46 protein-coding genes and 1 pseudogene (2 of these 47 cut by a window edge) are annotated in these 57,671 nt (G+C 73.0%); 30 read left to right on the top strand and 17 right to left on the bottom strand.

Features of this window, described 5'->3' with window-relative positions; genetic code table 11:
* Together recN and IO40_RS0126385 are read left to right on the top strand one after the other, a co-directional pair.
* Positions 1 to 674 carry the end of a DNA repair protein RecN gene (gene recN / locus IO40_RS0126390; RefSeq protein ID WP_016468070.1) on the top strand. 1,069 nt of this gene lie to the left of the window's left edge, so 674 of the gene's 1,743 nt are visible here — the last part of the coding sequence; its start codon lies beyond the left edge, outside the window; its stop codon occupies positions 672 to 674.
* A gap of 166 nt (positions 675 to 840) precedes the next feature.
* Positions 841 to 2,043: a glycosyltransferase family 4 protein gene (locus tag IO40_RS0126385; RefSeq protein WP_016468069.1), complete on the top strand. Its 1,203-nt coding sequence runs from the start codon at positions 841 to 843 to the stop codon at positions 2,041 to 2,043.
* Positions 2,044 to 2,481: 438 nt separating this feature from the next.
* On the opposite strand, the gene IO40_RS0126380 is transcribed toward IO40_RS0126385, so the two are convergent.
* Entirely contained in the window at positions 2,482 to 4,314 is a 1,833-nt protein-coding gene (locus IO40_RS0126380) for a glycoside hydrolase family 15 protein (protein ID WP_031176260.1), read from the bottom strand.
* 415 nt (positions 4,315 to 4,729) lie between these two features.
* On the opposite strand from IO40_RS0126380, the gene IO40_RS0126375 reads away from it, so the two are divergent.
* The 9 genes from IO40_RS0126375 (at position 4,730) to IO40_RS0126335 (ending at position 16,747) form a co-directional block, all read left to right on the top strand.
* Positions 4,730 to 6,379 carry a CTP synthase gene (locus IO40_RS0126375; protein ID WP_016468067.1) on the top strand — a complete coding sequence of 550 codons (1,650 nt, stop codon included), beginning with the start codon at positions 4,730 to 4,732 and terminating at the stop codon, positions 6,377 to 6,379.
* Between the two features lie 5 nt (positions 6,380 to 6,384).
* The gene (locus IO40_RS0126370; RefSeq protein WP_016468066.1) at positions 6,385 to 7,023 is read left to right on the top strand and encodes an NUDIX domain-containing protein; all 639 of its coding nucleotides are present in this window, start codon (positions 6,385 to 6,387) and stop codon (positions 7,021 to 7,023) included.
* A gap of 253 nt (positions 7,024 to 7,276) precedes the next feature.
* Positions 7,277 to 9,874, top strand: coding sequence for a tetratricopeptide repeat protein (locus IO40_RS0126365; RefSeq protein ID WP_016468065.1), 2,598 nt, complete (start codon positions 7,277 to 7,279; stop codon positions 9,872 to 9,874).
* Positions 9,875 to 10,081: 207 nt separating this feature from the next.
* Positions 10,082 to 11,197, top strand: a complete 1,116-nt coding sequence (gene ald, locus IO40_RS0126360) for an alanine dehydrogenase (protein ID WP_033229538.1) — start codon at positions 10,082 to 10,084, stop codon at positions 11,195 to 11,197.
* Positions 11,198 to 11,731: 534 nt separating this feature from the next.
* The gene (locus IO40_RS0126355) at positions 11,732 to 12,796 is read left to right on the top strand and encodes a ParA family protein (RefSeq protein WP_016468063.1); all 1,065 of its coding nucleotides are present in this window, start codon (positions 11,732 to 11,734) and stop codon (positions 12,794 to 12,796) included.
* Positions 12,793 to 13,464: a hypothetical protein gene (locus IO40_RS0126350; protein ID WP_031176259.1), complete on the top strand. Its 672-nt coding sequence runs from the start codon at positions 12,793 to 12,795 to the stop codon at positions 13,462 to 13,464. The genes IO40_RS0126355 and IO40_RS0126350 overlap by 4 nt, the downstream gene beginning before the upstream one ends.
* 25 nt (positions 13,465 to 13,489) lie before the next feature.
* The gene (locus IO40_RS38310; RefSeq protein ID WP_051719297.1) at positions 13,490 to 15,001 is read left to right on the top strand and encodes a segregation/condensation protein A; all 1,512 of its coding nucleotides are present in this window, start codon (positions 13,490 to 13,492) and stop codon (positions 14,999 to 15,001) included.
* Entirely contained in the window at positions 14,994 to 15,707 is a 714-nt protein-coding gene (gene scpB, locus IO40_RS0126340) for an SMC-Scp complex subunit ScpB (protein ID WP_016468060.1), read from the top strand. Before IO40_RS38310 ends, scpB begins: the two co-directional genes overlap by 8 nt.
* On the top strand, positions 15,707 to 16,747 hold the full coding sequence (locus tag IO40_RS0126335; protein WP_016468059.1) for a pseudouridine synthase: 1,041 nt from the start codon (positions 15,707 to 15,709) through the stop codon (positions 16,745 to 16,747). The genes scpB and IO40_RS0126335 overlap by 1 nt, the downstream gene beginning before the upstream one ends.
* A gap of 68 nt (positions 16,748 to 16,815) precedes the next feature.
* Here IO40_RS0126335 and IO40_RS0126330 read toward each other — a convergent pair whose 3' ends face one another.
* Positions 16,816 to 17,136: a DUF952 domain-containing protein gene (locus tag IO40_RS0126330; protein ID WP_016468058.1), complete on the bottom strand. Its 321-nt coding sequence runs from the start codon at positions 17,134 to 17,136 to the stop codon at positions 16,816 to 16,818.
* Between the two features lie 104 nt (positions 17,137 to 17,240).
* Between IO40_RS0126330 and aroH the strand changes: the two genes are divergently transcribed.
* The 5 genes from aroH to der all read left to right on the top strand — a co-directional run bounded on the left by aroH (position 17,241) and on the right by der (position 21,915).
* Positions 17,241 to 17,612 carry a chorismate mutase gene (gene aroH / locus IO40_RS0126325; RefSeq protein ID WP_016468057.1) on the top strand — a complete coding sequence of 124 codons (372 nt, stop codon included), beginning with the start codon at positions 17,241 to 17,243 and terminating at the stop codon, positions 17,610 to 17,612.
* On the top strand, positions 17,612 to 18,703 hold the full coding sequence (locus tag IO40_RS0126320) for a prephenate dehydrogenase (protein ID WP_016468056.1): 1,092 nt from the start codon (positions 17,612 to 17,614) through the stop codon (positions 18,701 to 18,703). The genes aroH and IO40_RS0126320 overlap by 1 nt, the downstream gene beginning before the upstream one ends.
* 259 nt (positions 18,704 to 18,962) lie before the next feature.
* Positions 18,963 to 19,694: a (d)CMP kinase gene (cmk, locus tag IO40_RS0126315; protein ID WP_031176257.1), complete on the top strand. Its 732-nt coding sequence runs from the start codon at positions 18,963 to 18,965 to the stop codon at positions 19,692 to 19,694.
* A 68-nt stretch (positions 19,695 to 19,762) separates the two neighbouring features.
* Positions 19,763 to 20,350, top strand: a complete 588-nt coding sequence (locus tag IO40_RS0126310) for a lysophospholipid acyltransferase family protein (RefSeq protein ID WP_374117517.1) — start codon at positions 19,763 to 19,765, stop codon at positions 20,348 to 20,350.
* A gap of 83 nt (positions 20,351 to 20,433) precedes the next feature.
* The gene (gene der / locus IO40_RS0126305; protein ID WP_016468053.1) at positions 20,434 to 21,915 is read left to right on the top strand and encodes a ribosome biogenesis GTPase Der; all 1,482 of its coding nucleotides are present in this window, start codon (positions 20,434 to 20,436) and stop codon (positions 21,913 to 21,915) included.
* Between the two features lie 95 nt (positions 21,916 to 22,010).
* On the opposite strand, the gene IO40_RS0126300 is transcribed toward der, so the two are convergent.
* Together IO40_RS0126300 and IO40_RS0126295 are read right to left on the bottom strand one after the other, a co-directional pair.
* A complete protein-coding gene (locus tag IO40_RS0126300; RefSeq protein ID WP_031176256.1) occupies positions 22,011 to 22,268 on the bottom strand; it encodes a hypothetical protein in 258 nt (85 codons plus the stop codon).
* Positions 22,269 to 22,474: 206 nt separating this feature from the next.
* On the bottom strand, positions 22,475 to 23,302 hold the full coding sequence (locus IO40_RS0126295) for a hypothetical protein (RefSeq protein WP_031027906.1): 828 nt from the start codon (positions 23,300 to 23,302) through the stop codon (positions 22,475 to 22,477).
* A gap of 453 nt (positions 23,303 to 23,755) precedes the next feature.
* Between IO40_RS0126295 and IO40_RS0126290 the strand changes: the two genes are divergently transcribed.
* The 5 genes from IO40_RS0126290 to IO40_RS0126270 all read left to right on the top strand — a co-directional run bounded on the left by IO40_RS0126290 (position 23,756) and on the right by IO40_RS0126270 (position 28,533).
* On the top strand, positions 23,756 to 24,412 hold the full coding sequence (locus IO40_RS0126290) for a LysM peptidoglycan-binding domain-containing protein (RefSeq protein ID WP_030408879.1): 657 nt from the start codon (positions 23,756 to 23,758) through the stop codon (positions 24,410 to 24,412).
* Positions 24,413 to 24,754: 342 nt separating this feature from the next.
* Positions 24,755 to 26,008, top strand: coding sequence for a glycosyltransferase family 4 protein (locus IO40_RS0126285; RefSeq protein WP_016468049.1), 1,254 nt, complete (start codon positions 24,755 to 24,757; stop codon positions 26,006 to 26,008).
* Entirely contained in the window at positions 26,005 to 26,964 is a 960-nt protein-coding gene (locus IO40_RS0126280) for a hypothetical protein (protein ID WP_016468048.1), read from the top strand. The genes IO40_RS0126285 and IO40_RS0126280 overlap by 4 nt, the downstream gene beginning before the upstream one ends.
* 84 nt (positions 26,965 to 27,048) lie before the next feature.
* Entirely contained in the window at positions 27,049 to 28,023 is a 975-nt protein-coding gene (locus tag IO40_RS0126275) for a helix-turn-helix transcriptional regulator (protein ID WP_016468047.1), read from the top strand.
* Between the two features lie 294 nt (positions 28,024 to 28,317).
* Complete coding sequence (locus IO40_RS0126270; protein ID WP_016468046.1) at positions 28,318 to 28,533, top strand: hypothetical protein; 216 nt, start codon at positions 28,318 to 28,320, stop codon at positions 28,531 to 28,533.
* Positions 28,534 to 28,661: 128 nt separating this feature from the next.
* On the opposite strand, the gene IO40_RS0126265 is transcribed toward IO40_RS0126270, so the two are convergent.
* Positions 28,662 to 29,555: a phosphatase PAP2 family protein gene (locus tag IO40_RS0126265; RefSeq protein WP_078565642.1), complete on the bottom strand. Its 894-nt coding sequence runs from the start codon at positions 29,553 to 29,555 to the stop codon at positions 28,662 to 28,664.
* A 284-nt stretch (positions 29,556 to 29,839) separates the two neighbouring features.
* Positions 29,840 to 31,006, bottom strand: coding sequence for a glycosyltransferase family 39 protein (locus tag IO40_RS0126260; protein WP_016468044.1), 1,167 nt, complete (start codon positions 31,004 to 31,006; stop codon positions 29,840 to 29,842).
* A gap of 320 nt (positions 31,007 to 31,326) precedes the next feature.
* Here IO40_RS0126260 and IO40_RS0126255 point away from each other — a divergent pair, with 320 nt between their 5' ends.
* Together IO40_RS0126255 and IO40_RS0126250 are read left to right on the top strand one after the other, a co-directional pair.
* Positions 31,327 to 32,994 (top strand): MFS transporter, encoded by a 1,668-nt coding sequence (locus IO40_RS0126255; protein ID WP_030408881.1) that lies wholly within the window; start codon positions 31,327 to 31,329, stop codon positions 32,992 to 32,994.
* A 45-nt stretch (positions 32,995 to 33,039) separates the two neighbouring features.
* Complete coding sequence (locus tag IO40_RS0126250; RefSeq protein ID WP_016468042.1) at positions 33,040 to 34,224, top strand: acyl-CoA dehydrogenase family protein; 1,185 nt, start codon at positions 33,040 to 33,042, stop codon at positions 34,222 to 34,224.
* A gap of 118 nt (positions 34,225 to 34,342) precedes the next feature.
* Here the strand turns inward: IO40_RS0126250 and IO40_RS0126245 are convergent, their stop codons facing one another.
* A complete protein-coding gene (locus IO40_RS0126245; RefSeq protein WP_016468041.1) occupies positions 34,343 to 34,801 on the bottom strand; it encodes a cell division protein SepF in 459 nt (152 codons plus the stop codon).
* Between the two features lie 451 nt (positions 34,802 to 35,252).
* Between IO40_RS0126245 and IO40_RS0126240 the strand changes: the two genes are divergently transcribed.
* Complete coding sequence (locus IO40_RS0126240) at positions 35,253 to 36,164, top strand: S1 family peptidase (RefSeq protein ID WP_016468040.1); 912 nt, start codon at positions 35,253 to 35,255, stop codon at positions 36,162 to 36,164.
* A 450-nt stretch (positions 36,165 to 36,614) separates the two neighbouring features.
* Positions 36,615 to 37,658 carry a S1 family peptidase gene (locus IO40_RS0126235; protein WP_030408883.1) on the top strand — a complete coding sequence of 348 codons (1,044 nt, stop codon included), beginning with the start codon at positions 36,615 to 36,617 and terminating at the stop codon, positions 37,656 to 37,658.
* Positions 37,659 to 37,832: 174 nt separating this feature from the next.
* Here the strand turns inward: IO40_RS0126235 and IO40_RS0126230 are convergent, their stop codons facing one another.
* A complete protein-coding gene (locus tag IO40_RS0126230) occupies positions 37,833 to 38,861 on the bottom strand; it encodes an aspartate-semialdehyde dehydrogenase (RefSeq protein ID WP_016468038.1) in 1,029 nt (342 codons plus the stop codon).
* Between the two features lie 183 nt (positions 38,862 to 39,044).
* Positions 39,045 to 39,683: a TetR/AcrR family transcriptional regulator gene (locus IO40_RS0126225; RefSeq protein ID WP_016468037.1), complete on the bottom strand. Its 639-nt coding sequence runs from the start codon at positions 39,681 to 39,683 to the stop codon at positions 39,045 to 39,047.
* Between the two features lie 127 nt (positions 39,684 to 39,810).
* On the opposite strand from IO40_RS0126225, the gene IO40_RS0126220 reads away from it, so the two are divergent.
* Complete coding sequence (locus tag IO40_RS0126220; RefSeq protein WP_016468036.1) at positions 39,811 to 40,575, top strand: SDR family NAD(P)-dependent oxidoreductase; 765 nt, start codon at positions 39,811 to 39,813, stop codon at positions 40,573 to 40,575.
* 118 nt (positions 40,576 to 40,693) lie between these two features.
* On the opposite strand, the pseudogene IO40_RS0126215 reads toward IO40_RS0126220, so the two are convergent.
* The 4 genes and pseudogenes from IO40_RS0126215 to IO40_RS0126200 form a co-directional block, all read right to left on the bottom strand.
* Positions 40,694 to 42,859, bottom strand: a pseudogene (locus IO40_RS0126215) (ArnT family glycosyltransferase); the annotation flags it as partial.
* A complete protein-coding gene (locus IO40_RS0126210) occupies positions 42,856 to 44,295 on the bottom strand; it encodes a bifunctional glycosyltransferase family 2/GtrA family protein (protein ID WP_016468034.1) in 1,440 nt (479 codons plus the stop codon). The pseudogene IO40_RS0126215 and the gene IO40_RS0126210, both read right to left, overlap by 4 nt.
* A gap of 211 nt (positions 44,296 to 44,506) precedes the next feature.
* Positions 44,507 to 46,105 carry a HAMP domain-containing sensor histidine kinase gene (locus IO40_RS0126205; protein ID WP_016468033.1) on the bottom strand — a complete coding sequence of 533 codons (1,599 nt, stop codon included), beginning with the start codon at positions 46,103 to 46,105 and terminating at the stop codon, positions 44,507 to 44,509.
* An 8-nt stretch (positions 46,106 to 46,113) separates the two neighbouring features.
* On the bottom strand, positions 46,114 to 46,929 hold the full coding sequence (locus IO40_RS0126200; RefSeq protein WP_016468032.1) for a response regulator transcription factor: 816 nt from the start codon (positions 46,927 to 46,929) through the stop codon (positions 46,114 to 46,116).
* A gap of 347 nt (positions 46,930 to 47,276) precedes the next feature.
* Here IO40_RS0126200 and IO40_RS0126195 point away from each other — a divergent pair, with 347 nt between their 5' ends.
* Complete coding sequence (locus IO40_RS0126195) at positions 47,277 to 50,828, top strand: DNA polymerase III subunit alpha (RefSeq protein ID WP_016468031.1); 3,552 nt, start codon at positions 47,277 to 47,279, stop codon at positions 50,826 to 50,828.
* Positions 50,825 to 51,841, top strand: coding sequence for a DNA polymerase Y family protein (locus IO40_RS0126190; RefSeq protein ID WP_016468030.1), 1,017 nt, complete (start codon positions 50,825 to 50,827; stop codon positions 51,839 to 51,841). Before IO40_RS0126195 ends, IO40_RS0126190 begins: the two co-directional genes overlap by 4 nt.
* 124 nt (positions 51,842 to 51,965) lie before the next feature.
* On the opposite strand, the gene IO40_RS35030 is transcribed toward IO40_RS0126190, so the two are convergent.
* On the bottom strand, positions 51,966 to 53,045 hold the full coding sequence (locus tag IO40_RS35030) for a WD40 repeat domain-containing protein (protein WP_016468029.1): 1,080 nt from the start codon (positions 53,043 to 53,045) through the stop codon (positions 51,966 to 51,968).
* Positions 53,046 to 53,182: 137 nt separating this feature from the next.
* Positions 53,183 to 53,551, bottom strand: a complete 369-nt coding sequence (locus IO40_RS0126180; RefSeq protein ID WP_016468028.1) for a VOC family protein — start codon at positions 53,549 to 53,551, stop codon at positions 53,183 to 53,185.
* 78 nt (positions 53,552 to 53,629) lie between these two features.
* Between IO40_RS0126180 and IO40_RS0126175 the strand changes: the two genes are divergently transcribed.
* The gene (locus IO40_RS0126175; RefSeq protein WP_016468027.1) at positions 53,630 to 53,983 is read left to right on the top strand and encodes an SRPBCC family protein; all 354 of its coding nucleotides are present in this window, start codon (positions 53,630 to 53,632) and stop codon (positions 53,981 to 53,983) included.
* A 145-nt stretch (positions 53,984 to 54,128) separates the two neighbouring features.
* Here IO40_RS0126175 and IO40_RS0126170 read toward each other — a convergent pair whose 3' ends face one another.
* A complete protein-coding gene (locus IO40_RS0126170) occupies positions 54,129 to 55,199 on the bottom strand; it encodes a hypothetical protein (RefSeq protein WP_016468026.1) in 1,071 nt (356 codons plus the stop codon).
* A 370-nt stretch (positions 55,200 to 55,569) separates the two neighbouring features.
* Complete coding sequence (locus tag IO40_RS0126165) at positions 55,570 to 56,268, bottom strand: TetR/AcrR family transcriptional regulator C-terminal domain-containing protein (RefSeq protein ID WP_016468025.1); 699 nt, start codon at positions 56,266 to 56,268, stop codon at positions 55,570 to 55,572.
* 53 nt (positions 56,269 to 56,321) lie between these two features.
* On the opposite strand from IO40_RS0126165, the gene IO40_RS0126160 reads away from it, so the two are divergent.
* Positions 56,322 to 57,671, top strand: partial view of an FAD-dependent monooxygenase gene (locus IO40_RS0126160; RefSeq protein ID WP_016468024.1) — the 5' portion only. Its footprint extends 168 nt past the window's final position; the window shows 1,350 of its 1,518 coding nt (coding positions 1-1,350); the start codon lies at positions 56,322 to 56,324; its stop codon lies off the right edge, out of view.

Genomic DNA, 57,671 nt, shown 5'->3' with positions numbered 1-57,671 from the left:
TGGCCGCCGAACGGGACGCGCTGCGCACCGAACTCGCCGGACTGGCCCGTACCCTCACCGGAGCCCGTACGGAGGCGGCCGGCCGGTTCGCGGAGGCGGTCACCGGGGAACTGGCGGAACTGGCGATGCCGCACGCCCGGGTCTCGTTCGCGCTCAAGCACACCGAGGACCCCGAGGGACTTCAGGTGGACGGCCGCACCCTCGCCTTCGGCCCGTACGGCACCGACGAGGTGGAACTGCTGCTCGCCCCGCACCCCGGGGCGCCGCCGCGGCCCATCGCCAAGGGCGCTTCCGGGGGCGAGCTGTCCCGGGTGATGCTCGCGGTCGAGGTCGTCTTCGCCGACTCCGACCCGGTGCCCACCTATCTGTTCGACGAGGTGGACGCGGGCGTCGGCGGCAAGGCGGCCGTCGAGGTGGGCCGCAGACTGGCCCGGCTGGCGAAGTCCGCGCAGGTCGTCGTGGTCACGCACCTGCCGCAGGTGGCGGCCTTCGCCGACCGTCATCTGGTGGTGCACAAGACGGACGACGGCTCGGTGACCCGCAGCGGGGTGCGGGTCATGGAGGGCGAGGACCGGGTGCGCGAGCTGTCGCGGATGCTGGCCGGCCAGGAGGATTCCGAACTCGCCCGCGCGCACGCCGAGGAACTGCTGGAGGCGGCCCGCGCCGGAGTCTGAACCGGCGCGCGGACGGCGCCACGCGCCTTCGCCCGTGTGAGTGAGTCTGTGCGGGCCGCACCCCGATGTGGCGCCGCCCCGCCCCGGACGCCGGTGCGGCGCCCGACGGCCACCTGGCATGCTGGGCAGTCCTTCCCCCCACCACCAGCCAGGGAGCCCGTCTGCCGTGAGCCCGAGCCGCACCTCCTCGCCGCGCCGGCCATCGGTCGGGGCCCGGCCGCCGCACGCCGTGCACGTGCTGGGCGGCGCCGGTGCCGTGGACGGGGCGGAAGGGCCGTCGGCGGGTACGGCGGCGCACGCGCGCTCCCTCGCGCGGGGGCTGGCCGCCCGGGGTGTGCGGGTCACGGTCTGCGCCCGTCAGGACGCCGCGCTCCAAGACGCCTTCGCGGACACCGGGGCGGACTTCGTACCGCTGCACGGCCGTACGGAAGCCGAAGCGGTGGCCGCGCTGCGCGTCGTGTGCGGCGACGCCGACCTGGTGCACGCGCACGGCGCGCACGCCGGGTTCCTGGCGGCCCTCGCCCTCGGCAGCCGGCGGCACGGCGTGCCCCTCGTCGTCACCTGGCACCCCCGCCCCGACCCGGCCGCCCGCACCGAGGCCGCCCGTGACCTGGTGGCCCGGCTGCTGACCAGGCGGGTGGCCCGGGCGGCGACCGTCGTCCTGGGCGCCACCACCGCACTGGTCGACGCGGCCCGCCGCAGCGGGGCCCGCGACGCGCGGCTCGCACCCGCACCCATCCCCGTACCGGGCACCGGAACGGGACAGCCGGCGGACGACGAGGACGTGCTGCGGCACAAGGTACGGGCCGGGATCGGCGCCCTCGACCGGCCGCTGGTCCTGGCCGTCGGCCGGCTCGACGGCCGCAGCGGTCACGAGACGGCGCTGACGGCCTCCCGCGCCTGGCGTCGGCTGGACCCGACCCCGCTGCTCGGCGTCGCGGGAGAGGGCCCGCAGCGGACGGCACTGCAACAGCGGATCGACCGCGAGATGCTGCCCGTCCGGCTGCTGGGGCGGCGCGAGGACGCCCTCGCGCTGCTGGCCGGAGCGGATGTGGCCCTGCTGCCGGGCCGCTGCCAGGGGCGCTCGCTGGTCGCGCAGGAGGCCCTGCGCGCCGGGGTGCCGCTGGTGGCCGCCGACGGTGGCGACGTACCGGAACTGGTCGGCGACGCCGCCCTGCTGGTGCCCCACGGGGACGCCGACTCCCTGTCCGCCGCGGTGACGGTGCTGCTGACCGATCCGGCCGCCCGGGCCGCGCTTTCCCGGGCGGGCCGGGCACGTGCCCGCACCTGGCCCACCGAGGACGATGCGGCGGCGCAGGTGCTCAGCGTCTACGACGAAACGCTCGCAGCTGCCGCCCGGCACCGCTGAACCGCCGCCCCGCACCGGCGATGGCCGCCCCTCTGCGGCGGTGCCGATCGGGGCTGTACGGCGCTGTCCGCGCACGCTCGTCGGTTTCCGGTCCCGGGTGTGGGAAGGCCCGTCCGGGGCCGCCCCCCCCCGCCCGGCAGGGCTTGTTCGTGACCGTCCTGGTCCGAGGGGCGCCCGCGGGCTTCCGCTACCGGGGCGGAAGAGGCTCGGCGAGCCGCGGGGGTTCCGGAGCACCCGTCCGCGGTGCCCGCTACTGGGTTGGTGTGCGGGGCGAGTCCGCGCGCCCCCGCACACAGTGATGCGCCCGGTGTGCACTCCCGCACTCCGGGCGCGTTCATTGCGTTACCCAGCGCACTCGGCGTTCTGTGCGCCCTGTGCGCCGGGTCCCGTCCGCCGGCTTGTGGCCGGCGACGGCCCGTGCGCCGTCCGGTCCGCCTCTCAGACCCCGTAGGCCCCTGACGCGGTGAGCCGCAGAGCGGTGTCGATCAGCGGCACGTGGCTGAACGCCTGCGGGAAGTTGCCGACCAGCCGCTGGCGGACCGGGTCCCACTCCTCCGCGAGCAGCCCCACGTCGTTGCGGAGCGCCAGCAGCCGCTCGAACAGCTTCCGGGCCTCGTCCACCCGGCCGATCATGGCCAGGTCGTCGGCCAGCCAGAACGAGCAGGCCAGGAAGGCGCCCTCCTCGCCGGAGAGCCCGTCCACGTTCTCGCAGGGCTTGCCGTCGGGGCCGGCCTCCGCGCTGGTCGGGTACCGCAGCACGAAGCCGTCCTCGGTCGACAGCTCCCGCTGGATGGCCTCGATGGTGCCGATGACCCGCTTGTCGTCCGGGGGCAGGAAGCCCATCTGGGGGATGAGCAGCAGCGAGGCGTCCAGCTCCTTGGAGCCGTAGGACTGCGTGAAGGTGTTGCGCTCCTTGTCGTACCCCTTCTCGCAGACCTCGCGGTGGATCTCGTCGCGCAGATTCCGCCACCGCTCCAGCGGCCCGTCCACGTCGCCCGACTCGATCAGCTTGACCGTGCGGTCCACGGCCACCCAGGCCATCACCTTCGAGTGGACGAAGTGCCGGCGCGGGCCGCGCACCTCCCAGATGCCCTCGTCCGGCTCGTCCCAGTGGTCCTCCAGGTAGCCGATGAGCTTGAGCTGGAGGAGCTGGGCGTAGTCGTTGCGGGCCAGGCCCGTCATATGGCCGAGATGCAGCGCTTCGACGACCTCGCCGTACACGTCCAGCTGGAGCTGGCCCGCGGCCCCGTTGCCGACCCGGACCGGCGTGGAGCCCTCGTAGCCCGGCAGCCAGCTCAACTCGGCCTCGGACAGCTCGCGTTCGCCCGCGATGCCGTACATGATCTGGAGGTTCTCCGGGTCGCCCGCGACGGCCCGGAGCAGCCATTCACGCCAGGCCCGCGCCTCCTCCCGGTAGCCGGTGCGCAGGAGGGAGGAGAGGGTGATGGCGGCGTCCCGCAGCCAGGTGAAGCGGTAGTCCCAGTTGCGTTCCCCGCCGATCTCCTCGGGCAGCGAGGTGGTCGGCGCGGCCACGATCCCGCCGGTCGGCGCGTAGGTCAGCGCCTTGAGCGTGATCAGCGAGCGGACCACGGCCTCCCGGTACGGGCCGTGGTACGTGCACGTCTCGACCCATTCGCGCCAGAAGTCCTCGGTGGTGCGCAGCGCCTCCTCCGGCTCCGGTAGCGGCGGCGGCTGCTTGTGGGACGCCTCCCAGCTGATGGTCAGCGCCACCCGGTCGCCGGGGCCGACGGTGAAGTCGGAGTAGGTGGTCAGGTCCTTGCCGTAGGTGTCGGCCTCGGTGTCCAGCCACACCGAGTCGGGCCCGGCGACGGCCACCGTGCGCTGGCCGATTTTGTGCACCCACGGCACGACCCAGCCGTAGGAGAACCGCATCCGCAGCGAGGAGCGCATCCGCACCCGGCCGCTGACGCCTTCCACGATGCGCACCAGCTGGGGTGCGTGCTGCTCACGGGGCGGCATGAAGTCGATGATCCTCACGGTGCCCCTGGGGGTGTCCCACTCCGTCTCCAGGACGAGGGAGTCCCCCCGGTAGCGGCGCCGGTCGGCCCGGGGCGGGTCGCCGCCGGCCGGGTGGGCGGGGCCCACGCGCCAGAAGCCGTGCTCCTCGGTGCCGAGCAGCCCCGCGAAGACGGCATGGGAATCGAAGCGAGGTAGGCACAGCCAGTCCACCGTGCCGTCTTTGCTCACCAGGGCTGCCGTCTGCATATCCCCGATGAGTGCGTAATCCTCGATGCGCCCAGCCACGTGCATCTCCAGTCGAACGAAAACGAACTGCGACGCCCCCGCGGGACGTGCTGGATGACCTGTGTGTTTCGCCTGCCCTAGGCAAGTGTCCGTGAAGGATACGACGCAGCGATCCCTTCCGCCCGACGGTCGGCTGAGTCCGGATGCGCCGATGGGGTGACCTTCGCTACCGCGTTCACCTGCTGCGACTTCATCGTCACACTGGGGCGCGTGTGACTGCCGCCGCAGGGGCGCCGCGGACCTCGGCAGCCGCGCCGGGCCCTCGGCACTGTTACGCTGGTAGCCCGTGGAGCGGTGGGCACGCGAACGCGTTCAGTGCGAGACGACGGCCCCCCGAACCGCAGCGAGGCCACCTCGGACACCACACCCAGGATGCAGCCTCCGCACCCCACCAAGCGACCACGGGAGCCCCCTCTTGGCCATGCCGCCTACGTCCATGACGACCAAGCACCTCTTCGTCACCGGGGGTGTCGCCTCCTCGCTCGGCAAGGGGCTCACCGCCTCCAGCCTGGGCGCCCTGCTCAAGGCCCGGGGGCTGCGGGTCACCATGCAGAAGCTGGACCCCTATCTGAACGTCGACCCGGGCACGATGAACCCCTTCCAGCACGGTGAGGTGTTCGTCACCAACGACGGCGCCGAGACCGACCTGGACATCGGCCACTACGAGCGCTTCCTCGACGTCGATCTCGACGGCAGCGCCAACGTCACCACCGGCCAGGTCTACTCCACGGTGATCGCCAAGGAGCGGCGCGGTGAGTACCTGGGCGACACCGTGCAGGTCATCCCGCACATCACCAACGAGATCAAGCACCGCATCCGCCGCATGGCCACCGACGACGTGGACGTCGTCATCACCGAGGTCGGCGGCACGGTCGGCGACATCGAGTCGCTGCCCTTCCTGGAGGCCGTCCGCCAGGTGCGGCACGAGGTCGGCCGCGACAACGTCTTCGTCGTCCACATCTCGCTGCTGCCCTACATCGGCCCCTCCGGCGAGCTGAAGACCAAGCCCACCCAGCACTCGGTCGCCGCGCTGCGCAACATCGGCATCCAGCCCGACGCGATCGTGCTGCGGGCCGACCGCGACGTGCCCGTCACCATCAAACGGAAGGTCGGGCTGATGTGCGACGTCGACGACGCCGCCGTCGTCGCCTGCAAGGACGCCCGTTCCATCTACGACATCCCCAAGGTCCTGCACGCCGAGGGGCTGGACGCCTACGTCGTCCGCAAGCTGGACCTGCCCTTCCGCGACGTGGACTGGAGCCAGTGGGACGACCTGCTGCGCCGCGTCCACCAGCCCGACCACGAGGTCACCGTCGCCCTGGTGGGCAAGTACATCGACCTGCCCGACGCCTATCTGTCGGTCACCGAGGCGCTGCGCGCCGGCGGCTTCGCCAACAAGGCCCGCGTCAAGATCAAATGGGTCACCTCGGACGACTGCCGCACCCCCGAGGGCGCCAGGCGCCAGCTCGCCGACTGCGACGCCGTCTGCATCCCCGGCGGCTTCGGCGAACGCGGCGTGGACGGCAAGGTCGGCGCCATCACCTACGCCCGCGAGAACCGCGTCCCGCTGCTGGGCCTGTGCCTGGGCCTCCAGTGCATCGTCATCGAGGGCGCCCGCAACCTGGCAGGCATCAAGGACGCCAACTCCACCGAGTTCGACCAGGGCACCGCCCACCCGGTGATCTCCACCATGGAGGAGCAGCTCGACATCGTCGCCGGTGAGGGCGACATGGGCGGCACCATGCGGCTGGGCATGTACCCGGCGAAGCTCGCCGAGGGCTCCATCGTGCGCGAGACCTACGGCGGCGAGCCGTACGTCGAGGAGCGCCACCGTCATCGGTACGAGGTCAACAACCACTACCGTGCCGAGCTGGAGAAGAAGGCCGGTCTGGTCTTCTCCGGCACCTCGCCCGACAACAAGCTGGTCGAGTACGTCGAGTACCCGCGCGAGGTCCACCCCTACCTGGTGGCCACCCAGGCGCACCCGGAACTGCGCTCCCGCCCGACCCGTCCGCACCCGCTCTTCGCCGGCCTGGTGAAGGCCGCCATCGAGCGCCAGCAGGGGGAGTGAGCACCATGGCGTCACGCATTTCCGACACCCCGGAGGAGTGGGAGGTCACCGCGACCTCCACCCCCTTCCAGGGGAACAAGACCGGGGTCCGCACCGATCAGGTCGTCATGCCCGACGGCTCGGTCGTCAGCCGCGACTACCAGACCCACCCCGGGTCGGTCGCCATCCTCGCCCTGGACGAGAAGGACCACGTACTGGTCATCAACCAGTACCGGCACCCCGTCCGCGAGAAGCTGTGGGAGATCCCGGCCGGCCTGCTGGACGTGCCCGGCGAGAACCCCCTGGCGGCGGCGCAGCGCGAGCTGTACGAGGAGGCGCACGTCAAGGCCGAGGACTGGCGGGTGCTGGTGGACGTCTACACCACGCCGGGCGGCAGCGACGAGGCCGTACGGATCTTCCTCGCGCGGCAGCTGTCCGAGGTCGAGGGCGAACGCTTCGAGGTCTCCGAGGAGGAGGCCGACATGGAGCTGGCCCGGGTGCCCCTCGAGGAGCTGGTCCGGGGTGCGCTGGCGGGCGAGCTGCACAACAACTGCCTCGTCGTCGGGTGCCTCGCGCTGAACGCCGCGCTCGCCAGTGGCGGCGGCCCCGGCGCCCTGCGTCCCGCCCAGGCCCCCTGGCCGGCCCGCCCCTTCGAAGCGGAGTGACACCGGTCCCGCCGCGCGCCGGGGACGGGAGCCCGGCCCCGGCGCGCGGCGGGGGACCGGCTCGCACCGCCTGAGCGGAACGGGAACCGGAGGGGCCTCTCGCGGCCTCTCCGGCCCCGCTGCCACGCCCTGAGCCGGTGTGGTGATTTTCTGCATGGCGGGGGCAACCATCCGCCCCGGCTCCCGTCGCGCGGTGAACTACGCTCGCCTTCATCCGCGCACACCAGATGAACAGCGAACGGGAGCGTAGCCCGTGACACATCAGGCGGTGGAGCCCACGACCGCGGGGCCGAGCCCCCACCCCTTCACGGGTCGCGAACGCGAACTGGGCGCACTGTGCGACGACATCGTCAGCGTCGGGCTCCACACCCTCGCCGGTCAGCCCCTCCCGCACTGCCGGGTCCTGCTGATCGCCGGGGCGCCCGGCTCCGGACGCACCGCGCTGGCCGAGGAGTTCGTCCGCCGGATCGCCGACCGCTATCCCGGGGGCGTCCTGCGGGCCCGCCTCACCGAGTCCGGCGGCACCCCCGTGCCCGGTGAACGGGCCGCCCGGGATCTGCTGGCCGCCCTCGCCCGCCTCGGCACCGCCGTCTCCGTCCCGCCACCGGGCGCCGACGACGACACCGTCACCGCCGCGCTGCGCGACGCGCTGGCCCGGCGCGGCCGGCTCGTCCTGCTGCTCGACGACGTGGCCCACGCCGACCAGGTGCTGGACCTGGCGCCGGAGAGCCGTGACTGTCTCGTCGTCGCCGTCTCCGCCGGGCCGCTGACCGGAGTGCCCGACGTGCGGCCGTGCACCCTCGGCGGGCTGGACCGGGCCTCCGCGGTGGCGATGCTGGCCCGGTACGCCGGATCGGCGCCCCGGATCACGGTGGACCCGCGCGGCGCCGAGGTGCTGGCCGAACGGTGCGGCGACCTGCCGGCTGCGCTCACGCTGATGGGCGGCTGGTTCGGCGCCCACCCGAAGCTGTCGGTGCTGGACGCCACGAGGGCGCTCGACGCGGTCGCCGAGGCCGCGGGGTCCGGGGAGCAGGAGCCGCCGGCGGAGGCGGAAGGGGAGGATCCGGCGGAGGACGAGGGCCCGAGCGGACGGCCCCGTCCGGGAGCCGGGCACGGGCCCTCAGGGGCGTACCGGACGTCCGGGGCCGCCGGGGGGCACGCTGGGGTGCCCGAGGACCCGGACGAGGACGAGGACGACGGCCTGGAGGACCCGGACGACGGCGACAGCACGGACCGCGTCGGGGGCCGCACAGCTCGCGGGGACCGAGTGGACCGCGCAGCCCACGGGGATCACAGGGACTTCGAGCGCCGCACTGGCCACACTGGCCATGCAGGCCACACAGGCCACACAAGCCGCGCGGACCACGGGAGCCTCGCGGGCCACAGCAGCCCGTGGGTGGACCGGGACGGTGAGGACGGTCCGGCGGCCCCGCCCCGCGCCCGTACCCGCCCACCCGCCCCGCTGGTGCACACCTTCCGCCTCGTGCACGACTCGCTGGCGACCGCGCCAGCCCGGCTGCTGCGGCTGCTCGCCCTCGCGCCCGCCGGCTTCGTGGACCCGCAGATCGCCTCCGCGCTGGGCGGCTGCTCGGTGAGCACCGCACACGCGGCCCTGGACCGCTTCGTACGGCTCGGACTGCTGCGCGCCCTCGGCGGTGACCGCTACCAGGTGCCGGGCTGCCTCGATCCGCTGCTGCGCGCCGAGTTGGCCGCACGGGAACGCCCGGCCGACACGCTGCTGGCCCGCGCCAGGATGCTGGAGCGGCTGGTCCGCCAGCTCCAGGCCTGCCGGGCCGTGTGCGAGCCCGCGGGGTCACCGGCCCGCGACCGGATGGCGGAGCTGCCGCACGGGCTGCGCTTCACCCACCCCGCAGGGGCCCGCGCCTGGCTGGAGACGCGGCGGCCGGCGCTGCTGGCGGCCACGCGTACGGCGGTGACCGAGTCGCAGGGCGCGCTCGACACGCTGGCCCGGCGCCTGGTCTCGGCCCTGGCCCGCGCTTTCGACGCGCACCGGGAGCCCGAGGAGGCGGCGCCGGAGCTGTACCGCCTGCACGAACTGGTGCTGCGGGTGGCCGAGCGGGGCCGTATGCCCCGGGAGCGGGCCGCGGCGCTGCTGAACCTGGGCGACCTGGACGCCCGCAACGACCGCTTCGAGCAGGCTCTGGTGCGCTACCGCACGGCGCTGGACGCCGCACGGGAGGGCGGCGACGAGCAGGCGGCGGGCCGCGCCATGGAGTCGCTGGGCGCCTGCTACGCCGAGCTGGAGGAGTGGGAGCGGGCGGCGGACTGGTACGGCAGGGCGCTGGAGGCGCGGCTGGCCCAGGACCGGCGGGCGGACCAGGAGGCCGCAGCCCGGCTGCACGGCCGGATCGGTACGGTCCACGCCTGCGCGGGGAGCTGGGAGGAGGCACTGCGTGCCTGGCGGGCCGCCGCGGCGGCCTTCCGCAGGCTGCACGACCCGGCGGACCACGCCCGTGCGCTGGCGGAGGTGGCGCGCGTCCAGCAGCACGCGGAACGGCCGCAGGAGGCGCTGCGCACCTTCAAGCAGGCGCTGGCGGTGGCGTACCGGGCCGGGGAGGAGGGGCTGGCGGCGGCGCTGGAGCTGCGGACGGCCGAGGCCGCCGAGCGGGTCGGCGAGCTGCGCGCCGCCCGCCGGCACCGGGCGGCGGCCCGCCGGCTGCTGGGCGGGCGCGAGCCGGACACCGGCCCGGGGCTGCCCCTGCCGCGCGGGGCGGGCCGGAAGGGGGACGGTGACCCGCGAGGACCGCGCGGTCACTCCGCGGAACCGGGCGGTGCGGGACGGGGACGGGTGTCTCGCGGGTACGCGGCAGAGCGTGAGCGGGACCGCTGAGGGGCCTCGGCCGCCTCAGGAGGCCCCTGAGCCTCGCAACCTGCGAAACGTATAGCATTCTCGGAATAGATCGACTGTTTGTAAGGCTGGACAGGTAAGCGTCCTTAATTAGACTGGTTGAGCCGCGGTCCCGCCGGTGTTTTCGAGCATGTGCGACCCGGCGTCTTCCCCAGCCTTCTGCACCCCGAGTGAAGGACCGTGATCGACGTGAAGGTCGGTATCCCCCGCGAGGTCAAGAACAACGAGTTCCGTGTCGCCATCACCCCCGCCGGGGTGATGGAGCTGGCGCGGAACGGCCACCAGGTCTTCGTCGAGAAGGACGCCGGCGCGGGCTCGTCCATCCCGGACGGGGAGTACACCGCCGCCGGAGCGACGATCCTGGAGACGGCGGACGAGGTGTGGGCCACCGCCGACCTCGTGCTCAAGGTCAAGGAGCCGGTCGCCGAGGAGTACCACCGCCTCCGCAAGGACCAGACCCTCTTCACCTATCTGCACCTGGCCGCGTCCCGCGAGTGCACCGACGCCCTGCTGAAGGCCGGCACCACCGCCATCGCCTACGAGACGGTCGAGCTGCCCAACCGCACGCTGCCGCTGCTGGCCCCCATGTCGGAGGTCGCGGGCCGGATCGCCCCGCAGGTCGGCGCCTACCACCTGATGGCCTCCGCGGGCGGTCGCGGTGTGCTGCCCGGCGGTGTGCCCGGGGTCAACCCCGGCCGCGCGGTCGTCATCGGCGGCGGCGTCTCCGGCTGGAACGCCACCCAGATCGCCGTGGGCCTCGGCTTCCACGTCACCCTGCTCGACAAGGACATCAACAAGCTCCGCGAGGCCGACAAGATCTTCGGCAACCGGGTGCGCACCATCAGCTCCAACGCCTTCGAGCTGGAGCGGGCCGTGCTGGAGGCCGACCTGGTGGTCGGTGCCGTGCTGATCCCGGGCGCGAAGGCGCCGAAGCTGGTCAGCAACGACCTGGTGTCCCGGATGAAGCCCGGAAGTGTCCTTGTCGACATCGCGATCGACCAGGGCGGCTGCTTCGAGGACTCGCGCCCGACCACGCACGCCGAGCCGACCTTCCCGGTCCACGACTCGGTCTTCTACTGCGTCGCCAACATGCCCGGCGCCGTGCCGAACACCTCCACGCACGCGCTGACCAACGCGACCCTGCCCTACATCGTCGAGGTCGCCAACCGCGGCTGGCGCGAGGCCCTGCGCCGCGACCCGGCGCTCGCCAAGGGTCTCAACACCCACGAGGGCGAACTGACGTACGGCTCCGTCGGCGAGGCCCACGGCCTGCCGGTGCGTGACACGGCGGCGCTGCTGGGCTGAGCGCCCGCCGCGCGGGCCGCCGGGGCGGCAGGGTGCGGGATTCGGACAGAGTCCGCGCCCGGTCAACCCCCGGGGTCAACGTCAGCAACATCACGTCACCGTCCGGACCCCGGGGGGAGGGTCCGGGCGGTGACGTCGTCATGTCCGCATACAGTCATCCGACTCGCCGAGAACATCACCGTCCGACCGTTTTGCCCCCCGGTGAAACCGCCCGGACGTCACCCGGGAGCCTCTTGACACGACGGCGGTCGCATACCGACACATCGTGCCGTCTACGGCGGATTGTGTTGCTGCGGACCGCCGACACGCCATAGAGTCGCCAACCGTCGGCATGGTGTCACGCTGACTAGTCGAGAAATTTCCTGGTCACCTGAGGAGGTACGACGACTTGTGAACGAGTCGACATTTTCTCCCGGGGGTGGTCAACCAGGAGCGCCTGAACGCGGCCAGGGGTCCTTCGGTCCCACAGGGCCCGAGGGTGTCGGCTCCGTCGCTGTCCGCACCTTCGCGGCCCACCAGAACCCGACGCACACCATGACAGCCAACCAGAGCACGGACGGCCAACACGTGAACGCCACGGCCGGCGACGCTACGAACGGTCAGTCCGCCGAGCGTTTCGCCGACTACAGTGACCCCCACTACGACCCCAACTACGGCGAACTGCCCGAGGGGCACTTCTACGACCCGGACGCGGAGTACGAACCCGATCCGGAGTACGCGGCGACGCTCGCGCCCGACGCGGCACGCCAGCGCCGCGAGCGCATCGGCCCCACCGGCCGGCCGCTGCCGTACTTCCCGATCCCCGGCCCCGTCAACGAGCACGGACCGGCCAAGATCATCGCGATGTGCAACCAGAAGGGCGGGGTCGGCAAGACGACCTCGACCATCAACCTGGGCGCGGCCCTCGCGGAGTACGGACGGCGGGTGCTGCTCGTCGACTTCGACCCGCAGGGCGCCCTCTCGGTCGGCCTCGGCGTCAACCCGATGGAACTCGACCTGACGGTCTACAACCTGCTGATGGAACGCGGCCTGGCCCCCGACGAGGTGCTGCTCAAGACCGCGGTCGCCGGCATGGACCTGCTGCCCAGCAACATCGACCTGTCGGCGGCCGAGGTGCAGCTCGTCAGCGAGGTCGCCCGCGAGTCCACGCTCCAGCGCGCACTCGCCCCGCTGCTGAGCGACTACGACTTCATCGTGATCGACTGCCAGCCCTCGCTCGGCCTGCTCACGGTCAACGCGCTCACCGCGGCGCACAAGGTGATCGTCCCGCTGGAGTGCGAGTTCTTCGCACTGCGCGGCGTCGCCCTGCTGACCGAGACGATCGAGAAGGTGCAGGAGCGGCTCAACCCCGAACTCCAACTCGACGGCATCCTGGCCACGATGTACGACTCGCGGACCGTGCACAGCCGCGAGGTGCTCGCCCGCGTCGTGGAGGCGTTCGACGACAACGTGTACCACACGGTCATCGGACGCACCGTCCGCTTCCCGGAGACCACCGTCGCCGGTGAGCCGATCACGACGTACGCCTCCAACTCCGTCGGTGCCGCCGCCTATCGCCAGCTCGCCAGGGAGGTGCTCGCCCGGTGCCACGCCGAGTGAGTCTCCCGGCAGCCGACGAATTGTTCCGTACGACCGGTGGTGCCGCCGTCCAGCCCTCGGCACCCCAGCAGGACCCCCAGCAGAACGGCCGGCTCAACGGCGAGGCGGCGCCGGACCCGGACGGCGCGACGCCGCCTCCCGCGCCCTCCGGCGGTGCCAAGGTGCCCGCACCCGCCTCCGAGCCCGCCCCCCAGTCCGCCGGCGCCGAGCACGCCGCCACCGGTGACCCGCAGGGCGAGACCGGCGGCAGCGCAGCCGAACACGCGGGCCGGCGCGGACGCGGCACGGCCAGGACGGACGAGCAGCGCCCCGCGTCCCCGCCCCAACAGGCGGGTCCCGCACCGGCGGAACGCTCCACCCGCCGCACCGGCGCGGCCAAGTCCCGGCAGGCCACCGGCTCTCCCGCCGCGGGGAGCGGTGCCGCCCCGCGGCGCGGCCGGGCCGCCCGCCGCCCCAGTGGACGCGAGCGCCACGACGAGAAGATCACCGTGTACGTCTCGGCCGAAGAGCTGATGGACCTCGAACACGCGCGGCTCGTCCTGCGCGGCGAACACGGACTGGCCGTCGACCGCGGCCGGATCGTGCGCGAGGCCGTCGCCGTGGTGCTGGCCGATCTGGAGTCCCGAGGAGACGCGAGCATTCTCGTACGGCGGTTGCGCGGGCGCTGACCTGCTTGCCAGTACGCTGCCTGCGATGCCGACTCCGCCGTCCGACGACACACTCCGCAACCGGGGCCGCCGCCCGCTGGGGCGGGGCCCCGGAGCGGTGACCGAACCGGCACCCGCCCCCGCACCGCGACCGGCGGCCCCGGACCAGACGGCCCCCCGGCAGCCGGCTTCCGAACCCGGGGCCGTCGCACCCGACACGCACCCGGAGGCGGAGGGCACGGCCGAACCGGAGCCCGGGGCGGAGACGGACGCGACCGAAACCGGAGCCGGGCCCCGCACCGAGGCCGAACCCCGCACCGAGGCCGGCCCCGAGCCTGGAACCGGGGGCGATCCCGACACGGAGGGCGAGCCCGAAAACGAGGCCGGATCCGGCCCCGAGGCCGAACCCCGCGCTGAGGCCGTCCCCGAGCCTCGCACCGAGGCCGGCCCCGAGCCTGGAACCGGGGCCGATCCCGACACGGAGGGCGAGCCCGAAAACGAGGCCGGATCCGGCCCCGAGGCCGAACCCCGCGCTGAGGCCGTCCCCGAGCCCCGCACCGAGGCCGTGCCTCCTACCGACTTCGGGCCCCGCGCCGGGGCCGATCCCGACACGGAGGGCGAGCCCGAATCCGGCACCGAGCCCGAATCCGGCACCGAGGCCGAGCCCGGCACCGAGGCCGAGCCCGGGACCGAGGTCGAGCCCCACACGGAGCAGGAGCCCGGGCCCCATGCAGAGGGCGACCCCGAACCCGAGCCCGACGACGGCCGGTTCCGGGTGGTCCTCGACAACTTCGAAGGCCCCTTCGACCTGCTCCTCCAGCTCATCTCCAAACACAAGCTGGACGTCACCGAAGTCGCCCTCTCCAAGGTCACCGACGAGTTCATGGCGCACATCCGTGCCATGGGCCCCGACTGGGACCTCGACCAGACCACCGAGTTCCTCGTCGTCGCCGCCACCCTCCTCGACCTGAAGGCCGCACGCCTGCTGCCCCAGGCCGAGGTGGAGGACGAGGCCGACCTCGCCCTTCTGGAAGCCCGCGACCTGCTCTTCGCGCGGCTGCTCCAGTACCGCGCCTACAAGCAGATCGCCCAGATCTTCGCCGACCGCCTCGACGTGGAGGCCCGGCGGTTCCCGCGTACGGTCGGTCTGGAGCCGCACCACGCCGAGCTGCTGCCCGAGGTGGCACTGAGCGTCGGCCCCGAGGGCTTCGCCAGGCTCGCCGTCAAAGCCATGCGGCCCAAACCGAAACCGCAGGTGTACGTCGAGCACATCCACGCGCCGCTGGTCAGCGTCCGCGAACAGGCCGAGGTCGTCGTCGCCCGGCTGCGGGAGAGGGGCGAGGCGACCTTCCAGGAGCTGACCGAGGACGCCGATGACACCCTCACCGTCGTCGCCCGCTTCCTCGCGGTGCTGGAGCTCTACCGCGAACGTGCCGTCGCCCTCGAACAGGAGGAGGCGCTGGGCGTCCTGCTCGTGCGCTGGAGCGGGACCGACGACGCCCAGCCGCGGGTGACCGACGAGTTCGACCAGGAGCCAGGAGAGCGCAAGGATGAGTGACACAGCCCCGGCCGCCGAGACCTACGAGGTGCAGGAGGCCGCAGGCGAGACGGACGATCTGGTGCAGGACCCGGCGGCCGGTCCGCCGGCGGGCGCCTCCGCCGTCGCGGAACTCGACCTGAAACCGGCCCTCGAAGCCGTCCTCATGGTGGTCGACGAGCCCGCCACCGCCGAACACCTCGCCAAGGTGCTGGAGCGCCGGCCCCGCGAGGTCTCCGACGCGCTGCGGGAACTCGCCGACGAGTACACCGCCCAGGGGCGCGGCTTCGAACTGCGGCTCGTCGCAGGCGGTTGGCGCTTCTACACCCGCGGTGACTACGCGGACGCCGTCGAACGTTTCGTCCTGGACGGCCAGCAGTCCCGGCTGACCCAGGCGGCCCTCGAAACCCTCGCCGTCGTCGCCTACCGGCAGCCGGTCAGCCGCTCCCGGGTCTCCGCCGTACGCGGCGTGAACTGCGACGGCGTGATGCGGACCCTCCTCCAGCGCGGTCTGGTGGAGGAGGCGGGCACGGAACCCGAGACAGGTGCGATCCTGTACAGGACGACGCATTACTTTCTGGAGCGGATGGGCCTGCGCGGCCTGGACGAGCTTCCGGAACTGGCGCCCTTCCTCCCGGAAGCGGAGGCCGTGGAGGGGGAGAGCCCAGAAGGGATGCCGTCGTTCGAGGTAGACGACCCTTCCCCACACTCCCAGACGGAACATTGATGCGAAGCAGCGGCAGGAACACCGGCGGTAACCGAGGCGGCAAGCGGAGCGGCGGCCGGCGGGGCGGGCAGCAGCCCTCCCGCGGCGGCTCCGGGCAGCTGCGCCCCGAGGAACGCCGCTACACCCAAGGCGGCGGCAAGGCCGGAGCATCGTCCGGCGGACCCCGCAAGAACGTGACCAAGAGCGGCGCCCCCAAGGCACGCGCCCGCAAGCCCTCGGCGCCCGCGCGGCCCCGCGAGTACGAGGCCCAGATCGAGGAGCGCAACCGCGCCCGGCACAGCAAGCCCGCGGTCAAGCTGCCCAAGACCTTCGGGGAGCAGGAGGGCGAACGCCTCCAGAAGGTGCTCGCCCGCGCCGGGATGGGCTCCCGGCGGGCCTGCGAGGAACTGGTCGACCAGGCACGGGTGGAGGTCAACGGCAAAATCGTCCGCGAGCAGGGGCTGCGGGTGGACCCCGACAAGGACGAGATCAAGGTCGACGGGCTGACCATCGCGACCCAGTCGTACGTGTTCTTCGCCCTCAACAAGCCCGCCGGGGTCGTGGCGTCCATGGAGGATCCCGAGGGCCGGCAGTGCCTGGGCGACTACGTCCAGAACCGGGAGACCCGGCTCTTCCACGTCGGCCGTCTCGACACCGAGACCGAGGGGCTGATCCTGCTCACCAACCACGGTGAGCTCGCCCACCGGCTCACCCACCCCCGCTACGGGGTGCGCAAGACGTACCTCGCCGCGATCCAGGGCCCGCTGCCGCGGGACCTCGGCAAGCGGCTCAAGGACGGGGTGCGGCTGGACGACGGGTACGCGCGGGCCGACCACTTCCGGGTGGTCGAGAACACCGGCAACAACTACCTCGTCGAGGTCTCGCTCCACGAGGGGCGCAAGCACATCGTGCGGCGGATGCTGGCCGAGGCCGGGTTCCCCGTGGAGAAGCTGGTGCGGACCCGGTTCGGGCCCATCGCCCTGGGGGACCAGAAGTCCGGCTGGCTGCGCCGGATGACCAATACGGAGGTGGGCATGCTCATGAACGAGGTCGGGCTGTAGGACCTCATCAGGGGCCCGGCCGCCGGGGTGGGGCCCCGCTCACGGGGGGCCGGGGGCGGGAGCCCGGGTCAGGACCACAGCGCGAGGGAGAGGGCACGGCCCTCCTCGTCGCGCCGGACCTCCAGCATGCCGGCCACCGCGGACCGGTTGACCCTCCCCAGAATCCGCGGCTCCGGCTCCCACCGCACCCGCGCGTCCAGCCGCCGCTCGTCGATCATGAGGGCCATGACGGGCCCCACCGTCTCCCGGAAGCGCGCGTCGGCGACGGCCAGCACCCGCTCCTCGTCGGCGAGGCAGGGGATGAAGCCGTCCTCGGCCAGTACCCGGGGGGAGTAGGGACGGTCCGGGGCCAGCAGCCAGTCGTCCAGCGGGACCACGTGGAAGATCATGCTTCACTTGTACCGTCTCACTGGGCGGTCGGCCCGGACATCCGCCCGTGCGCAGTACCTACGCTTTCCCGGCCAGGTAACCGGCGTGCGGGAAGGAGCAACAGGTGGCGGGTCGAGCGGTGCGTGCGGTGCGGGGCGCCGTCCAGTTGGAGCGGGACGACGCGGAGCACATGCACGAGCGGGTCGGTGAGCTGCTCACCGCCGTGCTGGAGCGCAACAGCCTGACGGCGGACGACCTGATCAGCATCTGGTTCACGGCGACACCGGATCTGCACTGCGACTTCCCCGCTGCGGCGGCCCGCAGGCTGGGCATCGTGGACGTGCCGCTCATCTGCGCGCAGGAACTGGATGTGGCGGGCGCGATGCCCCGGGTGGTCCGTATCCTGGCTCACACAGAGACCGAGCTGCCCAGGTCCGCCGTCCAGCACGTGTACCTCGGCGCAGCCGCCGCACTTCGCAAGGACATCGCTCAGTAATGCGCACAGCCCTCGTGCTCGGGACGGGACTCATCGGTACTTCGGCGGCGCTCGCCCTGGCGGCGCGCGGGGTCCAGGTGTATCTCAGCGACCGTGACCCGGAGCGGGCCCGTACGGCAGCCGCGCTGGGCGCGGGCACGGAGGGCGAGCCGGAGCCTGGCTCCGCGGTGGATCTGGCCATAGTGGCGGTACCGCCCGCGCACATCGCGGAGGCGGTCTCGGACGTGCAGCGGCGCGGTCTGGCGCGCGGTGTCATCGATGTGGGCAGCGTCAAGGGCGGGCCGCGCCGGGAGCTGGCCGAGCTGGGCGCCGATCTGACCACCTACCTGGGCAGTCACCCGATGTCGGGCCGTGAGCGGTCGGGTCCGCTGGCGGCCACGGCGGATCTGTTCGAGGGCCGGCCGTGGGTGCTGACCCCCACGCAGGGCACGGACACGGAGGTGCTCAACCTCGCGCTGGAGCTGATCGCGCTGTGCGGGGCCGTGCCGGTGGTGATGGACGCGGAGGCGCACGACCGTGCCGTGGCGCTGGTGTCGCACACCCCGCAGCTGCTCTCCAGTCTGGTGGCGGCCCGGCTGGAGGAGGCGGCGGAGACGGATGTGCGGCTGTGCGGCCAGGGCATCCGGGACGTGACGCGGATCGCGGGGTCCGACCCGGGGATGTGGGTGGACATCCTGTCGGCCAACCCCGGGCCGGTGGCCGACATCCTGGCGGCGGTGGCCACCGATCTGGAGGCGGCCGTGGGGGCGCTGCGGGCGCTGGACTCGCAGGACGAGGCGCGGCGGGCCTCGGGGGCGAGGGGCGTCGAGGAACTGCTGCGCCGCGGCAACGCGGGGCGGGCGCGGGTGCCCGGCAAGCACGGTCAGGCGCCGACGCGGTACGAGACGGTCACCGTGCTCATCAGCGACCGTCCGGGGCAGCTGGCCCGGATCTTCGCGGACGCGGGTTCGGTGGGGGTCAACATCGAGGACGTCCGGATCGAGCACGCGACCGGCCAGCAGGCGGGTTACATGCAGCTGATGGTGGAGCCGGGCGCGGTCCCGGTCCTGGAGCAGGAACTGCGCGAGCGCGGCTGGGCACTGCGCCGGTAGGCCCGCCGCCGGGGCCGCAAGGCCGCCGGCCGGAAGGCGCCGCCGAGGCCGCGAACCACCCCGGGACCGCAGGCCGAAGCGGGGCGCCACAGCCCGCTGGGGCGGGTGGCGGAGCAGCCGGGGAGGGGGTGCCGTCCGGGGCCCCGGACGTGCGGCGAGGGCCGTCCGCCACAGCCGGTAGCCTTGTGCGGGGCCCCTGCCCCGCCCCGCGCCGTCGCGCGCCGAGAGAGCCCCACGACCACGAAAGGTGCCCACCACCGTGTCTGCGACCCCTGCAGCAGTGATTGTCGCCATCGACGGCCCCTCCGGCACGGGCAAGTCGAGCACCTCCAAGGCCGTCGCGGCCCAGCTGGGGCTGAGCTACCTGGACACCGGTGCGCAGTACCGGGCGATCACCTGGTGGATGCTGAACAACGGCGTCGACGTCTCCGACCCGGAGGCGATCGCCGCGGCGGCGGACAAGCCGGTGATCACCTCCGGCACCGACCCGCGCGACCCGGCCATCTCTGCGGACGGCGTGGACGCCTCGGGCCCGATCCGCACCCAGGAGGTGACGGCCGCCGTCAGCGCGGTCAGCGCGGTGCCCCAGGTCCGTACGCGGATCACCGAGCTCCAGCGGTCCATCGCGGCCGAGGCCGCCGACGGCATCGTGGTGGAGGGCCGCGACATCGGTACGACGGTGCTGCCGCACGCGGACCTGAAGGTCTTCCTGACGGCTTCCCCCGAGGCGCGGGCCGCCCGCCGCAGCGGGGAGATGAAGACGGCGGACGGCAAGCCCGTCACCGACCTGGCGGCCACCCAGCAGGCGCTGGCCGCCCGTGACAAGGCCGACTCCAGCCGTAAGACGTCCCCGCTGAAGAAGGCCGACGACGCCGTCGAGGTGGACACCACGGACCTGACCCTGGAGCAGGTCATCGAGTGCGTCGTCACCCTGGTAGAGAAGGCGGCGGCGGCCAAGGCACAGCCGTCGGTGGAGAAGGCGGCCAGGTGACGGACGGTTCGCTTCAGGCGCCCGGGGAGCGGGGTGCCGCCGTCGGGCGGGCGCTGGGCGTGGGGCTGATGTATTCGCTGTGGCGGCCCCGGGTGCTGGGCGCCTGGCGGGTGCCGGCGGCGGGCCCGGTCATCCTGGCGGTCAACCACGCGCACAACATCGACGGCCCCATGCTGATGGGGACGGCGCCCCGCCCGGTGCACTTCCTGATCAAGAAGGAGGCGTTCGTCGGGCCGCTGGATCCGTTCCTGCGGGGGATCGGGCAGCTGCGGGTGGACCGCGATGCGGCCGACCGCGGCGCGGTCATGCAGGCGCTGGCGGTGCTGGAGCGCGGCGGGGTGCTGGGGATCTTCCCGGAGGGCACCCGCGGCGGGGGCGATTTCGCCTCGCTCCGGTCCGGGCTGTCCTATTTCGCGCTGCGTTCGGGTGCCGCCGTGGTCCCGGTCGCGGTGCTCGGCAGCGCCGAGCGTTCCGGCCGGCTGATACGGGCGCTTCCGCCTCTGCGCAGCCGGGTGGATGTGGTCTTCGGCGATCCGTTCACCGTGGGCGACGGCTCGGGGCGCCGGACGCGGAAGGCGCTGGACGAGGCGACGCTGGAGCTCCAGCAGCGGCTGACCGGTCATCTTGACGACGCGAGGCGGTTCACCGGCCGCTGACCGTACCGCCACTTCCCCCGCCGGTCTTCCCGCACCATTGACAGCCCCTTCACGGAACCGCTGAACGACGAGGACGAGACGTCATGAACGACCAGATGCACCCCGCCGACGACGGCATCGAGCACGGCCACGGTGAGTTGGGTGACGCCGAGTTCGCCGAGTTCATGGAGCTCGCTGCCGAGGAGGGCTTCGACCGGGAAGAGGTGGAGGGCGCGCTCGGTGAGGCCGGGCACGGTCCGCTGCCGGTCCTGGCGGTGGTCGGCCGGCCGAATGTCGGCAAGTCGACCCTGGTGAACCGGATCATCGGCCGTCGGGAGGCGGTCGTGGAGGACCGCCCCGGGGTGACCAGGGACCGGGTCACCTACGAGGCCGAGTGGGCGGGCCGCCGCTTCAAGGTGGTGGACACCGGCGGCTGGGAGCAGGACGTGCTCGGCATCGACGCGTCCGTGGCCGCGCAGGCGGAGTTCGCCGTCGAGGCGGCCGACGCGGTGGTCTTCGTGGTGGACGCCATGGTGGGCGCCACCGACACGGACGAGGCCGTGGTCAAGCTGCTGCGCCGGGCGGGCAAGCCGGTGGTGCTGTGCGCCAACAAGGTGGACGGCCCCTCCGGCGAGGCGGACGCCGCCTACCTGTGGTCGCTGGGCCTGGGCGAGCCGTACCCGGTCTCGGCGCTGCACGGGCGCGGTACCGGCGACATGCTGGACGAGGTCCTCAAGGTGCTGCCGCAGGCGCCCCGTGAGACGTTCGGCGACGTGGTGCTGGGCGGTCCGCGCCGGGTGGCCCTCATCGGCCGGCCGAACGTCGGCAAGTCGTCGCTGCTGAACAAGGTGGCGGGCGAGGAGCGGGTGGTCGTCAACGAGCTGGCGGGCACCACGCGTGACCCGGTGGACGAGCTGATCGAGCTGGGCGGCAAGACCTGGAAGTTCGTGGACACGGCCGGTATCCGCCGGCGCGTGCACATGACGGAGGGCGCCGACTACTACGCCTCGCTGCGCACGGCCGCCGCGCTGGAGAAGGCGGAGGTGGCGGTCGTACTGATCGATGTGAGCGAGTCGATCAGCACCCAGGACCTGCGCATCATCACCATGGCCGTCGAGTCGGGCCGCGCCGTCGTCCTCGCCTACAACAAGTGGGACACCCTGGACGAGGAGCGCCGCTTCTACCTGGAGCGGGAGATCGAGCAGGAGCTCGTCCAGGTGCGGTGGGCGCCGCGGGTGAACGTCTCGGCGCGTACGGGCCGGCACGTGGAGAAGCTGGTGCCCGCGATCGAGACGGCGCTGGCGGGCTGGGAGACGCGGGTGCCGACGGGCAGGCTGAACGCCTTCCTCGGTGAGCTGGTGGCCTCGCATCCGCACCCGGTCCGGGGCGGCAAGCAGCCGCGGGTCCTCTTCGGCACCCAGGCGGGTACCAAGCCGCCGCGGTTCGTGCTGTTCGCCTCGGGCTTCCTGGAGGCGGGCTACCGGCGGTTCATCGAGCGCCGGCTGCGCGAGGAGTTCGGTTTCGAGGGGACGCCGGTGCAGATCTCGGTGCGGGTGCGGGAGAAGCGCGGCCGGAAGAAGAAGTGAGAACCGGCCGTACGCCCGCTCGCTGCGGCGTACGGCCGGTGGGGCGCGCGCCCGCGTGCGCCGGTGCCGGCCGGGCGGACAACCGCCCGGCCGGTTCAGTGGTGGTGGCCGTAGCGCGGGGCCGGCGGCAGCGCCGGTACGTGCCAGGCGGGGGCGCGCCAGGGGGTGACCGGCGCGTCCTGCCGGCTCCAGGTGCCGGTTCCCGCGCCGGACGGTGTACCGAAGTCGAACCGCAGTTCTTCCTCGCCCGTACGGTCGCCGGGCAGCGCCCGGAAGAGTCTGCGGTACTCCGCGTACAGCGAGTCGTAGATGGGTGTCGCCCCGTCCGCGAACGTGCTGCGCGGCGACCGCATGCGGGGGACCGCGGGGGCCGCTGCCGCGGGGAGACGTCCGTGGCCGTGGGGGGCGGGATGGGCTCGGAGTGGCTCGTAATGCTGCACGTCTGCCCAACGACCGTGCGGCGTGCCGGATGCGGGCGCGGTCCGGGAATGACCTGATCGCCCGTTCTGCTGCCACTCGCCGCTCACGCCGCGGCCCCCCGCGGCCGGCGTGCCGCGGCTCATGTGCCCGCCAGCGGCATCGTGCCGGCGACCAGCACCCCGTCCGCCGCGGCCTTCTCCAGGGCCTCCCGCAGCAGGTCCTCGCGGGGCTGCTGGCCGATGGAGCCCACGGGGGCCGCGTAGACGACCACGGTGTGGTTGCGTGCCGCGGCGGTGCGCCAGCCCTCGGTGACGGCGAGCGGCTGGTGCGCCTGCCACCAGGCGACGGGCTGGGTGCCGGGGGAGGCGGGCGGCTGGAGCACGGCGTGCAGCTGCCCCATCGCCAGCAGCACCGACCAGCCCGTCACCGGTGGGGGCAGCTGTGCGACGTCCGTGACGGGGTGGAAGCCGTGCTCGATCAGCAGGGGGAGGAAGTCGTCGCCCGGCCCGTTGGTGCCCGGGCGGGCGATGGGGGAGGTGGGCTCCACGACGATCGCCGGGTGCAGGGTGTCCTCGATGAGGACCTGGCCGCAGGTCACGCCGAGCACGGCCTGCCGGGGGCCCGGCTCGGGCGCCGTCCCGACGGTCGGGGCGGCCTGGGCGGCGGACGACCGGGCCTCGGCGGTCTCCGCCTGCTGGTCGGCCTCGGTGAGGGTGCGTACGGCGCCCTGCAACTGGTCCTCGGAGACGGTCACGACCTGCGAGGGGATGCAGGCGGCGTGGGCGAAGGCGAGGACGGCCGTCTCCTCGCCGACGAAGAGCACCGTGCTGGTGCGCTCCGTACTGGTGTTGCCCCGGGAGCGGCACGAGGTGCAGTCGTACTCTCCTGGGGTGTTCTCGCCGGCGAGCAGCCTCTCGGCTTCGGCTTCGCCGATCTCGGCGCGTACGGCGTCGCTGACATCGAGCATGGGGGACACGGGAGCTCCTGGCTTTCGGTTCCTGTTCGCCTGGACAACGGACGATCTGTGGTCACGGTCACGCGCGGGCGGGCGCGGGTGTCCTCCGGCGGCCCGGATCCGGTGACGTACGAGGGGCGGGGCTTCACGCACCGTCAACAGATGGGACCTGCACCTGAGTTCGACTCGTGAAGTGACTCACAGTGGCGCCGCATGACTGTCAACTACTGTCCGGTGTGTACCGGTTTATGGGGTGTCTGAAAATCGCTGTTATAGCGGGTAACCGTGTGCTGACCTGCTGAGAAGAGGATCCGGTTTTAAATCGGGCGAGCCGCCCATACATTTCACGACGGTGCAACGCGCACCGCCCGGGACGGGCGGAGCCGAGTGCCGGCGCCCAACGCGCCGCGCCACTCGTCCGCACGGGGGAAGAGGGGGAACCCGGGATCGTGGAGAGGGTTTGATTTGTTCAAGCGTCGTACAGCAGCGGTGCTCACGGGTGCCGGTATCGCCGCCCCGCTCGCGCTGCTCGCCGCCACCGCTCCGACGGCCTCGGCGGCGTCGAACGACGGAGTGTGGGACCGCATCGCCCAGTGCGAGAGCGGGGGGAACTGGCAGACGAACACAGGGAACGGCTACTACGGCGGGCTCCAGTTCTCCGCCGGCACCTGGAAGGCGTACGGCGGCGGGGCGTATGCGCCCACCGCCGACCAGGCCAGCAAGGCGCAGCAGATCGCTGTCGCCGGCAAGGTGCAGCGCGCGCAGGGCTGGGGTGCCTGGCCCAACTGCTCGGCAAAGGCGGGTGCCTCCGGGACGCCCCCGCAGAGCACGGCACCGAGCCGGAACCAGAACACACAGCAGCCCTATCAAAACCAGCCACGGCAGCAACCGCAGCAGCAGCCGCAGGCCGGCTCGCAGCAGACGCCGGAGCGGCCCGTCACGCACCCCAACCGTGGCGCGGGGCGCGGTGGTTCCGGCAACTACACGGTCAAGGCCGGTGACACCCTCGGCGAGATCGCCGCGGCGCACGGCAAGGGCTGGAAGGACGTCTACGCCGACAACAGGGACGTCATCGGATCCGACCCGAACCTCATCGTGGTCGGCCAGAGGCTCCACGTCTGAGAACCGCTCCTCACAGGGAAGCCCATCCCACAGGAAGTGCGGCCCCGTCCGGCCTTGGTGCCGGGCGGGGCCGCCGCCGTGTGTGCGGCGGGAACGGGCGGCCGGGCCTGTGCGGCGGTGACGGGCGGCCGGGGGTGGAGGGTTCCAGGGCGGGTGCGCGGGGGAGGGGCATGAGGAAGGGCTGGGAGGTTCCGTGTGGAACGTCACAGGAGTGAAACCATTCAGAACTCTTTTGAAACAATTTGCTCAGTGCGCCCAACCTTCGTCGGTACTTAACGGTCTACCTCGGTGACAGGCGGACAGAGGGGGACTGACCGCGAAGTTGCCTGGGACTCGGGTGAAATGCACATTTCATTTCTGCTTCACAACGGGTACGCCATCGGGGGAACCGTCCGTACCACCTACAATCTGGCCCGCTGTCTGGCCGAGCAGCACGATGTCGAAGTCGTCTCGGTCTTCCGGACCCGCGACCGCCCCGTCTTCGACCCGGGGCCCGGCGTGGCGCTCCGCCCCCTGGTGGACGTCCGCGGGGGACGGGACCCGGCCCGGCTCGGCCCCGAACACGCGCTCCCGGCCCGGATCTTCCCCGAGGCCGACGGCAAGTACCCGATGTACAGCGCCCTGACCGACCGCCTCATCGGGGAACACCTGGCCGGCACCGAAGCCGACGTCGTCATCGGCACCCGGCCCGGCCTCAACGCACACATCGCCCGCCAGACCCGCCGCGGCCCCGTGCGGCTGGGCCAGGAGCACCTCACCCTCGCGACCCATTCCCGCCGCCTGAAACTGGTACTGCGCAGCGTCTACCCCCGGCTCGACGCACTGACCACCGTCACCGAGGCCGACGCCGCCGACTACCGCCGCAGGCTCCGTCTCCCCGGTGTCCGGGTCGAGGCCGTGCCCAACAGCGTGCCGGAACCCTGCGTCACCCCTGCCGACTGCACCAGCAAATGGGTCGTCGCCGCCGGCCGGCTCGCCCCCGCCAAACGCTACGACCTGCTGATACGGGCCTTCGCCAAAGTGGTGGCCGAGCGGCCCGACTGGCGGCTGCGCATCTACGGAGGCGGCCGGGAGCGGGGTGCGCTGCGCTCCCTCATCGACGAGCTGGGCCTCTACAACAACGTCTTCCTCATGGGACCCATCCACCCCATCGAACCGGAGTGGGCCAAAGGGTCCATAGCGGCCGTCACCTCCAGCCTGGAGTCGTTCGGCATGACCATCGTGGAAGCCATGCGCTGCGGCCTTCCCGTCGTGGCCACCGACTGTCCGCACGGCCCGGGCGAGATCATCCGCCCGGGCGTGGACGGGCAGCTCGTCCCCAGCGGCGACGAGGACGCCGTCGCCGCGGCCCTGCTCGGCCTCATCAACGACGACGGCATGCGCCGCCGCATGGGCCGGGCGGCACTCGCCGACTCCGCACGCTTCGACCCGGCCCGGATAGGGGCCAGGTACGAGTCGATGATGCGTGAGCTCGTCAGCAAAGGCAGCCGCGGGCTGCACCGCACCCGCGCCTCGCTGCTGAGCGGGGCCTACGCAGTCAAGGACGCGCTCACCGGCACGGGGCCGGGGGCGTTCCAAGGAGGACGCACAGCATGAGCGGCAGCACCACCACCCGCACCGAACCGGGCGCCGGGCAGCACGACGCGCCCGCGCCGCTCCCCACCGCCGCGGGGGAGCCGCACCACCCGCCCTCCGGGCGGACGGCGACGCCCCGCTCCGGCCCGGTCGCCGACTGCACCGCCGACAGCGCCGGGGGCCTGACCTTCGACGTGACCGTGCCGGCCGCGGACGCGCACGGCGAGGACGCCGGGCTGCTGCTGCGCCGCCGTCCCAGCCCCTCCGGCGAGACCGAGGAGGTGAGGCTCCCGCTGTCCCCCGTGCAGGGCGCCGCCCCCGGCACGCTGCGCGCGGCCCTGCCCAGCACCGTGCCGCTGAGCGAGGGGCGCTGGAACGTCTTCCTCGTCCTGCCCGGGGCGCAGCCGCGAAGACTGGCGCCCGGCGTCAACGACCTGCGCTCCCTGGTCGACCGTGTGCCGCAGGAGAGCCGCACCTGGCTGGGCGTGCGCATCCCCTACGCCACCAAGAACGGCAACCTGAGCGTCCGCTCCTGGATGCGCTGGCCGCACGCCGAGGCGGACTCCCTCCACGTCCACGACGGCGGACTGCGGCTGACCGGACGGCTCTACGGCGCCGAACTGGCGGCGAGTGCCGTGCTGGAGGCCCGGCCGCGGCGCGGCGAGCACAAGCCCGTCCAGACGCCGGTGACCGGCCAGGGCGCCGACCAGCGGGAGTTCACCGCCACGCTGCCGTACGGTCCGCTGGCCGGGCACCGGCTGTGGGACCTGTGGCTGCGTCCCGCCGCCGACGCGGAGGGGGTACGCGTCGCCCGCATCCTGGACGACGTACCGGACAAGAAACGGATCTTCACCTACCCCGCGCACCCGGTGGCACCGCCCGAGGCCGCGACGGAGGAGGAGACCGGGCTCGTGGCGAAGCCGTACTACACCCTCAACAACGACCTGGCCGTACGGGTCGACCGCGTCACCCCGTGACGGCGGCGCCCGGTCCGCACCGGGCGCCGTGTCCCCCGCCGTCCGCGGACAGCCCCTGACCGCGAGCGGTGCCAGACTCTGCGCATGCTGGAGACCTCGGCACGCCTGCTACGGCTGCTCTCACTGCTGCAGACACACCGCGACTGGTCCGGGCGCGACCTCGCCGAGCGGCTCGGCGTCAGCCCGCGCACCGTGCGCCGTGACATGGAACGGCTCCGCGAGCTGGGCTACCCCGTCCACTCCACCAGCGGCACGGCGGGCGGCTACCAGCTGGGGGCCGGCGCCCGGCTGCCGCCGCTGCTGCTGGACGACGAGGAGGCCGTCGCCGTGGCGGTGGGGCTGCGCGGTGCGGCCGGCGGTGCCATAGCGGGCATCGGCGACTCCTCGGCCCGCGCCCTGGCCAAACTCGAACAGGTGCTTCCGCACCGGCTGCGGCACCGTGTGGGCGCGCTGACCGAGGCCACCGTGCCCATGGTCGGGCCGCGCCGGGAGACCGCCGTCGGCCCGGAGGTACTGACCGAACTGGCGCACGCCTGCCGTGATAACCAACAGCTCCGCTTCCGGTACGAGACGCACCAGGGAAGCTCCTCGGGGCGCACCGTCGAACCGCACCGGCTGGTGACCACACACCACCGCTGGTACCTGGTCGGCTGGGATCTGGGACGGGACGACTGGCGCACCTTCCGCGTCGACCGGATCGTCCTCACGCCGCCGCACGGGCCGCGGTTCACACCGCGCACGCCCCCCGCCGAGGACCTGGCGGCGTGGGTGTCCCAGGGCGTGTCCACCCGGGTCTACCCCGAGCAGGTCACCGTGCTGCTGCGCGTTCCCATGGAGCGGGCGGCGGAGAGCATCTCGATGTCGGCTGGCACCCTGGAGCCGGTGGACGGGCACAGCTGTCTGCTGCGCACCGGCGGTCACTCCCTCCAGGCGGTGCTCGTCCACGTGCTGATGCTGGGGCACGACTTCGAGGTGCGGGAACCCGCCGCGCTGCGCGACCATGTCGCTGGCCTGCGCGACCGGCTGGACCGCGCGCTGGGGCCGAACCCCGCCCTGTGAGAGCGCACGCGAGGGCCCTTCGGAGTGTGTGCGATGACCCTTCGGTCACCTCTTCCGACAGTCCGCGGGTCGCCTTCCCTTACTGTTCGTGAATTCATGCCGCTTCCTTTTCGGCCGGGCATTCCGGTGGCCCGTACGGAATACGGAATCCGTCGAATTCACGGTGCCGGGAGGGCACGTACGGGTGACACCGGCAACGGGGCTCCGTGTACCGAGCGTTGTGACACAAGCGTGACGACCCCGCGGTGGAGGCGCTACTTCCGGCTGCCCGCACCGTGCGCATACGGTGGCCGCATGGCACCCGAATCCGCGAAGCAGCAACTGCCCGACGACGACCCGGAGTCCTATGTGGGGCTGGCCGCGCAGGAGGCCGAACGGCGTGCCCGGGAGCGCGGCTGGACCACCGTCCGTCAACTGGAGCCGGACGCGATCATCACCATGGAGTACGTCGTGGGGCGGCTCAACCAGGCGGTGCGGGACGGTCAGGTGGTGCGCTGCTGGCCGGGCTGACCCGTGCGCGGGGGAGTTACGCGTACGCGCACGGTACGGGGGCGTACGCCCCGCGTGCGGGGTGACGGCGGACCGGACGTGCCACCGTTGTGCCGGACGCCCGGGGAGGGCGAGGGAGAAGGGCCGGGTCAGTAGCGGGAGGCGGGGGCGTGCGCCTCGTCCGCCGTACGCGGCAGCGCGGTACGGGCACCGTTGCCCGGTTCCTGGGCCGGCACCCGGGAGCCCACCAACTTGCGGGTGGAGACGGGCTGCCCGGCGGGGGAGGGCGAGCTGGAGGAGACGGGTGCGCCCGCCGTCATGAAGCGGTCACGCAGCGCGAGGAGGAAGGCCTCCACCCGGGCGATGGCGGGCTCCCCCCAGGGCAGCCCCAGCAGGATCAGCAGCCCGGCGGCCCAGCCCAGCAGGACGTCGCTCACCCAGTGCGTACCGAGGTAGACCGTCGTGGCGCCCACACCGAGCGCGAAGACGGCACCGATGACCGAGAGCCATCTGCGGGCCCGGGGGGTGGTGGCCAGATAGGCGAGGATGCCCCAGGTCACGACCGCGTTGGCGGTGTGGCCCGAGGGGAATATATCGCCGCCGGACCACAGTTCGGCCGAGCCGATCTCGGTCGCGTAGTGCGGTCCCAGGCGGCCCAGGCCGATCTTGACTGCGCCGACCGACGCGTTGAGCGTCAACAGGGCGAACCCCAGTGCCAGCAGTGGGCGCAGTGTGCGCTGCCGCCAGGAGCGCCAGCCCAGCCAGGCGGCCACCAGCACGGCTGTGGGGCCGCGCTGTCCGAGCACCACGAAGGCGTCGAGGAAGCCGTGCACGGCCGGCCACTGCTTGTACGGGCGGAAGAGCATGACCTGCCAGTCGAGCTGGACGAGCCATGTCGTGCCCAGGACGGCGACCACGATCGCCAGATAGAGGGCGACCGTGACGCTGAACAGACCCAGCCGGACGCGACTCATCCGCGGGAACGGGCCGCACGGACGGTGCGGCTCCTGCTCCAGCCGGGAGAAGATTCGGTCGGTACGCACCTAATCGAGATTACCGCGCGTGAAGAGCGCGTTCGGCGAGGGCGGGCTCTTCGTGATGCCGATGTGATGTGCAAAAGGGCGCGCCCCGGGCTTAGGTTCTGTTTATCTCGGTCGATTCCCGGGCCGATTGATTGCACCGTCCAACCCGCGGAGCGACTTTCGTCACAGGCGGTCCGCTGTATTCGCCGTCATTCCGCCATTCCTGTCATTCACCGTTGCGTCGCACGGATTTCGCCGTGCCGCCCGGCGTGGTTCGGCGACGGCGGCGGGCCCGGCCATGGCCGTCACGGCGGGCCCGAGCCGTTCAGCCACCAGGCGCCGTAGACAGCGGAACCGGCCGCCAGCGTGCCCAGCAGCACGGCCGCGTGTGCCGTGCGGCGCCGGGCCAGCCAGGCCGCGGGCGGGACGAGCAGCGGAAACGCGGGGAGCAGCAGCCGCGGTTTGGAGCCGAAGTAGCCCTTGGCGCACAGGGCGAGTGTCACCACGATGCCCGCGTACACCAGCAGCGCCGGCGGCTGCCGCTGCCTCACCGCCAGCACGTACAGCCAGATCACCAGGGCGACCCCGGCGAGCAGACCGATGCCGCCGACGACCGTGCCGGTCAGGTTCTGCCAGATGAAGACGGCGAACGCCCGCCCCCCGTCGAAGCCGTTGCCCCACTGGCCCTGGACGTCCAGGTATCCGGTGACGCTCCCGGTCCTGACTCCCACCCAGACGAAGTACCCGCACCAGCCCAGCGGGGCCAGCAGCAGTCCCGCGGCCATCCGCCGGTCCGGTCCGCGCCGCTCGCGCCGCAGCGTGAGCAGCGCCGCGATCCACACGGCGGCGACCACGGCGGCGCCCACCGGCCGGGTCAGCCCGGCCAGTGCCGCCAGCGTGCCCGCCCACACCCAGCGGCCGGTCAGCACCGACCACAGCGCCCACGCGGCGAGCGCCGTGAACAGCGACTCGCTGTAGGCCATCGACTGGACCACACCGACCGGCAGCGCCGCCCACAGCACCGCCAGGCAGATCCCGGCGCGCCGCCCGTGCAGCCGCTCCCCGATCAGGTACAGCGCCCAGGCGGCGGTCAGCGAGGCGATCCAGCTCACCAGCAGCCCCGCATCGGCCGCGGACAGCGGCGAGGCCTCGGCCAGGCCCCGCTCCAGCCCCGGCAGCAGCGGGAAGAACGCCAGATCGGAGTGGACGCCGCCGTCGGGGAGCCGCACCTGGTAGCCGTACCAGCCCTCGGCGATGCGCGTGTACCACAGCGAGTCCCAGCGGGCCGTCAGCAGGGTGTGGGCGTCGGCCCCGCGGACGGCGCTCCACAGCGCGAGCACGGCCAGGCCGAGCGCGCGGACTCCCGCGTACGCCAGCAGGGCGGCGGCGGGCCGGCGCCACGCCTTCGCGCGGACGTCCGGGGAGACGCCCCCACGTGTCGAGGGGTGGCCGGGGTCGGCGAGGTCAGTCATCCGGACGATTATTGGCCACCGCGGAGCCGGTCCGGACAGCGGGACGCAAACCGTACGTGACCAGGCGGCATGCGAAAACCGCAGGAAATCCGCCGCCATACCCGGGCGCGTACCGGGCAGATGCACCCACGGCCATCCACTCGTTGAATGGGGGAGAGGTGGACGCCCGCTACGACTCGCGTACGCTAACCGGAACTCGCCCCTCTTCCACCGGGCCGGAGCCGACGCCGTACGGGCCTCGCGGGCAGACCACCGCGCCCGGACAGCCGTCCCCACCCCAAGGCTCGCCCGCGGGTGCGAGAGCAACAGGAGGTGCGTACATGCCTGGGACGACCACGGCCATATCACGGCAGGCGGCGGACGTCCCCGAACCCGGAACCGGCCGGCGGCGGACGAAGGCGGGTCCGAACCGGTGGGTCGTGCTCGTCGTCCTGTGCGCCAGCCTGCTGCTGGTCGCCATCGACGCCACCGTGCTGCACGTGGCCGTCCCCGCCGTCTCGGAGGACCTGCGGCCCGGTTCCATCGAGCTGCTGTGGATCGTGGACGCCTACCCGCTGGTGTGTGCCTCCCTGCTCATCCTCTTCGGCACGCTCGGTGACAAGGTCGGCACCAGACGGGTCCTGCTGTGCGGGTACGCGCTCTTCGCCGTCGCCTCCGCGCTGGCCGCCTACTCCCAGAGCGCGAGCGTCCTGATCGGCGCCCGCGCGCTGCTCGGCGTCGGCGGCGCCATGATCATGCCGGCCACCCTCTCGATCCTCCGCCAGGTCTTCCCCGACCGCCGCGAACGGGCGCTGGCCGTCGGCGTGTGGAGCGCGGTGGCCGCGGTGGGGGCCGCCGTCGGTCCCCTGGTGGGCGGGCTGCTGCTGGAGCACTACTGGTGGGGTTCGGTCTTCCTGATCAACCTTCCGCTGATGGCCGTCAGCCTCCCGCTGGGCCGCTGGCTGCTGCCCGAGTCCGTCAGCGGCAGCGACGGCCCCTGGGACGTGCTGGGCGCCCTGATGGCGGCGGCCGGCCTGTTCGGCGTCATCTTCGGCGTCAAGCAGGCCGGCGGCGGTGAGGGGCTCAGCCCGCTGTGCTGGCTGCCGCTGGCGGCCGGTGCCGCACTGATCGCCCTGTTCGTCCGCCGGCAGCGCCGCCGCCCGCACCCCCTCATCGACTTCGGCAGCCTCACCCGGGCCGCCTTCGGCACCTCCGTGGGCTGCATCGTGCTGACGGTGCTGGCGCTGGTCGGCCTCGCCCTGATCGCAGCCCAGTACCTCCAGCTCGTACTGGGGCTCTCCCCGCTCCAGACCGGGCTGCGGCTGCTGCCGCTGTCGGTCGCCGCCATCGCGGCCGGACTGCTCGGCTCCCGGCTGCTGTCGCTGCTGGGGCCGCGCCTGATGGTCGCGCTCGGCTTCGTGGCCACCGCCGTCGCCGTGCTCTGCCTGACCGGGGTGGGGCAGCACGACCGGCCCGGCCTGCTGGTCGGCGGCTTCGTGCTGCTGGGCTTCGGGCTGGAGACGACCCTGTTCGGCTGCTACGAGTCGATGCTCAGCGAGGCGCCGCCCGAGCAGTCCGGTGGCGCGGCGGCCGTCGGCGAGACCGCCTACCAGCTCGGCGCCGGCATCGGCATCGCCCTGCTCGGCAGCGTCATGAACGCCGCGTACGGGCCCGGCGTGCGGGACGCCGCCGGCCGCTCGGGCATCCCGGCGAGCGCGGGCGCGGACGCCAGCCACTCGCTGGGCGAGGCGTACGAGGTCGCCGGCCATCTCGGCGGCGGCGCGGGCGAGGCGCTGCGGGCGGCGGCGCGTTCCTCCTTCGTGACGGGGCTGCACGTCACACTGCTGGTGAGCGCGGTGCTCCTGCTGGCGGGTGCGCTGGCCGCGCTGCGGCTGCCGCGCCGGATGGACGGTGCGCAGCCGGAGCCCGGGGACGAGGGGGAGCGGGGCGCCGGGGAGGCGGACGCGGGCGGTGGCCGCCCCTTGTCGGAGGGCGTTACCCAGTCGTAGCGTCAGCCGGACAGCCGTGATCGTTCCCTTCCGGAGGCGCCGCCCATGAGCACGACGTCAGCGTTCGACGCGCACGACCCGCTGGGGCTCGACGACCTGCTCGACGACGAGGACCGTGCCGTACGCGACACCGTGCGGGCCTGGGCGGCCGACCGCGTCCTGCCGCACATCGCCGACTGGTACGAGCGCGGCGAACTGCCCGGCGTCCGCGAGCTGGCCCGTGAACTGGGCTCCCTCGGTGCGCTGGGCATGTCCCTGACCGGGTACGGCTGTGCGGGGGCCAGCGCCGTCCAGTACGGTCTGGTCTGTCTGGAGCTGGAGGCCGCCGACTCCGGCATCCGCTCCCTGGTCTCCGTCCAGGGCTCGCTGGCCATGTACGCCCTCCACCGGTTCGGCAGCGAGGAGCAGAAGCAGCGGTGGCTGCCGTCGATGGCCTCCGGCGAGGTCATCGGCTGCTTCGGCCTGACCGAGCCCGACCACGGCTCCGACCCGGGCGGCATGCGCACCCACGCCAAGCGTGACGGCTCCGACTGGGTGCTCACCGGCCGCAAGATGTGGATCACCAACGGCTCGGTGGCCGGGGTCGCCGTCGTCTGGGCCCGCACCGACGAGGGGATCCGGGGCTTCGTCGTCCCCACCGACAGCCCGGGCTTCTCCGCCCCCGAGATCAAGCACAAGCTCTCCCTGCGCGCCTCCGTCACCAGCGAACTCGTGCTGGACGAGGTGCGGCTGCCGGCCGACGCGGTGCTGCCCGGCGCACAGGGGCTGCGCGGTCCGCTCAGCTGTCTGAGCCATGCCCGCTACGGCATCGTGTGGGGCGCCATGGGCGCGGCCCGTACCTGCTTCGAGGCGGCGCTCGGCTACGCCAAGGAGCGGGAGCAGTTCGGCAGGCCGCTGGCCGGCTTCCAGCTCACCCAGGCCAAGCTGGCCGACATGTCGGTGGAACTGCACAAGGGGCTGCTGCTCGCCCACCATCTGGGGCGGCGGATGGACGCGGGGCTGCTGCGGCCGGAACAGGTCAGCTTCGGCAAGCTGAACAACACGCGGGAGGCGATCGAGATCTGCCGCGTCGCCCGGACCGTGCTGGGGGCGAACGGGATCTCCCTGGAGTACCCGGTGATGCGGCACAGCACGAATCTGGAGTCCGTGCTGACGTATGAGGGCACCGTGGAGATGCACCAACTGGTGCTGGGCAAGGCCCTGACGGGCGTGGACGCCTTCCGGGGCTGAGCCTTCCGGGGCGTCTGCGGGCGGGGGCGGGGTACGCGGGCCCGCTCCCGGGGGCGGAACGGTGAAGGGGCGGGACCGGGGGGCGGGTCCCCTCCCTTCCGCCGTCCCGGCGTGGGGCTCAGCTCTGGTTGAAGAAGCCGCCGGGGTCCCGGCGGTCCTCGCTGGTCACGACGCTGTAGTCGGGAGGCGTCAGCAGGAAGACGCGGTTGGCGACGCGCTCGATGGAACCGCGCAGCCCGAAGGTGAGCCCGGCGGCGAAGTCGACGACGCGCTTGGCGTCGCCGGGGTCCATGGCGGTGAGGTTGACGATGACCGGCACCCCGTCGCGGAACAGTTCGCCGATGCCCCGCGCGTCGCGGAAGCAGTCCGGGCTGACCGTGGCGATCTTGGTGCCCTGGCCGTGCGCCGTCTCGGCGGTGACCTGGACCCGGGGGTCGGTGACCCACGGGTCACGTGCGGCGTCCCCGGGCTCCGGCCCTCCGGCCGGGCCGTCGTCCCCGTCGGCGTAGTCGTAGTAACGCATCTCGCTGTCGTCGACGAGGCCCAGCCAGGCACTCGCCTTGCGCACCGATCCCATGGACGCCTCCTTTCCTCTGCGCGGTGTCCCACTGTTCCTGGCGCTCCGCTGCGGGTCCGCAACACCTATGGTCGTCCATGATGCTGATGGAGCGCCAAGCGGATACCCATAGCGTCCGGGTTTCGTGACGGTACTGGTGCAGAACATATGGCGCTCTATCAGGAATGTTGTACAGAACGACCGGTGACGGGGACGGAATCAACCGCCTTGTCCCGTTTCCGGCCGGTTTGGCTTGCTGCCAAAGACCCCCGAGCGAGCGACTCCCCGCGCACAGTTCCCGGTTGACCCGGCGTCGAACCAGGTCTCTCTCCTCCCCGCTCCGCCCCGTCTCAAACGGCGGACCTCACACGGCGCGTCCGAAAGCGGCCCTTGCCGGACTCGAAAACCGATGCGAATACTCCATGCAGCGTTTGTCAGGAGCACGCTTTGATTTCCCTGATCGGGAGGAAAAGTGAGGATCAAGCGCACCACAGCGGACACCGGCACGGACCACCGCAGACGTAACCGGCTGATCGCCGCCGCGACCGGTCTGGTGGCGGTCGGGGCCCTCGTCGTACCGGCCACCGCCTCCGCACAGGCTCCGTCCCCCCACACCTACTCGGCGACCCAGCTGAGCGCGGCCGGCGACGCCGTGCGCTCCGCCGACGTGGCGGGCACCGCCTGGCACGTCGACAAGGACAGCGGCACGGTCGAGGTCACCGCCGACAGCCGCGTCTCCAGCGCCGACCTGGCGCGGATCCGGCAGGCCGCGGGCAAGAACGCGGGTGCCCTTCGGATCGAGCGGGTCAAGGGGACGTTCAAGAAGTACGTCTCCGGCGGGGACGCGATCTACGCCGGCCAGTACCGCTGCTCGCTCGGCTTCAACGTCCGCAAGGGCGACACCTACTACTTCCTGACCGCCGGTCACTGCACCGAGGGCGGCGGCAACTGGTACACCGACTCCGGGCACTCCACCCTGATCGGTCCCACCTCCGGGTCGAGCTTCCCCGGCAACGACTACGGTCTCGTCCGCTACAGCTCGAACGTCGCCCACCCGGGCACGGTCGGCAGCGTGGACATCACCGGCGCGGGCAACGCGACCGTCGGACAGACCGTCACCCGGCGCGGCAGCACCACCGGTACCCACAGCGGCCGGGTCACCGCCCTCAACGCCACGGTCAACTACGGCGGCGGCGACATCGTCTCCGGGCTGATCCGCACCACGGTGTGCGCGGAGCCCGGTGACAGCGGCGGCCCGCTCTACGCGGGCGGCACCGCGCTCGGTCTCACCTCGGGCGGCAGCGGCAACTGCTCCAGCGGCGGGACGACCTTCTTCCAGCCGGTCCGCGAGGCCCTCGACGCGTACGGTGTGAGCGTCTACTGACCCCCTCTGTACGCCGCACGATCGTGTGCCCGTGCACGCCCCCTGGGTGCGTGCGCGGGCACACTCGTGTTTCCGGTGCGCAGAACCGTTCGAAGAAGCGGCGCCGAAATCCGGTCGGGGGACAGCGATTACCGGCCAGGTCTACACCTCACCGCACGAACATGCGGTGTCGCGCGGGGTGTTCGACGGGGTGGACGTCGCGGACACGAGGGGATGTTCGGCACCTTGACAGGGCGACCGAACTTCCGGTCGGGTGACGCGATTCGAACCTTGTGCGAGTGCTCGGCGCCTCGCAATACTCGGCGGCACAAGTTGGCATGGACGCGACTTCTTTTCGGGTAAGAGGCCCGTGTCCGCACTTCCTCCGGGACCGCCCACCACCCTCGGGCGGCCCAACCCCCCACTGGAGGTTCCACGTTGTCACAGCACCGACGCGTACCCAAGCGCCGTATGGTCCTCGCCGGCGCGGCAGTCGCCGCACTCGCCGCCGGGGCACTGACGGCCACCACGGCCAACGCCTCCCAGGAAACCCCCACCGCCAAGACCCTCTCCGCGGACTCCGCCGCCCGGCTCGCCACCAAGGTGACCTCCCAGATCAAGGGTGACGCGGGCTCCTACTACGACGCGGCGGCCAGGAAACTCGTCGTCAACGTCACGAACCAGGCGGCCAAGGAGAAGGCCGAGGCGGCCGGCGCCCGGGCCAGGATCGTCGAGCACACCATGGCCCAGCTCGACAGCGCCAAGGACGCCCTCACGGCGAAGAACATCCCCGGCACCGCGCGCGCCGTCGACGTCAAGACCAACAAGGTCGTCGTCACCGCCGACAAGACGGTCAAGGGCGCCGCGCTGGCCAAGCTCCAAAAGGCGGTCAAGGCCCAGGGCGGCAAGGCCGAACTCAAGCGCACCGACGGCAAGTTCACCACCAAGATCGCCGGTGGCGACGCGATCTGGGGCAACGGCGGCCGGTGCTCCCTCGGCTTCAACGTCACCACCGCCGACGGCAAGCCCGGCTTCCTGACCGCCGGACACTGCACCACCGCCATCTCCAGCTGGTCCGACAGCCAGGGCGGCCAGGAGATCGCCAAGAGCGGCGACGGCAAGTTCCCGGGCAACGACTACGGAATCGCCACCTACACCGGTGACACCGACCACCCCAGTGAGGTCAACCTCTACGACGGCGGCACCCAGGCCATCTCCGGTGCCGGCGAGGCCCAGGTCGGCCAGAAGGTCACCCGCAGCGGCAGCACCACCCAGGTGCACGACGGCACGGTCAAGGCCGTGAACGCCTCCGTCACCTACCCGGAGGGCACCGTCAACGGGCTGATCCAGACCGACGTGTGCGCGGAGCCCGGCGACAGCGGCGGCTCCCTCTTCGCCGGCGACAAGGCGCTGGGCCTCACCTCCGGCGGCAGCGGCGACTGCTCCTCCGGCGGCGAGACCTACTTCCAGCCGGTGCCCGCCGCGCTCGACGCGCTGGGCGCCAAGATCGGCTGAGGCCGGCCCCGGCACAACCGTGAACGGCGCCGTGACGCGCGGCGGCGCCACCCACCCCCCACAGCGGAACCCCCCGGACACACGTCCGGGGGGTTCCGTCGTTCCCGCGGGAGGAGCCCCGGCTCGGCACGTCGGCACGGCCCGGCGGCTCCGGCGGCTCGATCAGGGGGTGGCTCAGCCCAGCTCGGCCGCGACCAGCTCGGCGATCTGCACCGCGTTGAGCGCGGCGCCCTTGCGGAGGTTGTCGTTGGAGAGGAACAGCGCCAGACCGTGCTCCACCGTCTCGTCGGCACGGATCCGGCCCACGTAGCTGACGTCCTCGCCCGCCGCCTGGAGCGGCGTCGGGATCTCGGACAGCTCCACACCCGGTGCCCCGACCAGCAGCTCGGCGGCCCGCTCGGGGCTGATCGGACGCGCGAAGCGGGCGTTGACCTGGAGCGAGTGGCCGGTGAAGACCGGGACACGCACACACGTGCCGGAGACCTTGAGGCCGGGGATGTCCAGGATCTTGCGGCTCTCGTTGCGGAGCTTCTGCTCCTCGTCCGTCTCGGCCAGACCGTCCTCGACGATCGAGCCGGCCAGCGGCAGCACGTTGAAGGCGATCGGCCGCTTGAACTTGTCCGGCTCCGGGAAGTCCACCGCGCCGCCGTCGAAGGTCAGCCTGGCCGCGTCGTTCTCCACCGCCTTGCGGGCCTGTCCCTCCAACTCGGCGACGCCCGCCAGGCCGCTGCCCGAGACCGCCTGGTACGTCGCCACGACCAGGGCCGTCAGCTGGGCCTCCTCGTGCAGCGGGCGCAGTACCGGCATCGCGGCCATCGTGGTGCAGTTCGGATTGGCGATGATGCCCTTGGGGCGCGTCCGGGCGGCCTGCGGGTTCACCTCGGAGACCACCAGCGGCACCTCGGGGTCCATCCGCCAGGCCGAGGAGTTGTCGATGACGACCGGGCCCTGCGAGGCGACCTTCTCGGCGATGGCCTTCGACGTGGCACCGCCCGCGGAGAACAGCACGATGTCCAGCCCGGTGTAGTCCGCCGTGGCCGCGTCCTCGACGGTCACCTCACCGTCCTGCCACGGCAACGTCCGGCCCGCGGAGCGGGCGGAGGCGAACAGGCGCAGTTCGTCGACCGGGAAATTGCGCTCGGCCAGAATCTCGCGCATCACTGTGCCGACCTGACCGGTGGCTCCGACAATCCCGACCTTCATGGGGCTCCTTCTGCTGATCGCGCGGCCATGATCCCTTGGGCGTGGCCGCGCCGGTCCGTCCGTGTCCCGCGTGCCCCTACCCTGCCGGGGCCCGGGTACGGGACGCCGGCGGTTTGATTTCGGTCACAGACGACCCGGCCGGACACCGTGGCGCCCGGTCCGGCCACCCCTGGCCGGGTGCGGCTACGCGCGGGGCGTGCGCAATCCTGCGGTCAGCCCCCGCAGACAGCGTACGGCGATCGCGGCCGGACCCCGCTCCGGGTCGCCGGGCTCCGCCTGGGTGGTGGCCCAGGTCTCCATCGCGATCCGCATGGCCGCGTTGGCCGCCGCCGCCGTCATCCGCAGCTCCAGCGGGTCCGTGCCCGGCCGGGCGAGCCGCTCCAGCACCGGGACCAGTGCTTCCTCCGTCTCGGCGTGCACCCGCAGCCACACCGAGCGCAGCGCCGGATCGCCGGGGACGGCGCGCAGCAGTCCCCGGGTGCTCTCCAGCGCCTCGGCCTGGAACGCCGCGTGCGGCCCTTCCGGGGCCAGGGCGGAGCGCACGGCCCGCTCCAGCGCCTCGGTCACCGACAGCCGGGCCGGGGCGGCGGCCAGATCCGCCAGCCACTGGTGCACTCCGCCGGTCAGCAGCGGGGTGACCGCCTCCTCCTTGGTGCGGAAGTAGCGGTAGAAGGTGCGCAGCGAGACCCCCGCCGCCTTGGCGATGCCCTCCGCCGTGACGCCCGCCGCGCCATGGGCGGAGAACAGTGCGGCGGCGTGCCGGGCGATCTCCCGCTCGGTCTCGGCCTTGCGGCGTTCGGTGAGGGAGGGACGGGTGGTCATGGTCCGAAGCGTACGACAGCCCTGGAGACGCAATACACGTTGCGCCTTCATGGCACGTTGTGCCACACGGGCGTACCGTGGCAGCGACAGCATCCACAACAGCAGAGCAGTGGAAGAAGGAGCAGCCATGAACCGCTTCGACGGCCGCAAGGTCCTCATCACCGGCGCGGGCTCCGGCATCGGCCAGGCCACCGTCCTCCGGATACTCGAAGAGGGCGGCACCGTCGTCGGCGCCGACATCTCCGAGAAGGGCCTGGAGAAGACCGGCGCCCTGGCCGCGGAGGCGGGCACCGGCGGGCGCCTGACCACCGTCACCGTCGACATCTCCGACGAACAGTCCGTGCGGGACGGGATCGGCGGCGCCCTCGACGGCCTCGGCGGACTGGACGTCCTCGTCAACGCCGCCGGCATCCTCGACTCCCGGCACACCGAGACGATGACCCTGGAGTTCTGGAACCGGATCATCGGCGTCAACCTCACCGGCACCTTCCTGATGACCCGGCAGGCGCTGCCCGCACTGCTGGAGAGCGGCAAGGGCGTGATCGTCAACTTCAGCTCGACGTCGGCGTCCTTCGCCCACCCCTACATGGCGGCCTACGCCGCGACCAAGGGCGGCATCCAGTCCTTCACGCACGCCATCGCCTCCGAGTACAGCAAGCGGGGGCTGCGGGCCGTGTGTGTCGCGCCCGGGTCCATCGCGTCCGGGATGACGCACAACCCCGGGCTGCCGAAGGACACCGACTACGAGCTGCTGGCCAAGCTCTCGCCCGCGCTGGGGGAGGGCTTCGCCGGACCGGAGACCGTCGCCGGTGCGATCGCCATGCTGGCCAGCGACGACGGTGCCTTCATCACCGGCACCGAGCTGCGCATCGACGGCGGCACCCACATGTGAGGGCTGCCCTGGGGAGGGCGGCCGGTGCGCCGTCGCCCGGCCCGCGCCCGGCCCCCGGCGGGGAGCGGCGGGGGCCGGCGAACCGGGGGCCCGCCCGGGCGGGGACGGCCGGGCATGTTCAGGACCCCTTGGGGCGGGTCAGGTCGTAGAAGACCGAGTCGCCGACGGCGACCTTCGTGAAGTGCTTGCGCACCCACGCGCTGATGCGGGAGGCAGTGCCCGAACCTCCGGGGTCGCCGCCGGGCCCGCCACCCGAGCCGGCGATGAAGTAATGAATCCGCCCTTCCTTCACGTACTCCTCGAAGCGCGCGAGCGTGGGGTACGGATCACTCCCGTTGAAACCGCCGAGCGCCATCACGGGCCTGCCGGTGGCGAGCTGGTAACTCGCGGCGTTCTGGGAGCCGGTCGTGGCCCCCACCCAGGTGTACCTTTCCGCGTCCTCCTCCAGCAGCTTCTTCGCCCTGCCGCTGACCCGGCTGCCGTCGAGGAGACCGCCCATGCCGCCACGGCCGGGGCGGGCATGCCCGTCGGTGGACCTCCCCGGGGCCTGTCCCTGTGCGTCGCCCCGGGGAGCCGCGGGAGGGCCGCCCGTGTCGCCGTCGGCCTTGCCGTTGCTGCCGTGGCCGCCTGGGGTGCCTCGCGGGGGCTGCGGACCGCCGCCCCCGCCAGGACCGCCGCCCCCGCCAGGACCGCCGCCGGCGCCGGGGCCGCCCCCGGGGCCGGGGCCGCCGCCGGGACCACCGCCCGGGCCGCCCCGCGCGACGGCGGGGCCCGCCGTGACGATGGAGCCGCTGTGCGGGGTGGCGACCGTGTTCAGCGTGTACGCCGTCGGCCCTGCGGCCATCGCCACCAGGCCCAGGCCCGCCACCGACCAGGACACCCACCGGGGCGAAGCCGTCCGCCGTGAGACCCATGGCTGTGCCGCCAGCGCCACCGCGGCGAGGGCGCCGGCGGCGGGCACCGCCCAGCGCAACCACGGCAGCCAGCCGTCGGCGCGGCCGAGCAGCACGGCGGACCAGACCGCCGTGCCCGCCACCGTCACCGCCAGCGCCGCCGAGGCCGCCGGACGGGCACGCCGCCGCCACAGAAGCGTCCAGCCCATCGCGACGAGGGCGCAGATGTAGGGCGCCAGGGCGATGTTGTAGTACTCATGGAAGATCCCGGACATGAAACTGAAGGTGGCCGCGGTCGTCAGGAGCGCACCGCCCCAGATCAGGAACGCGGCGCGCGTCGCATCCGTACGCGCGGCACGGCGCGTCACGACCAGCCCTGCCGCCAGCAGGATCAGCGCGGCGGGCAGCAGCCACGCGATCTGGCCGCCCATGGAGTCGTTGAAGAGCCTGCCGAGTCCCGTCGGTCCCCAGCCGCCTCCGCCGCCGGGTCCGCCCTTGCCGGGGCCACCGCCGACACTGCCCGTCTCGTCACCGGTGAGGCGGCCGAGGCCGTTGTAGCCGAGGGTCAGCTCCAGAAAGCTGTTGTGCTGCGAGCCGCCCATGTACGGGCGGGAGCCGGCGGGCCACAGCTCGGCCAACGCGACGTACCAGCCGCAGCTGACCACCATGGCCAGCCCGCCGAGCAGGAGCCGGCCCGAGCGGTGCAGCGGGCGGCCGGGGGCGCACACCAGATACACGAGGACCAGCGGCGGGAGGATCACCCATGCCTGGAGCGTCTTGGTGAGGAAGGCGAGGCCGAAGCAGACCCCGGCCAGGACCGGCCACTTGGTGCGGGTGTCCTCCAGCGCGCGCAGGACACAGGCGATCGCCGAGACCGTCAGCAGGCACAGCAGTGCGTCCGGATTGTTGAAACGGAACATCAGGGCCGCGACCGGGGTCAGGGCCAGCAGCGCACCGGCCAGCAGACCGCAGCCGTGTCCGAAGCGCCGCCGCACCGCCGCGTACAGCACAGCCACCGTGCCCACCCCCATCAGGGCCTGGGGCACCAGGATCTGCCAGGAGCCGAGTCCGAAGAGGCGTACGGACAGCGCCATCGGCCACAGCGCCGCCGGGGGCTTGTCGACGGTGATGGCGTTGCCGGCGTCGAGCGAGCCGAAAAGCATCGCCTTCCAACTGGCTGCGCCCGCCTGGGCGGCAGCGGCATAGAAGGAGTTGGCGTACCCGGAGGCGCCGAGGCCCCACAGGAACAGCGCGGCGGTGGCTGCCAGCAGGGCCCAGTAGGCGGCGCGCTCCCGGCGCGGGAGCGGCCCGGCGGACCCGGACGACGACGCGTCGGCGGAAGCGGCCCGGCCCCGGGGGAGCGGGTGCGCGGAGGTGTGGGCGGTGGTCATGCGCGGGTCCGTTCGTCGTGTCCGGCCGGACCGGGGGCGGGAGCGGCAGGGGGAGCCGTGGGCGCGGGCGTGTCCGTGGCCGGGTGCGCGGACGAGGGCCGTGACGCGGGCGCCGGCCGCGCCCTCCCGGGGCGGAAGACCCAGATCCGGAAGAGGAGGAAGCGCACCACGGTCGCGGCGAGGTTGGCGACGACGAGGACGGCGAGTTCGCTGCCGGGCGAGGCGCCCGCGTCGGCGGCGTCCAGCGCGGCCAGCGAGCCGCTGGTCAGTGCCAGCCCGACGGCGAACACCACGAGGCCCTGCGCCTGGTGCCGCACGGCACGCTCCCGGCCGCGTACGCCGAAGGTGAGCCGGCGGTTGGCCGCGGTGTTGGCGAGGGCCGACAGCAGCAGCGCCGCCGCGTTCGCCACCTGGGGCTCCGTGCTCGTGCGCAGCAGCGAGTACAGCGCGAGATACAGCAGTGTGCTCACTGCCCCGACGGCGCAGAAGCCCAGGAGCCGGCGGGCGAGACCGCCCGGCACACCGGCCAGTTCCCGGTCGCGCGGATCGTCGCCGAAGGGGCGGCGCAGCCGTCCCAGGGGCAGCGCCCCGGTGGCCAGCGCCCGCCCGATGCGCCATACGCCCTTGAGGTCGGCGACGGCGGTGGGGACCAGGTCGACGCGGCTGTCGGGGTCGTCCACCCAGTCCACCGGAACCTCGTGGATGCGCAGTCCGGCGCGCTGGGCGAGGACCAGCAGTTCCGTGTCGAAGAACCAGCCCGTGTCCTCCACCAGCGGCAGCAGCAGCGTGGCGACCTCGCCCCGGATGGCCTTGAAGCCGCACTGCGCGTCCGAGAAGCGGGCGGCCAGCGAGCCGCGCAGGATCAGGTTGTAGGCCCGCGACACGACCTCGCGCTTGGCGCCCCGGACGACCCGGGAGCCTGCTGCCAGGCGGGTGCCGATGGCCAGGTCGGAGTGGCCGGAGATGAGGGGTGCCACCAGCGGCAGCAGCGCGTTGAGGTCGGTGGAGAGGTCGACGTCCATGTAGGCGCGGACCGGCGCGTCCGAGGACTCCCAGACGGCGCGCAGCGCCCGGCCCCGGCCCTTTTCCTCCAGCCGTACGGCCCGCACTTCGTCGTAGGCGCGGTCGAGAGCCGCCGCCACCTGGGGGGTGCGGTCCACGCTGGCGTTGTCGGCGACGGTGATACGGAAGCCGTAGGGGAAGTTCCCGGTGAGGAAGGCGTGCAGGCGCCGGACGCAGGCTTCGAGCCCGGCCTCCTCGTTGTGGACGGGGACGACCACGTCGAGCACCGTCCGCGAGGGCGGGAGCGCGGGCAGGTGGTGCCGGGCCGGCAGGGCGTCACCGTCGGGCAGCGTCCGCGTGGCGGGTTCCACCACCTCGCCGGGAGCGCCGCTTGCGCCTGGGCACCCCGGGATGGGAGTGATGTCGGTTCGCATGGCGGCGACACTCGCGAACTGCGCTGTCAGCCCTTTGTGCTGAAGCTGTGCCCCGCCTGTGAGTTGCCTTCCGGCGCCGCCGGGGCCCGCCGGAAGCGGTCGGACACTTCTCGGAGGGGGCCGGGAATCCGCCGGGCCGGGGCGGGTGCCTCCGGGACACGGGCAGGCGTCCGCCGGCGCGTCCGGCTGCTCCCCCCGACGCGGAGAAGGGTCAGTCCACCGCGGGCAGCTGACCGTCCGGTGCGGGCGGTTGCCCCTGGGCACCGGCCGGCCGCCTGCCCGGGGCGGCACGTTCCCCCGGTGCGGGCGAGCGGCCGTCCGGCACGGGCGGTTCCGTGTCCGGGTCGGGCAGGCGGACGGTGAAGACGGTGCGGCCGGGTGCGCTCGTCACCGACACCTCTCCTCCGTGAGCCGCCACGACGGCCCGCACGATGGCCAGGCCCAGCCCTGTGTTGCCGTGCGTGCGGGAGCGCGAGGGGTCGCCGCGTGCGAAGCGCTCGAAGATGTGGGGCAGGGTCTGTCGCGGGATGCCGGGCCCGTCGTCCTCGACCTGCACCGCCACGCCGCCGCCCGCTGCCGCCCGGCGGACCCGCGCCGTCACCACCGTGCCCTCGGGGGTGTGGGTGCGTGCGTTGGCCAGCAGGTTCACCAGCACCTGCTGGAGCCGGGACGCGTCGCCGCGCACCAGCGTCGCCTCCCCGGGCAGATCCAGCCGCCAGCGGTGCCCGGGGCCCGCCGCCCTGGCGTCGCTGACCGCGTCCACCACCAGCGGCGACAGATCGAGCGTACGGGTGTTCAGCGGGCGTCCGGCGTCCAGCCGGGCGAGCAGCAGCAGGTCCTCGACCAGGTCCGTCATGCGCCTCGACTCCGACTCGATGCGGGAGAGGGCGTGCCGGGTGTCGGGGCCGACGGGTTCGCCGCCTCGGTGGGTGAGTTCGGCGTAACCGCGGATCGAGGCCAGCGGGGTGCGCAGCTCGTGGCCGGCATCGGCGACGAAACGGCGTACCCGCATCTCGCTCTCGTAGCGCGCGGCCAGCGCCGAACCGACGTGACCGAGCATCCTGTTGAGCGCGGCGCCCACCTGGCCGGCCTCGGTGCGAGGGTCGGTGTCCTGTTCCGGTACCCGTTCGCGCAGCACCACCTCCCCCTGGTGCAGTGGGAGGGCGGAGACGCGTTTGGCGGTCTGCGCCATGCGGCGCAGCGGACGCAGGGCCATCCGTACACTGGCGGCGCCCGCGATTCCCGCAGCGACCAGCCCCGCCGCCGACACGCAGACCTCGACCACCACCAGCGTGCTGAGGGTGTCCTCGACCTGCGCGGTCGGCAGTCCGACGAGCAGGGTGCCGCCGTCGAACGGCTGGGAGATCATCCGGTAGCCGCCCGCGTGCGGCACGTCCACGCTGTGCGGCGCCCCGTCGAGGGGGACCTGTCCGAGCGCGCCGGTCTGCTCGCGGGTGAGCCGGCGCGCGTCGATCCGGGGTTCGCCCGCGGTGGTCTCGCTTTGCACGCTGATACCGCCGTGCCGGACGCCGCCCTCGCCGCCGTCCGGTACGACGGCGCCGATCGTGCCGACGGGCTGGCCTCCCATGGTGAGGAATCGCAGGTCAGCAGCGTGGGGTGGCTTGTTGACGCCCGGCGGCCCGGGGCCTGCCGCGCGCCGGGCGACATCGGAGAGCTGGGTGTCGAGCTGGCCGAGGAGGTACGAGTGCAGGGCGATCGTGGTCACCGCACTGATGACGGCGGCAACCACCGCGATCAGTGCGACGGAGGAGACGACCAGCCGGGTCCGCAGCGAGCGGGGTCTGCGCATGGCGGGCGTCAGCTCTCCGGGGGCGCCGGTGCGGCGGCCTTGAGGACGTACCCGGCACCGCGCCGGGTGTGGATCATCGGGGACCGTCCGGCGTCGATCTTGCGGCGCAGATAGGAGATGTACAGCTCGACGACGTTGGCCTGGCCGCCGAAGTCGTAGTGCCATACCCGGTCGAGGATCTGGGCCTTGCTGAGCACCCGTCGCGGATTGCGCATCAGGTAGCGCAGCAGCTCGAACTCGGTGGCCGTCAGATGGATCTCGTCGCCGCCGCGTGTGACGTCGTGGCTCTCCTCGTCCAGCACCAGGTCCCCGACGACGAGCAGGGAGGAGCTCCGCGCGGCGGCGGCGCCCGCCCGGCGCAGCAGCCCGCGCAGCCTGGCGACGACCTCCTCCAGGCTGAAGGGCTTGGTGACGTAGTCGTCACCGCCTGCCGTCAGCCCGGCGATCCGGTCCTCGACCGCGTCCTTGGCGGTCAGGAAGAGCACCGGCACCTCCGGGGCCTCCTGCCGCAGTCTGCCGAGCACGGTGAGCCCGTCCATGTCGGGCAGCATCACATCCAGCACCACGGTGTCGGGGCCCCAGTCGCGGGCCGTGCGCAGGGCGGAGGTGCCGTCCCCCTCGGCCCTGACCTCCCAGCCCTCGTAGCGCAGCGCCATCGACAGCAGTTCGCTCAACGCGGGCTCGTCGTCCACGACGAGCACCCGCACCGGTCCGCCGTCCTGCCGCCGCAGCCCCTTGCGGCCGGGCGCGGGCGCGGAGACGGCCCGGGTGGGGGAGGGGGGCAGGGCGGGTGTGGGCGGGGAGGCGGCGCGGGGATCGCTCATGGAGGCCAGGCTGCGGTGCGTCGCTGAGAGCGGGCTGTGTGCCGCCTGTGAATCGGGTGAGAAGCGAACGGGCTCCGCGCCGGTCCCCGGGGAGTGCCCACGGCTCGGCGCTCACTCCTTCGGTGGGCACCACTCGTGGCCGGATCGGAGCGGCCGTTCCCGCTGCTGGGCCAGTGGCGGAGCCACCGGAGCCCGTGCGGAGCCTGAGCTCAGGCGGGGGGAAACCGGGCCGAGGCCCCGTTCGAGGGCGGGGCCGGAGGCGTCATTCGAATAAAAGTTCGATGGCTGGTTTATTGTGGTGCTCGGACAGAGAGGGGGGAGGCACAGGCGCGGGAGGTGACACACGGATGCACGGCTTCACACACCTGCACACGGCCTCCGGCTTCTCCATGCGCTACGGCGCCTCCCACCCGGAAACCCTCGCCGACCGCGCTGCCGCCCGCGGCCTGCCCGCACTCGCCCTGACCGACCGCGACACCCTCGCGGGAGCGGTCCGCTTCTCCCGGGCCTGCGCCCGCAACGGCGTCCGCCCGGTGTACGGCGTGGACCTGGCCGTCACACCGCCCGGAACCCCGCAGGGGGAACGGGGCGCGTCCCGGGGGCCGGGGGACCCGCGCGGGGGAGCGGCCGGGCACCAGAGCACCCCATCGCACCGCCGGACCCCGGCCAGGGGCGGCAGCTTCATCGACGAGTCGGCCCCCCGCGCCGTCTTCCTCGCCCGGGACGGCGCCGGTGGCTGGGCCGAGCTGTGCCGCATGATCACCGCCGCGCACGCGGACGGTTCCGACAGGCCCCTGCTGCCCCGTGACGCGCTCGGCGGCGAGGGGGTCGTCGTCCTGCTGGGTGCCGACTCGGACGTCGGCCACGCGCTCGCGGCCGGCCGCCCGGACCGGGCCGCGGCCCTCCTGGCCTCCTGGCGCGAGCGGTACGGCGACGCGCTGCGCCTGGCCGTCACCGGTTCGGGCCCGCTGCGGGAGGCCGCCCGGATGCTGGGCCTGGCCGCTCAGGAAGGTGTCGGGCCGGTCCTGACGAACGCCGTCCGGTACGCCGATCCGGCGGCGGGCACCGAGGTGAACGTCGCCGACGTGCTGGACGCGGCCCGCCGGCTCGTCCCCGTCGATCCCCGGCGGGGGCTCGACAGCGGGGAGCGCTGGCTGAAGGGGACCGAGGAGATGGCCCGGGTGGCGGAACGGATCGCGGAGGCCGCCGGGTACCGGCGGGCCACCGCGCACCGTCTCCTCGCCCTCACCGAGGAGACCGCCGATGCCTGCCGGGTGGACCCGGAGGAAGATCTGGGGATCGGCCGGGTCCACTTCCCCGAGGCACATCTGGCCGGTACCGGCGGCCACACCGCAGCGCGGGCCCTGCGCTCCCGCTGTGCCGCCGCGATGGTGACCCGCCGCTACGAGCGGGACGAGCGGCGCTGGCGGCGGCTGGACGAGGAGCTGGCCATCATCGAGTCCCTGGGCTACTCCTCGTACTTCCTGACCGTCGCGCGGATCGTCGAGGACGTCCGCGAGCTGGGCATCCGGGTCGCGGCGCGCGGTTCGGGCGCGGGCTCCTTCGTCAACCATCTGCTGGGCATCGCGCACGCCGACCCCGTCGAGCACGGTCTGCTGATGGAGCGGTTCCTCTCGCCGCGCCGGGCCGAGCTGCCCGACATCGACATCGACGTGGAGTCGGCGCGCAGGCTGGAGGTCTACCGCGCCATCTTCGAACGGTTCGGCGAGGAGCGGGTGGCCACCGTCGCCATGCCCGAGACCTACCGGGTGCGGCACGCCATCCGGGACGTGGGTGCGGCGCTGGGCATGGACCCGGCCGAGGTGGACCGGCTCGCCAAGGCGTTCCCGCACATCAGGGCGCGGGACGCGCGGGCGGCGCTGGCCGAGCTGCCGGAGCTGGGGCAGGTTGCCGAGGAGGACCACGGCGACCACTTCTGGGACCTGGTCGAGGCGCTGGACGGGCTGCCGCGCGGAGTGGCCATGCACCCGTGCGGGGTGCTGCTGTCGGACTCCTCGCTGCGGGCCCGTACCCCGGTGGTGCCCACCAGTGGGGAGGGTTTCGCGATGGCGCAGTTCGACAAGGACGACGTGGAGGATCTGGGGCTGCTGAAACTGGACGTGCTGGGGGTGCGGCTCCAGTCGGCGATGGCGCACGCGGTCGCCGAGGTGGAGCGGGCCACGGGGGAGCGGATCGATCTGGACGCGGTCCCGGAGGGCGATCCGGCCACCTACGAGCTGATCCGGGCCTCGGAGACGCTGGGCTGTTTCCAGATCGAGTCGCCGGGCCAGCGGGATCTGATCGCACGGCTCCAGCCGGAGACCTTCCACGATCTGGTGGTGGACATCTCCCTGTTCCGGCCGGGCCCGGTCGGTGCCGACATGGTGCACCCCTTCATCGAGGCCCGGCACGGGCGGCGCCGTATCCACCATCCGCACCCGGATGTGGCCGAGCCGCTGGCCGAGACGTACGGGGTGGCCATCTTCCACGAGCAGGTCATCCGCATCCTCTCCCGGCTGACGGGCTGCGACCGGGGCCGTGCCGACGAGGTGCGGCGGGTGCTCAAGGACGACGAGCAGCGGCCCGCCGCGAAGGCCTGGTTCGAACGCGCCGCCGCCCTGCGGGGTTTCTCCGCCGAGGCGGTCGCGCACGCCTGGAAGATCGTGGAGTCGTTCGGCTCGTACGGTTTCTGCAAGGCGCACGCGGTGGCGTTCGCCGTGCCGACCTACCAGTCGGCATGGCTCAAGGCCCACCGTCCGGCCGCCTTCTACGCCGGTGTCCTGGAGCACGATCCGGGGATGTACCCCAAGCGGCTGCTGCTGGCGGACGCGCGTCGGCGCGGGGTGCCGGTGCTGCCGCTGGACGTCAACCGGTCGTCCGTCTCCTATCGAATCGAACTGGAGTCTGAATCCGGACGGTGGGGGCTGCGCCTCGCCCTCGCCGAGGTGCAGGGCATCAGCGAGGCCGACGCCGCCCGCATCGAGGCCGGGCAGCCCTACGACTCGCTCGGCGACTTCTGGCGCCGTGCCCGCCCCTCCCGCCCGGTCGCCGAACGCCTCGCCCAGGTCGGCGCGCTGGACGCCTTCGCCCCCGGCGGCAACCGGCGCGACCTGCTGCTGCACATCGCCGAACTGCACCGCGCCCAGCGTGCGGCAGGGGCGCGCGAAGGACAGCTCACCCTGGGGGAGGCGCCGGAGCAGGACGGGGCCGGCACCACGGCCCGGCAGGCCGACCCCGTCCATCTGCCCGACCTGGACAGCGGGGAGCGGCTCGGCGCCGAACTCGATGTCCTCGGCATGGACACCTCCCGCCACCTGATGGCCGACCACCTCGCCTTCCTGCGCGAACTGGGCGCCCACTCGGCCCGCAGCCTGCGCTCGGTGCCGCACGGCGAGACGGTGCTGATCGCCGGTGCCAAGGCGGCCACCCAGACGCCGCCGCTCGCCTCGGGCAAGCGCGTCATCTTCACCACCCTGGACGACGGCACCGGCCTGTCCGACCTCGCCTTCTTCGAGGACTCGCACGCCGCCTGCGCGCACACCGTCTTCCACTCCTGGCTGCTGCTGGTGCGCGGCACCGTCCAGCGGCGCGGCCCGCGCAGCCTCACCGTCGTCGGCTCCGCCGCCTGGGACCTGGCCGAACTGGTCGAACTGCGCCGCACCGGCGGCCTGGCGGCGGTCGCGGCCCGGCTGGCGGAACCGGCCCCCGGCGCCCGTCCCGGCGCCCCCGGGGACGGCGCCGGTGACGGCGGAGCAGATGCGGGCCCCGGCCGCACCGTGCGGGTCGCCCCCGGCTACGAGATGCACCCCTGGGCCGATCTGCGCCCCGCCGGTGAGCAGGCGAGCTCCCCCAAGGCGCTGCGCAAGCTGTGGCACTCCAGTTCGGGGAGCGCGGGATGACCGGCGACCGGACGCGGACCGGGGACGGGCCGCACGTGCTCTACGTCCACTTCGACGGCCTCGGGCCCGCCACCACCGAACGTTACGAGGCGCTCCTGGCGCTGCTCACCGACATCACCCCCGTCGTCCAGGCGCTCCCGCCCGACGCCGCGCTCGCCGATGTACGGGGCGCGCTGCGGTACTTCGGGCGGGACGCGGCCGAACTGGCGCAGCTCGTACGGCTGCGGGCGCTCGCCCTGCACGGCACCGACTGCACCGTCGGGGTCGCCGCCTCCCCGCTGCTCGCCCGGATGGCCGCACAGGCCGGGGAGCCGGGGCAGGTCCGCGAGGTGCGCCCGGAGGAGACCGCCGCCTTCCTCGACCGCAGACCGGTCGCCGCCCTGCACGGGGTCGGCCCCGCGACGGCCCGCACCCTGTGCGCGTACGGGCTCGACAGCGTCGGCCGCCTCGCCGCCGCGCCGCCGGCCACCCTCCAGCGCATCCTCGGCGCCGCGCCGGGACGGCGGCTGCACGAGCGGGCGCGGGGCATCGACCCCACGCCGGTCACCCCCACCGCGCCGCCCCGCTCGGCCACCGCCGAACACCGCTTCGAGCGGGACGAACTGGATGCCGCGCACCGGCGCAGCACCCTGCTCGCCCTCGCCGACGACCTGGGGTTCCGGCTGCGTGCCGAGGGGCAGGTGGCGCGGGCCCTCACCCTCACCGTCCGCTACGCCGACCGCTCCGCCACCACCCGCACCCGCACCCTGTCCGAGCCGACGGCGCACACCCCCGCGCTGGCCGCCGCGGCGTACGCCCTGCACGACGCGCTCGGTCTGCAACGCGCCCGGGTGCGCGGCGTGGCGCTGCGTGCCGAGGAGCTGACCGCCGCCGAACTGGCCGCCCGTCAGCTCTCGTTCGACGTACGGGAGGAGAAGGCCCGCCGGGCCGAGGCGGCGGCCGACCGCGCCCGCCGCCGCTTCGGGACGGCCGCGGTCCGCCCGGCGGGCTCGTCCCCGCCCCGCGCGGCGTAGGCGGTGGCCCGCGCGGCGTAGGCGGTGATCCGCGCGGCGTAGACGGTGGCCCGGCCACAGCGAGGCGGGTCGTCACCCGCGGCCGGGGTCCCGGGCCCCGGCCGCGGGTGGCCTCCGCACGGTGTCAGCCGACGGCCCGGCCGAGGTCCCACACGTACAGACCGTCCTCGCGGGAGGAGGTGACGGCGACCGGAGTGCCCGAGATCTCGGTGACGGTCTGCAGATGGCCGGGGAGCGGGGCACCCAGCTGCCGGCCGGCGGCCAGGTCCCACACGCGGCTGGTGCCGTCGTTGCCGCCGGTCACCGCGAGGGTGCGGCCGGCCACCCGCGCCGTTCCCATCGTGGAGATCCGGTCGGTGTGACCGGCCAGGGGCTCGCCGAGCGGCTCCCCGGTGTCGAGGTCCCACCGCTGGAGGACGTGCTCGTCCCCGCCGGCCGCCACTATGCGGCGCCCGTCCGCCTCCACCGCCGCCATCGCCCGGGGAACCGGCTTCGCGCCGGTCAGGGACGGCCCCCACTGCTGCCCGCTCAGCAGGTCCCACACCTGGACGAAGTCGTCGTGCCCTCCGGTCACGGCGACGGGCCGGCCGTCGAGGAAGCCCGTGCCGAGGTCACCGTTGTAGCTGACCTCGGCCGTCATCACCTGTTCACCCGTGCCCGGCTTCCGGACGATCAGCCGTCCCTCCTCGGAGTTGCTGACGAGAAGAGGCCCGGCGTCGCAGTGCAGGGCCGCGAGCCCCGTGACGCCCAGCTCGTGTCCGGTGAGGGTCCCGCCCACCTGACGGCCGGTGTGCGGGTCCCAGAGCCGCACGGCCCCGCCCATCGTCTCCAGTTCGGGGCCGGACAGGTCGAACCGGCCGCCGCCCGTGACGACCAAGGGGCGTCCGTCCAGGTGTACGACCGTCAGCTCGGAGGCGATCTCGTACTCGTCCGCCTCCCAGCGCGGCCGTTCCCCGTCCTCCTCCTCGTCCCAGTCCTCGTCCCACTCGCCGACCTCGTGGTACCACGCCTCGTCGGGGCCGGCGGAGGCGAGGTCCAGCGGACGCCGCGTGCACTCACCGGCGGCGAGGTCGCACACCCACAGCGTCGCGGAGGTGTCCACGTTGACGGCGACGGGCACCCCCTCCAGCTCCAGGACCGGCGTCGTGTCGTGCCGGCCGTGGGAGTGGCCGGCGTACTGCGTCATCAGGCGCTCATCGAACATGGACGGACCCTAAAAGCCGCCACTGACAGGCGAGTTGACGCGCCTGTCAGCTCCCGGGGTCGGAGCCGGACAGTGAACCGCCGCGATGCTCCGGGCCCGGGGAACGGCCGACTCGGCGGCCGTTCCCCGGACCGCGCTCACGCTACGCAGAACTCGTTGCCTTCCGGGTCCCGCATGACCCACCAGTGTCCGGCCGGCCCTTGGTCCACCTCCTGGACGCGGGCCGCCCCCAGGTCTTCCAGCCTGGCCAGCAGCTTGTCGAGACCGCCGCGTTCGCTGTGGATGTCGAGGTGCAGGCGGTTCTTGCCCTGCTTGCCCTCGGGTACGTCCTGGAAGAGCAGGCGCCGGCCGCGGCCGACGCCGCTGGTCTCGTCGAACGGGTCCGCGGGGTGGCGGATCGCGGCGTAGCCGCGGAAGGTCTTGCGGCCACGATGCTCGACGACTGCTTCCTCGCCGAGGTGCCCGGCGGCCAGCAGTTGCTCGACGAGAGCGCTGGGGTCCTCCACCTCGTACTCGAGGGCCGCAGCCCAGAAGTCCGCGAGGGCCCCGCAGGACTCACCAAGGACGCCGGGTGGCAGATCGGCGTGTCCCGCACCCTGCCCCACCCCGCAGCCGCCGTGTGGGACTTCATCAGTGGCCCCGAAGGCATCGCCCTCTGGCTCGGCCCCGGCGCGGTCCTCATCCCGGAACGGGGCGCCCCCTACCGGACGGCCCAAGGAGTGACGGGCGAGGTGCGCGGCCACCGCCCAGCGGAGCGCATCCGCGTCACCCACGGCACCACCACGGTCCAAATCGCCCTCGCCCCCGCAGCCGCCGGAGCCCGCACGACGCTCCGCTTCCACCAGGAGCACCTGGCGAGCGCCCAAGAGCGCGAACGGCAACGGGCGCACTGGCAGCAGGTCATGGACCAGGTCGCCATCGCTCTCGACCGGCGGTGACAACGTGTGCGACACCTGACCGGAGGCCGGCACACACCAAGACGCCGGTCTCCGGCCCCGCCCGGGCGCCGCGCGCTCGGGCGGGGTCACGCTGTTGCGTCGAGCCGTGGGGTGAGGTGAGCCGGGCCGGGTCACCGAGAGCTGCTCAGCATTGCTTCAGCTCGTCCAGCAGACCTTTCAGGGTCCGCTCGCGCCCGGCGTCCGGTTCGTCGGCGAGAAGCCGGTGGCCCAGCACAAGGCAGAGTGCGCGGCCTCGCTCGTGGCGTTCGTCGCTCCACTCCCGCAGCCGTTGCAACCCGGCGCGGACAGCGCCCATGTCACCCGTGAACAAACCCAGTCCGATACCGGCCAGTGCCGGGCGGCTCACTCCGGTGAAGAAAGCACCCGACTCGAAGGGTTCCCGCACGCAGGACATTTCCGCTACACCGCTGCGCTCCATCTGCTCCACGACGCAGTCCAGTTCAAAGTGCCCCGCCAGCAGTTCGCCGAGGCGCACCCCGGCCCACGGCAGCAGGGACTCGTCCTGCCGGACGGTCGGGTGGGCGTCGCTCAGCGCCTGGGTGAGCATCTCTCCGGCCCGGTCCGGTTCGTCGTGCCCTGTGAGCAGGTGGCCGAGCAGATATCGGGCGTAGCCGGTGAATACCGCATCGTCCGAGGCCAGTACGTGTGTCAGTGGCTCCTCCACCTCATCCCGCGCCGCGCCGCTGTACAAGAGGTGGTGACCCAGCAATACGTGCGACAGGTCGTCTTCGAGCCGGCCGGGAGTGGCCTGGGACACGGCTTCGGCCAAAGCTGTCCGTGCGGTGCCCTGGTCCCCGGTCAGGTGGGCGGAGACTCCGCGCAGTACGGGACTGGCGGCGAGGGGATCGTCGGGGCCCAGCGAGTCGAGTGCCGCATACAGTTCCATTGACGGCAGACAGGCGGCCAGCGGTCCGAGCCACGGGTCCTCACCTCCGGCGACCTGCGCCAGTGCCTTCAGGAAGGTTTTTTCACCCGGACCGCTCTCGACCAACTCGATACCGGCGAGGGCCGCGGCGGCAGCTCCGGCCTTCGCTGTCCGGCCCGACGCAGCGAGTGCCCGCAGCCCCTCCCGGGCTCCGTCGACATCACCTGCCCGGTAGCGCTCCGTCTCACGTGCCACCTCGTCCGGCATCGGTGCCACCGGGTCCGGCGGCAGCGGAGTCGGTGAGGAGATCACGTCGCTGATGGCGGTCACGGCTACCTCCGTAGACGTCCGGGACAATGGCGGGCCAGTGTGACAGGCGGGAGCGACAGCCAGGGCGTTTCCTCCGGATCGCGGCACCACCGCGGAGGATTCCGCGCTGCCGCAGGCGGGGGCGGATCACCCGGGTGTCAATGCCTCGGCGGTCAGGACGACATCCGGCGTGCTCCTCGGAAGCGCCGGTCCTTCCGGAAACTGCTCGTGCAGGTCTTCCACGGCGTGCCGGTGCGGTACTCGAACACGGTCCCGCCGGTTGCCAGCCGGTGCTTCCGCCACCGCTCACCCCGTCCGGGAGTCCGGTGCGGCAACAACGGCTCGATGCCTGCGCACTGAACAACAGTCGGCGACACGTCCGGGCCGGCGATCAGCTGTCCCGGGAGCGGGTCTGCTCCTTACCGTCGGTCGCCTGGGACCCGTCAGCGGTGTCGGGGGCCGGCATGGTCGCGGCGGAGTGGAGGATCTGCCGGATGCCGAACCGGAAGCGTTCCGCGAAGTCGACGGACATGAAGTCCTCCACCACCGTGCTCAGTCCGGGGAAGCGCCGCTCGTCCACGTTCGCACGGAGGCGGTCGCGGTCGCCGGCGGGCGCGGCCTGTTCCTCCTGGACCAGGCCCAGGGTGAAGTAGAAGAGGTTCCAGGCGGTCCAGGCGGCCGTCCTGCGGGTGGGGCAGCCCCGCAGGAGGGCGGTCATCAGGCGGTCGGTGAAGGCGAGGGTCCGCACTTCGGCGGGGAAGGCGCCCGCGACGAGCAGGGCGCCGTCCCGGTGCCGGAGTATCGCCCGGCGCAGCCGCTCCAGGAGTTCGGCCGCCTGGTCGTCCCATTCCTCGGGGAGGTCCTCCAGTTCGACCTCTCCCATGACGGCCTCGGACATGGTGTCCAGGAGCCGGTCCTTGGTGCGGATGTGCCACATGACGGTGTTCATGCTGACGCCGAGTTCGGCAGCGATGGCCCTGGTGGAGAGCTTGGCGACGCCGCCCCTGTCGAGTACGTCGAACGCCGCGCCGACCACCTGGTCGAGCGTGATCCCGACCTTGACGCGGCCGGCGGTTTGCTTCTTGGTCACTGAACAAGTATACCTGCGGTAGTTCTCTTGGTCAGTGATAGAGAGGTGGGCGTATGGGCAAGAACGTCGTCATCGTCGGCGGCGGGCCGACGGGCATGTGGCTGGCCTGCGAGCTGCGCCTGGCCGGCATCCCCACGGTCGTCCTGGAACGCGAACCGGAGATCGACCCGCACTCCAGGGCGCTGACGGTCCACCCCCGGACGATCGAGACCTTCGCCCTCCGCGGCGCGCACCGGGACCTGCTCGCGGAAGGCGGCCGGATACCCAGCGGGCACTTCGCCGTCCTCGACGACCGGCTCGACTTCCGGGCACTGGACACCGATTTCCCGTTCACCCTCGCCCTCCCGCAGGCACGGACCACGAAACTGCTCCAGGACCGCGCCGTGGCCGCGGGCGCGGACGTACGGCGCGGACACCGGGTGACCGACTGCACGGAACACGACGACGGCGTCACCGTGTCGGTCGAGGGCCCGGACGGTGCCTACACGCTCGACGCCGCGTACGTGGCCGGGTGCGACGGCACCCACAGCCTGGTGCGCCGGTGCGCCGGGATCGACTTCGAGGGAATTTGGTTCACCGCACTCGGGGCGCTCGGCGACGTGGTGCTCGACGACCCGCCGCCCGGCCCCGTCACCAGCGCGTGGACACTGCGGGGCACGCTCATGATCGTCCCGCTGCCGGGCGGTCTGCACCGGATCGCCGTGCACTCACCCGAGGATGTCCGCAGCGACTGGCCCGGCGAACTCACCCTCGACGAGTTCCGCGAACGGGTCCGGCGCGTCACGGGGACCGACCACGGGATGCACAGCCCCGCGTGGCTGTCCCGCTTCGGCAACACCAGCCGCCTGGCCCGGCACTACCGCAAGGGCCGTTTCCTGCTGGCGGGGGACGCGGCACACCAGCACATGCCCGCGGGCGGCGTCGGCCTGAACGTGGGCGTGCAGGACGCGATGAACCTGGGCTGCAAGCTGGCCGCGACCCTCCGGGGCCGGGCACCGGAAGGGCTGCTCGACACCTACCACGCGGAACGGCACCCGGTCGGCGCCGACACCATCGAACACACCCAGGCCCAGACCGCGATCATGATGAGCTTCTCCCCGCAGGGCAGCGCGCTGCGGTCCCTGCTGGGGAAACTGATCGCGGAACGGCCGCAGTTCCGCGACGCCCTCGCCGAACGTCTCTCCGGGCTGTCCGTGCGCTACTCACCGCCCGGCCGGGCACATCCGCTCGCCGGCTGCCGGGCCCCGAACCTGCCGCTGTCGGACAGCACGCGCCTGTTCGACCTGCTCCAGGACGGCCGTCCCGCACTCGTCGACTTCGCCCGCGCCGACGGCTTCCGCGCAGACGAAGCCGTCCCTGCCGGCGCCGCCCGCCATCTCACCCTCCACCGAAGCCCTGGACCG

This window comes from Streptomyces albus subsp. albus, assembly GCF_000725885.1.
Lineage (GTDB): Bacteria > Actinomycetota > Actinomycetes > Streptomycetales > Streptomycetaceae > Streptomyces > Streptomyces albus.
The sequence above is the reverse complement of the archived record's forward strand: the minus strand, read 5'-3'. Positions and strand labels throughout refer to the sequence as shown.

Bases quoted from the DNA above. Each gene is read 5' to 3' on its own strand.
- IO40_RS0126285 (WP_016468049.1), top strand. From the start codon at position 24,755: ATGCACATTTCATTTCTGCTTCACAACGGGTACGCCATCGGGGGAACC.
- IO40_RS0126205 (WP_016468033.1), bottom strand. From the start codon at position 46,105: ATGCGCAGACCCCGCTCGCTGCGGACCCGGCTGGTCGTCTCCTCCGTC.
- IO40_RS0126370 (WP_016468066.1), top strand. From the start codon at position 6,385: ATGGCGTCACGCATTTCCGACACCCCGGAGGAGTGGGAGGTCACCGCG.
- IO40_RS0126230 (WP_016468038.1), bottom strand. From the start codon at position 38,861: ATGAAGGTCGGGATTGTCGGAGCCACCGGTCAGGTCGGCACAGTGATG.
- IO40_RS0126300 (WP_031176256.1), bottom strand. From the start codon at position 22,268: ATGCGGTCGCCGCGCAGCACGTTCGCGGACGGGGCGACACCCATCTAC.
- IO40_RS0126195 (WP_016468031.1), top strand. From the start codon at position 47,277: ATGCACGGCTTCACACACCTGCACACGGCCTCCGGCTTCTCCATGCGC.
- IO40_RS0126380 (WP_031176260.1), bottom strand. From the start codon at position 4,314: ATGCACGTGGCTGGGCGCATCGAGGATTACGCACTCATCGGGGATATG.
- IO40_RS0126220 (WP_016468036.1), top strand. From the start codon at position 39,811: ATGAACCGCTTCGACGGCCGCAAGGTCCTCATCACCGGCGCGGGCTCC.
- IO40_RS38310 (WP_051719297.1), top strand. From the start codon at position 13,490: ATGCCGACTCCGCCGTCCGACGACACACTCCGCAACCGGGGCCGCCGC.
- IO40_RS0126260 (WP_016468044.1), bottom strand. From the start codon at position 31,006: ATGACTGACCTCGCCGACCCCGGCCACCCCTCGACACGTGGGGGCGTC.
- IO40_RS0126280 (WP_016468048.1), top strand. From the start codon at position 26,005: ATGAGCGGCAGCACCACCACCCGCACCGAACCGGGCGCCGGGCAGCAC.
- IO40_RS0126335 (WP_016468059.1), top strand. From the start codon at position 15,707: ATGCGAAGCAGCGGCAGGAACACCGGCGGTAACCGAGGCGGCAAGCGG.
- IO40_RS0126255 (WP_030408881.1), top strand. From the start codon at position 31,327: ATGCCTGGGACGACCACGGCCATATCACGGCAGGCGGCGGACGTCCCC.
- IO40_RS0126210 (WP_016468034.1), bottom strand. From the start codon at position 44,295: ATGCGAACCGACATCACTCCCATCCCGGGGTGCCCAGGCGCAAGCGGC.
- IO40_RS0126190 (WP_016468030.1), top strand. From the start codon at position 50,825: ATGACCGGCGACCGGACGCGGACCGGGGACGGGCCGCACGTGCTCTAC.
- IO40_RS0126320 (WP_016468056.1), top strand. From the start codon at position 17,612: ATGCGCACAGCCCTCGTGCTCGGGACGGGACTCATCGGTACTTCGGCG.
- IO40_RS0126275 (WP_016468047.1), top strand. From the start codon at position 27,049: ATGCTGGAGACCTCGGCACGCCTGCTACGGCTGCTCTCACTGCTGCAG.
- scpB (WP_016468060.1), top strand. From the start codon at position 14,994: ATGAGTGACACAGCCCCGGCCGCCGAGACCTACGAGGTGCAGGAGGCC.
- IO40_RS0126245 (WP_016468041.1), bottom strand. From the start codon at position 34,801: ATGGGATCGGTGCGCAAGGCGAGTGCCTGGCTGGGCCTCGTCGACGAC.
- IO40_RS0126310 (WP_374117517.1), top strand. From the start codon at position 19,763: ATGTATTCGCTGTGGCGGCCCCGGGTGCTGGGCGCCTGGCGGGTGCCG.
- der (WP_016468053.1), top strand. From the start codon at position 20,434: ATGAACGACCAGATGCACCCCGCCGACGACGGCATCGAGCACGGCCAC.
- IO40_RS0126375 (WP_016468067.1), top strand. From the start codon at position 4,730: ATGCCGCCTACGTCCATGACGACCAAGCACCTCTTCGTCACCGGGGGT.
- IO40_RS0126355 (WP_016468063.1), top strand. From the start codon at position 11,732: ATGACAGCCAACCAGAGCACGGACGGCCAACACGTGAACGCCACGGCC.
- IO40_RS0126225 (WP_016468037.1), bottom strand. From the start codon at position 39,683: ATGACCACCCGTCCCTCCCTCACCGAACGCCGCAAGGCCGAGACCGAG.
- IO40_RS0126295 (WP_031027906.1), bottom strand. From the start codon at position 23,302: ATGCTCGATGTCAGCGACGCCGTACGCGCCGAGATCGGCGAAGCCGAA.
- IO40_RS35030 (WP_016468029.1), bottom strand. From the start codon at position 53,045: ATGTTCGATGAGCGCCTGATGACGCAGTACGCCGGCCACTCCCACGGC.
- IO40_RS0126200 (WP_016468032.1), bottom strand. From the start codon at position 46,929: ATGAGCGATCCCCGCGCCGCCTCCCCGCCCACACCCGCCCTGCCCCCC.
- IO40_RS0126235 (WP_030408883.1), top strand. From the start codon at position 36,615: ATGGTCCTCGCCGGCGCGGCAGTCGCCGCACTCGCCGCCGGGGCACTG.
- IO40_RS0126270 (WP_016468046.1), top strand. From the start codon at position 28,318: ATGGCACCCGAATCCGCGAAGCAGCAACTGCCCGACGACGACCCGGAG.
- IO40_RS0126330 (WP_016468058.1), bottom strand. From the start codon at position 17,136: ATGATCTTCCACGTGGTCCCGCTGGACGACTGGCTGCTGGCCCCGGAC.
- IO40_RS0126250 (WP_016468042.1), top strand. From the start codon at position 33,040: ATGAGCACGACGTCAGCGTTCGACGCGCACGACCCGCTGGGGCTCGAC.